The 48,353-nt window shown below is 55.9% G+C and carries 40 protein-coding genes, 1 other RNA gene and 1 other annotated feature; of the genes, 23 read left to right on the forward strand and 18 right to left on the reverse strand.

The genetic code is table 11. The features are described 5' to 3' along the window. Nucleotides 1-236: 236 nt before the first annotated feature. On the forward strand, nt 237-476 hold the full coding sequence (locus FHW74_RS22085; RefSeq protein WP_183172445.1) for a DNA polymerase V: 240 nt from the start codon (nt 237-239) through the stop codon (nt 474-476). A 1-nt stretch (nt 477) separates the two neighbouring features. Then, nucleotides 478-849 carry a S24 family peptidase gene (locus tag FHW74_RS22090; RefSeq protein ID WP_183172446.1) on the forward strand — a complete coding sequence of 124 codons (372 nt, stop codon included), beginning with the start codon at nt 478-480 and terminating at the stop codon, nt 847-849. Nucleotides 850-1,027: 178 nt separating this feature from the next. On the opposite strand, the gene FHW74_RS22095 is transcribed toward FHW74_RS22090, so the two are convergent. The 3 genes from FHW74_RS22095 to ssrA form a co-directional block, all read right to left on the reverse strand. Further along, on the reverse strand, nt 1,028-1,465 hold the full coding sequence (locus FHW74_RS22095; RefSeq protein WP_183172447.1) for a hypothetical protein: 438 nt from the start codon (nt 1,463-1,465) through the stop codon (nt 1,028-1,030). 488 nt (nt 1,466-1,953) lie between these two features. Next, complete coding sequence (locus FHW74_RS22100) at nt 1,954-2,193, reverse strand: DinI family protein (protein ID WP_183172448.1); 240 nt, start codon at nt 2,191-2,193, stop codon at nt 1,954-1,956. A 271-nt stretch (nt 2,194-2,464) separates the two neighbouring features. Then, nucleotides 2,465-2,828: a transfer-messenger RNA gene (gene ssrA / locus FHW74_RS22105) on the reverse strand. Nucleotides 2,829-3,449: 621 nt separating this feature from the next. Here ssrA and FHW74_RS22110 point away from each other — a divergent pair. The 4 genes from FHW74_RS22110 to FHW74_RS22125 all read left to right on the forward strand — a co-directional run bounded on the left by FHW74_RS22110 (nt 3,450) and on the right by FHW74_RS22125 (nt 20,509). Beyond that, nucleotides 3,450-15,722, forward strand: a complete 12,273-nt coding sequence (locus tag FHW74_RS22110) for an Ig-like domain-containing protein (RefSeq protein ID WP_183172449.1) — start codon at nt 3,450-3,452, stop codon at nt 15,720-15,722. Nucleotides 15,723-15,821: 99 nt separating this feature from the next. Further along, nucleotides 15,822-17,174 carry a TolC family outer membrane protein gene (locus FHW74_RS22115; RefSeq protein WP_183172450.1) on the forward strand — a complete coding sequence of 451 codons (1,353 nt, stop codon included), beginning with the start codon at nt 15,822-15,824 and terminating at the stop codon, nt 17,172-17,174. A 23-nt stretch (nt 17,175-17,197) separates the two neighbouring features. After that, nucleotides 17,198-19,330 (forward strand): type I secretion system permease/ATPase, encoded by a 2,133-nt coding sequence (locus FHW74_RS22120; RefSeq protein WP_183172451.1) that lies wholly within the window; start codon nt 17,198-17,200, stop codon nt 19,328-19,330. Between the two features lie 9 nt (nt 19,331-19,339). Next, the gene (locus FHW74_RS22125; RefSeq protein ID WP_183172452.1) at nt 19,340-20,509 is read left to right on the forward strand and encodes an HlyD family efflux transporter periplasmic adaptor subunit; all 1,170 of its coding nucleotides are present in this window, start codon (nt 19,340-19,342) and stop codon (nt 20,507-20,509) included. A 36-nt stretch (nt 20,510-20,545) separates the two neighbouring features. On the opposite strand, the gene smpB is transcribed toward FHW74_RS22125, so the two are convergent. After that, entirely contained in the window at nt 20,546-21,028 is a 483-nt protein-coding gene (gene smpB / locus FHW74_RS22130) for an SsrA-binding protein SmpB (protein WP_183172453.1), read from the reverse strand. Between the two features lie 151 nt (nt 21,029-21,179). Between smpB and FHW74_RS22135 the strand changes: the two genes are divergently transcribed. Then, complete coding sequence (locus FHW74_RS22135) at nt 21,180-21,617, forward strand: type II toxin-antitoxin system RatA family toxin (protein WP_203124251.1); 438 nt, start codon at nt 21,180-21,182, stop codon at nt 21,615-21,617. Then, complete coding sequence (locus FHW74_RS22140) at nt 21,607-21,897, forward strand: RnfH family protein (protein ID WP_183172455.1); 291 nt, start codon at nt 21,607-21,609, stop codon at nt 21,895-21,897. Before FHW74_RS22135 ends, FHW74_RS22140 begins: the two co-directional genes overlap by 11 nt. Nucleotides 21,898-21,902: 5 nt before the next feature. On the opposite strand, the gene FHW74_RS22145 is transcribed toward FHW74_RS22140, so the two are convergent. The 4 genes from FHW74_RS22145 to nadK all read right to left on the reverse strand — a co-directional run bounded on the left by FHW74_RS22145 (nt 21,903) and on the right by nadK (nt 25,637). Continuing rightward, a complete protein-coding gene (locus FHW74_RS22145; protein ID WP_183172456.1) occupies nt 21,903-22,406 on the reverse strand; it encodes a ClbS/DfsB family four-helix bundle protein in 504 nt (167 codons plus the stop codon). A gap of 48 nt (nt 22,407-22,454) precedes the next feature. After that, on the reverse strand, nt 22,455-22,793 hold the full coding sequence (gene bamE, locus FHW74_RS22150) for an outer membrane protein assembly factor BamE (RefSeq protein ID WP_183172477.1): 339 nt from the start codon (nt 22,791-22,793) through the stop codon (nt 22,455-22,457). 218 nt (nt 22,794-23,011) lie between these two features. Continuing rightward, nucleotides 23,012-24,673 carry a DNA repair protein RecN gene (gene recN / locus FHW74_RS22155; protein WP_183172457.1) on the reverse strand — a complete coding sequence of 554 codons (1,662 nt, stop codon included), beginning with the start codon at nt 24,671-24,673 and terminating at the stop codon, nt 23,012-23,014. A gap of 85 nt (nt 24,674-24,758) precedes the next feature. Further along, nucleotides 24,759-25,637 carry an NAD(+) kinase gene (gene nadK, locus FHW74_RS22160; RefSeq protein ID WP_183172458.1) on the reverse strand — a complete coding sequence of 293 codons (879 nt, stop codon included), beginning with the start codon at nt 25,635-25,637 and terminating at the stop codon, nt 24,759-24,761. Nucleotides 25,638-25,757: 120 nt separating this feature from the next. On the opposite strand from nadK, the gene grpE reads away from it, so the two are divergent. Continuing rightward, nucleotides 25,758-26,348 carry a nucleotide exchange factor GrpE gene (gene grpE / locus FHW74_RS22165; RefSeq protein ID WP_183172459.1) on the forward strand — a complete coding sequence of 197 codons (591 nt, stop codon included), beginning with the start codon at nt 25,758-25,760 and terminating at the stop codon, nt 26,346-26,348. A gap of 33 nt (nt 26,349-26,381) precedes the next feature. Here the strand turns inward: grpE and FHW74_RS22170 are convergent, their stop codons facing one another. Both FHW74_RS22170 and FHW74_RS22175 read right to left on the reverse strand, forming a co-directional pair. After that, nucleotides 26,382-27,668 carry an HlyC/CorC family transporter gene (locus FHW74_RS22170; protein WP_183172478.1) on the reverse strand — a complete coding sequence of 429 codons (1,287 nt, stop codon included), beginning with the start codon at nt 27,666-27,668 and terminating at the stop codon, nt 26,382-26,384. 13 nt (nt 27,669-27,681) lie between these two features. After that, on the reverse strand, nt 27,682-28,473 hold the full coding sequence (locus tag FHW74_RS22175; RefSeq protein ID WP_183172460.1) for an inner membrane protein YpjD: 792 nt from the start codon (nt 28,471-28,473) through the stop codon (nt 27,682-27,684). Between the two features lie 168 nt (nt 28,474-28,641). Between FHW74_RS22175 and ffh the strand changes: the two genes are divergently transcribed. The 9 genes from ffh to FHW74_RS22215 all read left to right on the forward strand — a co-directional run bounded on the left by ffh (nt 28,642) and on the right by FHW74_RS22215 (nt 35,392). Then, nucleotides 28,642-30,003 carry a signal recognition particle protein gene (gene ffh, locus FHW74_RS22180; RefSeq protein ID WP_125294812.1) on the forward strand — a complete coding sequence of 454 codons (1,362 nt, stop codon included), beginning with the start codon at nt 28,642-28,644 and terminating at the stop codon, nt 30,001-30,003. 246 nt (nt 30,004-30,249) lie between these two features. After that, entirely contained in the window at nt 30,250-30,498 is a 249-nt protein-coding gene (gene rpsP, locus FHW74_RS22185; protein WP_002437767.1) for a 30S ribosomal protein S16, read from the forward strand. A gap of 18 nt (nt 30,499-30,516) precedes the next feature. Beyond that, nucleotides 30,517-31,065 (forward strand): ribosome maturation factor RimM, encoded by a 549-nt coding sequence (rimM, locus tag FHW74_RS22190; protein WP_183172461.1) that lies wholly within the window; start codon nt 30,517-30,519, stop codon nt 31,063-31,065. A 30-nt stretch (nt 31,066-31,095) separates the two neighbouring features. After that, nucleotides 31,096-31,881 carry a tRNA (guanosine(37)-N1)-methyltransferase TrmD gene (trmD, locus tag FHW74_RS22195; protein ID WP_183172462.1) on the forward strand — a complete coding sequence of 262 codons (786 nt, stop codon included), beginning with the start codon at nt 31,096-31,098 and terminating at the stop codon, nt 31,879-31,881. Between the two features lie 148 nt (nt 31,882-32,029). Then, on the forward strand, nt 32,030-32,377 hold the full coding sequence (gene rplS / locus FHW74_RS22200) for a 50S ribosomal protein L19 (RefSeq protein WP_002437770.1): 348 nt from the start codon (nt 32,030-32,032) through the stop codon (nt 32,375-32,377). Nucleotides 32,378-32,509: 132 nt separating this feature from the next. Next, nucleotides 32,510-33,160 carry a hypothetical protein gene (locus FHW74_RS22205; RefSeq protein ID WP_183172463.1) on the forward strand — a complete coding sequence of 217 codons (651 nt, stop codon included), beginning with the start codon at nt 32,510-32,512 and terminating at the stop codon, nt 33,158-33,160. A gap of 43 nt (nt 33,161-33,203) precedes the next feature. Beyond that, nucleotides 33,204-33,386 (forward strand): hypothetical protein, encoded by a 183-nt coding sequence (locus FHW74_RS22955; protein WP_238406809.1) that lies wholly within the window; start codon nt 33,204-33,206, stop codon nt 33,384-33,386. A gap of 210 nt (nt 33,387-33,596) precedes the next feature. Continuing rightward, nucleotides 33,597-33,959, forward strand: coding sequence for a DUF2946 domain-containing protein (locus tag FHW74_RS22210; RefSeq protein ID WP_183172479.1), 363 nt, complete (start codon nt 33,597-33,599; stop codon nt 33,957-33,959). Nucleotides 33,960-34,012: 53 nt separating this feature from the next. After that, entirely contained in the window at nt 34,013-35,392 is a 1,380-nt protein-coding gene (locus FHW74_RS22215) for a PepSY domain-containing protein (protein ID WP_183172464.1), read from the forward strand. 3 nt (nt 35,393-35,395) lie between these two features. Here FHW74_RS22215 and FHW74_RS22220 read toward each other — a convergent pair whose 3' ends face one another. The 4 genes from FHW74_RS22220 to FHW74_RS22235 all read right to left on the reverse strand — a co-directional run bounded on the left by FHW74_RS22220 (nt 35,396) and on the right by FHW74_RS22235 (nt 38,161). Beyond that, nucleotides 35,396-35,878 carry an OmpA family protein gene (locus FHW74_RS22220; protein ID WP_183172465.1) on the reverse strand — a complete coding sequence of 161 codons (483 nt, stop codon included), beginning with the start codon at nt 35,876-35,878 and terminating at the stop codon, nt 35,396-35,398. Nucleotides 35,879-35,896: 18 nt separating this feature from the next. Further along, nucleotides 35,897-37,117 (reverse strand): diguanylate cyclase DgcN, encoded by a 1,221-nt coding sequence (gene dgcN / locus FHW74_RS22225; protein WP_183172466.1) that lies wholly within the window; start codon nt 37,115-37,117, stop codon nt 35,897-35,899. Continuing rightward, nucleotides 37,110-37,634, reverse strand: coding sequence for a YfiR family protein (locus FHW74_RS22230; RefSeq protein ID WP_183172467.1), 525 nt, complete (start codon nt 37,632-37,634; stop codon nt 37,110-37,112). The genes dgcN and FHW74_RS22230 overlap by 8 nt, the downstream gene beginning before the upstream one ends. 152 nt (nt 37,635-37,786) lie before the next feature. Next, entirely contained in the window at nt 37,787-38,161 is a 375-nt protein-coding gene (locus tag FHW74_RS22235) for a DUF2799 domain-containing protein (protein ID WP_183172468.1), read from the reverse strand. A 276-nt stretch (nt 38,162-38,437) separates the two neighbouring features. On the opposite strand from FHW74_RS22235, the gene aroF reads away from it, so the two are divergent. Together aroF and tyrA are read left to right on the forward strand one after the other, a co-directional pair. Beyond that, nucleotides 38,438-39,508 (forward strand): 3-deoxy-7-phosphoheptulonate synthase AroF, encoded by a 1,071-nt coding sequence (aroF, locus tag FHW74_RS22240; protein ID WP_183172469.1) that lies wholly within the window; start codon nt 38,438-38,440, stop codon nt 39,506-39,508. Between the two features lie 9 nt (nt 39,509-39,517). Further along, the gene (gene tyrA / locus FHW74_RS22245) at nt 39,518-40,639 is read left to right on the forward strand and encodes a bifunctional chorismate mutase/prephenate dehydrogenase (protein WP_183172470.1); all 1,122 of its coding nucleotides are present in this window, start codon (nt 39,518-39,520) and stop codon (nt 40,637-40,639) included. A 38-nt stretch (nt 40,640-40,677) separates the two neighbouring features. Here tyrA and pheA read toward each other — a convergent pair whose 3' ends face one another. From pheA to bamD, 4 genes are all read right to left on the reverse strand, one after another. Beyond that, nucleotides 40,678-41,838, reverse strand: a complete 1,161-nt coding sequence (gene pheA / locus FHW74_RS22250) for a bifunctional chorismate mutase/prephenate dehydratase (RefSeq protein WP_183172471.1) — start codon at nt 41,836-41,838, stop codon at nt 40,678-40,680. A 21-nt stretch (nt 41,839-41,859) separates the two neighbouring features. Beyond that, nucleotides 41,860-41,985: a sequence feature (Phe leader region), on the reverse strand. Then, the gene (pheL, locus tag FHW74_RS22255) at nt 41,937-41,984 is read right to left on the reverse strand and encodes a pheA operon leader peptide PheL (RefSeq protein WP_125294913.1); all 48 of its coding nucleotides are present in this window, start codon (nt 41,982-41,984) and stop codon (nt 41,937-41,939) included. It overlaps the preceding feature by 48 nt. A gap of 97 nt (nt 41,986-42,082) precedes the next feature. Then, a complete protein-coding gene (raiA, locus tag FHW74_RS22260) occupies nt 42,083-42,415 on the reverse strand; it encodes a ribosome-associated translation inhibitor RaiA (protein ID WP_183172472.1) in 333 nt (110 codons plus the stop codon). A 264-nt stretch (nt 42,416-42,679) separates the two neighbouring features. Further along, nucleotides 42,680-43,417 (reverse strand): outer membrane protein assembly factor BamD, encoded by a 738-nt coding sequence (gene bamD / locus FHW74_RS22265; protein ID WP_183172473.1) that lies wholly within the window; start codon nt 43,415-43,417, stop codon nt 42,680-42,682. A 136-nt stretch (nt 43,418-43,553) separates the two neighbouring features. Here bamD and rluD point away from each other — a divergent pair, with 136 nt between their 5' ends. The 3 genes from rluD (at nt 43,554) to clpB (ending at nt 47,966) form a co-directional block, all read left to right on the forward strand. After that, nucleotides 43,554-44,534, forward strand: coding sequence for a 23S rRNA pseudouridine(1911/1915/1917) synthase RluD (gene rluD / locus FHW74_RS22270; RefSeq protein WP_183172474.1), 981 nt, complete (start codon nt 43,554-43,556; stop codon nt 44,532-44,534). Continuing rightward, nucleotides 44,531-45,262: a purine nucleoside phosphorylase YfiH gene (yfiH, locus tag FHW74_RS22275; RefSeq protein WP_183172475.1), complete on the forward strand. Its 732-nt coding sequence runs from the start codon at nt 44,531-44,533 to the stop codon at nt 45,260-45,262. Before rluD ends, yfiH begins: the two co-directional genes overlap by 4 nt. A gap of 130 nt (nt 45,263-45,392) precedes the next feature. Then, on the forward strand, nt 45,393-47,966 hold the full coding sequence (gene clpB / locus FHW74_RS22280; RefSeq protein WP_183172476.1) for an ATP-dependent chaperone ClpB: 2,574 nt from the start codon (nt 45,393-45,395) through the stop codon (nt 47,964-47,966). Nucleotides 47,967-48,353 lie beyond the last annotated feature (387 nt).

Raw genomic sequence — 48,353 nt, forward strand, 5'->3', positions numbered from 1 at the left:
TCTGACCTGGTGGCTGCCGTTCAGGGGCTACATGAACAAAATGTGACGCAACTGGATGAAATTACGTCACTCAGACAGGAGCTGGACGAACTGAAGGAAAAAGTGGATCAACTCATCGCTAAATAATTCAGCCCGTTACGTCAGCGCTGGAAATTAATAGTCAGCGCTGATATTGCCTCCTTCGTTAATTAAAACTACTGTATATAAAAACAGTATTTATAAAAAAAGGAGGGACTATGCCACGTCGTAATGACATTGAATCGGCGTTCAGATCCGCCATGCACACAGCGCCAGGCGGAAAAAGGACAGTAACTACGGCTGATTTTGTTCAGGAGCTGGGCCGGATAAACTGGTGCTGCTCGCTGAGAACGGCAAACCATTGGATCGAGATGTCGGTTTCAATTTTCAGCGACATCACACCGGACGCCAGCGAGAACCGCACATTCGTGTTGTCCGGCCGGAACGGAGGACACTGACATGGGATTCCCGTCGCCAGCGGCTGACTTCGCCGAACCCACGCTCTCGCTCGATGCCATGTTCATTAAACGACCACACGCCACTTACTTTATGCGGGCTGGCCAGATGCACTGGCGCGCAGGGATCATGAAAGACGCGCTGCTGGTTGTCGACAGTTCGCTGCCCGCGCTTGATGGATCAATAGTGGTCTGCGCTCTGGCAGGGGATTATCAGGTTCGCAGAATGCGGCTCTATCCGTCCCCACACCTGGAGCACCTGGACACATTCGAAAAAGCGACGCTGGCGGATGATGATGATCAGATTTTTGGCGTGGTGGCGTACATCGTTAACGATGCCCGGAGTCAGGAATTTGACGATATCCCTGTGATTTAACCAGTTAGTTTGAAGATTCAAAAAAAAAGCCCGCACGGGAGCGGGCGTCAATCTCTTAGTCTTTTAGTATATATCCTGCGTTCAGGACGCAGGTGTATAACATATCGGTAAAATTTATCATTTCTTTAAATGCGCGGTCTTAGGACTTCTCATTCAAATCAACGTTAACGTCTTGTACTCATAGCCCTGGATCTGCGATATCATTTATGAATTCCCGCGTTTTATCGTTAAACCCCACTGCAGAAAAACGCATTACAAGATTACTTTCTTTAATAGTGACAGATTCCTTACGCATGAATTCTCCAATGATGTATTTCTTCCCTTCCGGCGTGTATGCATACCAGTACATACCCATTTTGCTGTCGCAATTCTGATACCAGCGGACTTTAACGCCATTAACGGTTACGCTCTGTGATGAGCCACTTTGTGAGCATTCGAAGAGATTTCTTGAAGTAAGATAAATGTTAACATCGCCACCAGAGGTTCTTCCTAGGAACATGTACCAATTACCGTCATCTGACATAACTGTTGGATTATTATTTTGGGCTATATACCAGCCTTCAGCGTAGGCAGGGAAAATAAAAAGTAATAAAAATGAAATAATTAACTTATGCATATTTCTGTCCTTTTAAAGATATGCGAGTTAAGCAATGCATAATAAAGGCAAGATACAGTAGAGGATATTATATCAAGCTTGGTGTTTTTATTCTATCAAAGAGTAATTACACTGTTTATTTAACTTAAGAATTTATATATAACTACGGTATCTGACTTTATACATATTTATCGCCAACAGATCTTATTTGAGCACTGAATCACGAATTTTTTTGCAATGACCTACTGAGTAAATAGGTTATAACCACGTAGTTTTATTTAGCTGAATGGCGGCCATTAATGCCGTGCTGAGTGTGAAAACGGACGAATAGCAAGTATCTTCCATTCCTTCTGGTGCATCATCAGGGTTATCAATTTATCTGTACCAAATATCACATATTTTGGCAGTTCTGGTGACGGGATTGGCACCGGTCGCCACTGCGCGGAAAGTAAACTTACTCCCTGAAATCGTCATACTCTCGCTATTACCAGAAATCGCTCCTCCTGCGTTTATTCTTCAACAAGCCACATGTCAGCTTCTTCAAACATCTCCTCCAGCATACGGTTCAGCTTTTCCCGATCACTTTTGCTGGCATCACTGTTAAGGCCGTTTGCCTGCATCGGCTTAACCTTCACCTCGGCATCGGGAAAGATCCGATGTACTCGCTTCGTCAGCTCTGCCAGGATAACCTCTCTGGCCCCTTCAAGTCCCTCTACATTTCGCTTGTCATAAACCAGTTCAACGAACATAAAAGCCTCCGGAAAACCACTGTGGTTATATACAGTATTTTTACTGTAAAAATAAACAGTGTCAAGGCGAGCGGAGCGCGAAAGGGGAATGGGTTTTTGTTACCCTTAGTTACAAATAGAAAAACCCCAGACCGTGAAATCTGGGGTTCTTTTAAAGTGCACGTGCATTTCACGTGCATATTTTTGTCTTTTCTAGGTCTGCCATCTGTCTGGTCAGTGTCCGTAAGTGGCTGTTTTTAATGCCGCTGTCCGGTTGCAGTCCTAACAAAAGTGGTGGAGCTGGCGGGAGTTGAACCCGCGTCCGAAATTCCTACATCCTTGGTACTACATGCTTAGTCAGTCTTTACATTCGCCTGGCACCTGCGGACCGACACGCCACTACCAGACTAGCCTGATTAGTTTTAACGCTTCAACCCCAGGCAGGGCATCCGCGCGATCTCTTTTGGGTTTGACCTCTCTTTGATCCCCGTCTTAAGAGCGGAAGCTAGGGAGAGAGGGCTCAGAGCAGGTTATTAAGCTGCTAAAGCGTAGTTTTCGTCGTTTGCGACTATTTTTTTGCGGCTTTTTACGAGGCCAACCGCCCCTCGGCATGCACCTTGGGTTTCGCGAATCCCGTCGAATCCAGAATCAGCCCCAATAGTGTTGAAGCAAGTATAACAGATTTTGCCTTTGCCATGCCAGTCCATATCGCTACGACTTTTGTATGAGCGCGTGGGCAGAATGGAAGGTTTTGCCATAAGTGATGGTTTTTAGCCTAATTATCATACAGATATAATAATTTGTTATGGGGTAGACTATATTTGAAATAATCCGAAATAAATACTGTGTATTATTGACCAGGAATGTTCTTATAAATGATTCTGCATAATATATTTTCTATGCTTCTATTTTTAAATAGTTACACATAGTGATGATATTAATATTGATTACCTCCCACTTTATCCCCCGCACCATCTTTTATAACAGCCACTTATTACCTGCTAGCACAGGCGTAATTTTTTGCCACCGCATAATTGTTGCATTTTTTTTTGCCTAATTAAGAAAGCTTGTTTATATGTTTAATTGCGCATACCGGCTACCTGCAATCGCGCCATTTAATAAAAAATAAATTACATTCAGCAAGTTATCTTCGATTTAAACACTTTTACCAGGCAAAGCTTTGATGCTGCTTTAAACGAAGCGGCATCAATATTTAGCGGGTGTGATGCATTCACCTCGCCGGGTTGAGTGTTGTCTTTATTCGGGAGATAGCCGACATGGCTTTAGAAAATAACCGTTCAGAATCCGTTGATATTCTTAATCGCAAAACTGGCGATCTGGTTACGCAATATTCCGGGCCCGGCGATCGTGTGGTGAATATCACCCAATCCAGTGTGGTGAGAATTAATGCCTCACCGGAATCTGTGAATTTTTATGAGCGCCAGGGCGATGACTTGATCGTCCATATGCGCGACGGTTCGACGGTTCGTTATCAAAACTTTTTCCATCTTGATGCCGACGGCTTGCACAGCGAGCTGATTTTTGAAGATCAGTACGGCACCCATCATGCGGTTTTTCCCTTTGCAACCGAAGCGGGCCCTGCAGCGGCAGAAGCCATTGTTCCCGTGATGGCGGATACGTCGCTGGGCGCGCTGATCGGCGGTGAAGGTCTGTCAACCGCGGCGATTCTGGGCGGCCTGGCGGCGGTAGGCGGCATTGCTGGGGTAGCCATTGCCGCAAGTGGCGGCGGTGGCGGTGGTGGTAATGATAACGACAGCGGCAACGGCAACGGCGGTGGAGACGGCGAGGGCGGTAACGGCGGCGGTGACGGTGGAACCGGCGGTGGGGATAACGGCAACGGGGGAGAAGATGGCGGAACGGGCGGCGGCGATAATGGCGGCGGCGACAATGGTGGCGGCGATGACGGCACTGGCGGCACCAACCCTGGCGGTGAAAACCCCACGCCCTCCACGCTGAATATCGCGCCTTTTACTGAAGACAACGTTATCAATCTCACTGAAAGTAATAGCGATCAAATCCTTAGCGGCACCACGGACGCCAGCAACGCGGGCCGGACAATTACCGTTACCCTGGGCAACAACAGCTGGAACGCGGTAATCGCGGCGGACGGCAGCTGGGCAGTGACCATACCGGGCGCGGTGCTGCAAGCGTTGCCTCAGGGCGACGCTAATCTGAACGTCTCTTTCGTCGACAGTAACGGCAATCCGATCTCCGAAGATATCACCCTGACTGTGGATACCATCCCGCCAGAGCTTGGCCTGGCGGAATTCTCTCCCGGAAACGTGCTCGATCAGGCGCTGATCGACAGCGGAAAACTCATCTCCGGCTTTAGCTCGCCGGAAGATGCCGGGCAGACGGTCACCATTACGCTTGGCGAAAACCAGTTTGAGGCGATTATTGCCGAAGACGGCAGCTGGAGTGCGTTAATCCCGTCTGAGGTGCTGCAAACGTTACAGGAAGAGCAGGTTTATACCCTGGAAATCAGCGTCACGGATCGGGCAGGCAATACCGCCACGGCTGAGCAAAGCTTTATCGTGAATACCACCCAGCCGGTTATTCAGCTGGAGCCGTTTGCCGGTGACAACCAACTCAATGGGGCAGAGCTGGCGCTTAGCCAGGTCCTGACGGGCTGGACGGCGAATATCGATCCTGGCCAGATAGTGAGAGTGACCCTGGGCGCGAACAGCTATTTCACACGCGTGGCCGGTGACGGCAGCTTCCAGCTCACGGTCCCTGCCGGGGATTTACAGGCGTTGGTGCCGCCCGCCGAAACCATTACCGTGCAGTGCCAGAACAATGACGGCACGCCGCTGGCGCAAACTACGGAAACGCTGGTGATCGACCCCTCTCAGGACGCCATCGCGATTGCCATTCTTTCCACCGATGATTACCTGAACGCGGCAGAATCGACCCAGCCGCTGGAAGTGCGCGGTGTGACCACCGTGACCGGGCCCGGTGTCGCGGTGACGGTGAATTTTAACGGCAAAGATTATGCTGCGCTGGTGGACGGTGCAGGCAACTGGAGCGCCGTGATCCCGCCGGAAGATCTGGCTTCGCTGCCGGATGGCGTGAACCCGGTGACCGCCACGGTGACCTATGGCACAGAGAGCGCCAGCGACGCCCGCGACCTGAACGTGATGGTGAATTTCCTGCCGAAACCCACGCTCGACGCGCCGTTTGGCGACGGTTATCTCAACGCGCAGGAAATCACCGCTAATCAAACCCTTACCGGCAGCACCGGAATTACCGGGACGGGGCAGCAGGTGACGGTCCAGCTTGGCGATAAGAGCTATAACGCGATTGTGGATGTGGACGGGCGCTGGTCGCTTACTGTACCGACTGCGGATCTTCAGAGCCTGCGCGAAGGCACCGTAACCCTCAACGTCAATGCGATCGATGCGGCAGGCAACAGCGTCACGCTGGCGGGTAACGCCATCGTCGACGTGACGCCGCCTATCCTCAGCCTGCTACCGCTTTCTGGCGACGGCAAACTGAGCGCCGCAGAGCTCAGCGCGGCGCAGACGCTGTCGGGCGTCACGACGCCGGAGCAAAATGGCCGCGAAGTGGTGGTGGAAATTAACAACCAGCGCTTTACCACCACGGTTAACAGCGACGGAACCTGGCGCGTCGCGCTGCCTGCCGGTAGCCTGAGCTCGCTGCTGGCAGGCGATAACAACTACACCGTGACGCTCACCGACAGCGCAGGCAACAGCCAACAGGCCATCGGCACGGTATCAGTGAAAACCGCGCAGCCGCTGCTGAGCGTCGATCCGTTTACCGCCAATAACGCCCTTAACGCCGCTGAAATGAAAACCGATCAGTGGCTGACCGGCTCGACAAATAACGTCGAGGCAGGCAGCAAAATCGTGGTGGTGCTGGGTAACCAGGAATTCACCACCCAAGTGGACGCCGATGGCAACTGGCGCATCCAGATGACCGCCGCCGATTTGCAAAGGCTGGCTGACGGCACCAACACGTTGCAGGTCTTGGTGACGGACGCCTATGGCCAGCCCGCCACTCAGCAGCACAGCTTCGTGGTGGATAAGAGCCTGAGCGCGGTAGCGATCAGCATCATCGCCGATGACGATTATCTTAATCAGGCGGAAAGCGCCGAAGATCTGGTGGTGCGCGGGACCAGTTCCGGCTTACCGGCGGGCACGACGATCAACGTTGATTTCGGTGGCCTGGTCATCCCCACCCAGGTTAACGCGGATGGAACCTGGAGCGTGACCATCACCGCCGGACAATTAACCGATGTCTCCGACGGCCCGCTGACGATTACCGCCACGGCAACCGCGCCGGATAACTCCACCGTCACCGATACGCATCTGCTTAACGTGGTGGTAGATAATCTGCCACAGCCGACCCTGGACTTGCCGTTTGGCGATGGAGTACTCAACCTGGCGGAACGCGGGCAGTCCCATCAAATCACCGGCAACACCGGCATTTCCGGCGGCGGGCAGCAGGTCACCGTGACGCTTGATGGCAACACCTATCGTGGCCAGGTGGCCGCAGACGGAAGCTGGAGCGTTAGCTTGCCCGCAGGCGCGCTGACCGATCTGACCGAGGCTGACTCCCCCGTGGCGCTGGTGGTGACCGTCACCGATGTGGCGGGCAACGTGGTACCGATTAACGAAAGCTTTACGGTCGACGTCACGCCGCCGACCATAAACGTGTTGCCATTTGCGGGTGACGATATCCTGAATGTGACGGAAGCTGGCGTAACGCAAACGCTCAGCGGCACCGCGCCGGGGGCGGAAAACGGGCAGACGGTCACGGTGGTGATTAACGGTGTCACTTATCAAACCACCACCGGCTCGCTGGGTGGCTGGGAACTGCCGATCCCTGCTCAGGATCTCCAGGCGCTGCCCAACGGCCCGGTCGCCATTACCATTACCGCCACCGATAGCGCGGGCAACGCGACCACCATTACCCATCTGATTACCGTGGATACCGATCCGCAGCAGCAACCGCGCATCGTGATCGACCCGGTAACCGCTAACAACATCATTGATGCCGGCGAAGTGCTTGCCGATGTCACTATCACTGGTTACACCCTGAACGTGGAAGCCGGGCGCGAAGTGACGGTGACAATCAACGGCGGGAGCTGGACCGGGCTGGTCGATGCCGCAGGACGCTGGAGCGTCACGGTGCCGCAGGCGGCAATCGGCGCGTTGGCTGATGGCGAACAGACCGTAACCGTAACGGTCACCGATGCGGCGGGCAATGCGGCCGGCGCGGATCGTACCTTCACCGTGAACCTCGACACCAGCTCGCTGACCCTCGATCCGATCACCGGCGATAATATCCTCGGCGTCGCCGATCTGGCTGATGGATTCGCCATCACCGGCAACAGCGTGAATATCGCTGAAGGCACTGTGCTGACCGTGACCCTGAACGGCAAACAGTACCCGGCGACCGTAGCGGCAGGCGGCATCTGGAGCGCACAGGTTAGCCAGGCGGATGCCGCCGCGCTGGCCGATGGCGCCGCCACCCTCACCGTGTCGGGTATTGATGCCGATGGCAATCCGATTTCCACCTCGCACAGCTTTAACGTGCTGACCCACCAAACGCCGGAGCCGACGCTCAATACGCCGTTTACCGACGGCATCGTCAGCGCGAGCGAACTGAGCGGCGGGACGCTGAGCGGCACCACCGGCGTGAGCGGCGCAGGGCAGACCGTCACCGTCACGCTGGGCACCGCTACCCTGACCGCCACCGTAGACGCCAACGGTAACTGGAGCGTGGCTGTACCCGGTAGCGCACTGGCGGATCTGGCTGAAGGCCCGAACGCGCTGGTGGTTACGGCGACCGATGCCGCAGGCAACAGCAACGCCCTGGAGAGCAGCCTCGACGTGGATACCACGCCGCCGACCCTGACCATCGGGGCCATCGCCGGCGATAACATCGTCAACATCGCTGAAGCGAAACAGGAAATCATCATCAGCGGGACCGCAGGTCCGTTTGACCCTGAGCGGGCGCAGTATGTGATCGTCGATGTCAACGGCCAGAAATACAGCGCGCTGATCCAGGAAGGGAATACCTGGAGCGCGACCATTCCGGCCAACGCGCTGAGTAATCTGCCGGATGGCCCGGTTACCGTGACTGTCACAGCCAGCGACTCGGTGGGTAACAGTACGACGGAAAGCACCACTCTGACGCTGAACACCGATCCGCTGAGCGCCCCGACGCTGACGCTGAACCCGATCTCCGGGGATGATTACGTCAACGCCATCGAAGCGCAGGGCGTGGTTCAACTTACCGGTAAAACGACCTTCGTCGAGCCGGGCCGCGAAGTCGTACTGACGCTGAACGGCGTGGAATATCGCGCCACGGTTGATGAAAACGGCAACTGGTCAGTTGGCGTTGAGTCCACGGATCTGGCCGCCATCGCCGATGGCCCACAGGTGATTAGCGCTGTGGTGACGGATGCGGCGGGCAACCCGGCCAGCGCGACCCGTTCGGTTACCTTTATCGCCAGCGAAGCCAGTCAGCCGAGCCTGACCGTGGACGTGGTGGCCGGGGACGATGTGATCAATGCCCGGGAGCAGGATCTGCCGCTGACCATTACCGGCGGATCGCGCAACCTGCCGCAGGGCACGCAGGTGGATATTACGCTGGGCGACGAGCGTTACACTGCCACCGTTGGCCCGGACGGCAAATGGCAGGTCACGCTTCAGCCAGCCGATCTGGCGGCGCTGGCCGATCAGGGGTATGAGCTGGTGGTCACCGCCCTCGATCCGGCATCAAACGAAGCGTTGATCGCTTACCCGATCACCGTTGATACCTCGGGCCCGGACGTCAATATTGATGTCGGTGGTTTTTACGCCGATGGTCGTCTGAATCTGGCGGAAGCCAACGCCGATCAACTTTTAACCGGCAGTACGGCGGCGGGTTCGACCGTGTCGCTGACGATCAACGGCAACACCCTTACCACTCAGGCAGGCATTGACGGCACATGGCAACTGACGTTGCCATCCCAGGATCTGCGGGCGCTCGATCAAGGCCTGAACAATCTGCAACTGATCGTCACCGACCCGCAAGGCAACGTCACCCTCGAGCCGCTGCCGCTGGATGTCGGCACCGTACTGCCGACCCTGGCGCTGGACGCGGTGTTCGGCGATAACCTGATCAGTATCAATGAGGCGGACACGGGCGGAGAAATCACCGGGACGGCCACGGGTCTTGCCGACGGCACAGCGGTGGAAATTTATCTTGGCGGCACTCTGCTGGGGACCGGGACTGTCACCGACGGCGTGTGGACCGTGGCGATAGATACCGGCGAGTTCAATAACTTTACCAGCGGGCAGTATGAACTGACCGTCAGCGCCACCGATCAATACGGCAACCCGGCCAGCGCCAGCGCAAATATCGAACTGCTGTTAACTGAACCGCAGGCCACGCTGCCGCAAGCGCTGTTCGCCGACGGTTACCTGAACCAGCTGGAAGCCAGCGTTGGCCAGACCCTGACCGGAAACACCGGTATTACCGGCAGCGGTCAGAACGTGGTGCTGAATATTGAGGGGCAGCCACCCATTACCGGCACCGTGGACGCTCAGGGCAACTGGACGGTACAGCTTTCTGCCGATGTGCTGCAAAACCTGGAGGATGGCGCTTACGACCTCACCGTGACTGTCACCGACAAAGCGGGGAATACCACGACCAGCCCGACGGAAACCGTCGAGGTGCGCACTGACGCGCTGCCGTTGCCGACCCTGACTCCGCCGTTTACCGATGGCACCCTGAACGGCGATGAAGCAGACGCTGGCGGCGCGCTGGGCGGCGCCACGGGCCTGGCGGCGGAAAATATCGGCCAGGTAACCGTCAGTATTAACAACGGTCCAGCGCAGGTTGCCACGGTGAACCCGGACGGCAGTTGGACGCTGCCGCTGACCCCGGAACAGCTGAACGCGCTGCCGGACGGCACGCTGCCGGTGACGGTGGTGGTCACCGATGTGGCGGGCAATACCTCCACTGGCAACAGCAGCCTTGGCGTGGTGATCAATACCGTGCCGCAAGCGACCTTTATGACCCCGTTTGGCGACGGCGTGCTCAACTCTGCTGAAACTCAGACGCCGCAGGTGATCCGTGGCTCTACAGGCGTCACCGGCGCAGGCCAAACGGTGATCCTGACGTTTAACGGCGAGGACTACCCCGGCACGGTGAATGCGCAGGGCGAATGGAGCGTGACGCTGCCAACCAACGCCTTTGTCGGTCTGACGACGGGAACCACTCCGACCATGACGGTGCAGGTGACTGATGCGGCGCTGAATACCGATTCCGCTGACTTAACCTATCAGGTGCAGACCGCGCTGCCGACGCCGCAGATCACCAGCCTGTTCGGCGACGATGACGTCCTGAATATCGCGGAAGCTGCCGGTCCGCTGACCCTGACGGGGACCACTGGCGTGACCGGGCCGAATCAGTATGTCACCGTCACCATCGACGTAAACGGCTCTCGCTATGTGGCAACCGTAACGCCGGAAGGCAACTGGAGCGTGCCGCTGCCTGCTGGCGCATTGCAGTCGCTGCAAAATGGCCCGCACACTATCACGGTCATCGCCCAGGATCAGTACGGCAATCAGACGCCGCTGGAGGTGCCGTTTACCGCCGCGCTGACGCCGCCCACCGTTACCATCAGCACCCCCATCTTTAGCGATGGCTACGTGAACGTGGCGGAATCGGATGGCAATACCCAGTTGAGCGGCTCGCTGACCACCGGCGTGCCGGAAGACACGACCGTCACTGTCACCATTGGCGGCGTCCCGTTCACGGCGGAGGTTTCCGGTAATAGCTGGACGCTTAACCTTGGCCCGGATAGCCTGGAGGGTGTGCCGAACGGCCCGCAGAGCGTGGTGGTGACCATTACCGATGAGGCGGGAAATACCGGCAGCGCGACGGTACCGGTGAATATTGCGATCATCCCGCCGACCATCACGGTGGATCTCCCGTTTGGCGATGGGGTGCTCGACTTTACCGAAAGCCAGCAGCTCCAGACCATTAGCGGCACCACTACCAATGTGGAAGCCGGGCAAACCGTGACGGTTACTATGGCGGGCCAGCAATACACCGCCACCGTGCAGCCTGGCGGCGGCTGGTCGTTACAATTGACGCCGCAACAAATGACCTTACTCACCGCAGGTGACGGCACCCTGGTCGCCACGGTTAACGACCGGGCCCAGAATCCGGCATCTTCTGATCCGGTTGATATTTCAATCGCGACCACCCCACCGGAATACAGCGTCACCATCAACCCGCCAGGCACGGATGGCTACCTGAACGCCAGTGAACTGAGCGGCGAAACGGTGGAAATTTCCGGGCGTACTACCGGTTTTGCCGCCGGTCAGGAAGTGACGATCACCGTTAATGACGTTGCGGTCGGCAACGCCGTGATTGACGCCGACGGTAACTGGACGCTTCCCGTGTCATCGGCAGTCTTTGCGGCGCAGACCAGTTACACCGTGATTGGCACCACCGTCGCCGAACCGGTGACGACGGGCACCACCAGCGTGATTGTCGATACCACGCCGCCAGAGGTGGTCATCAATCCCGTCTCGGACGATGACGTTATCAGCGCCAGCGAAAGCAATCAGCCGTTGATCATTACCGGTACTGCGGTGGGTGAACAGGGCCGCACCGTGACAGTCACCCTGAACGGACAAATGCTGTACAGCACCGTAGACAGCGCGGGCAACTGGAGCGTCACGCTGTCGCCTGCCCAGGTCGCGGCGCTGCCGAACGGGACGTTGAATGTCATCGCATCAATGACCGATGCGGCAGGTAACCCGGATTCGGAAGTGCGTGTGATTACCGTCGACAAAGACGCGCCGCTGCTGGAGGTGGATGCCTTGGGCGTGCCGGCGCTACTGACCACGGCGACCGTCTTACCGGGCGTATTGCTGGCCGGGCAGGGCGATCCTGGCGAAACGGTCACCGTGCGCGTCGGGGTGCTCGAAGTGAACGCCCTCGTCGGGCCGGATGGCCGCTGGACCATCAACTCAGCGGATCTGGATCTCACCTCGCTTTCTGACGGTGCGCAGGTGATTTCGATTACCTCTACCGATGCGGCGGGCAATACCTCCACTAATAATGTGGCGCTCAACGTGGCGCTCAACCGCGGGCTGGGCGTGCTGGTGGAGGATCTGATTGGCGGAGACGGCATCCTGAACGTTGCCGAATCGCTGCTCACCCAGACCCTGACCGGCACCATTACCGGGGATTATCGTGGCGCAACGGTGGAAGCGACGCTGATCGGCACCGATATCACGCTACCGGTGGTGGCCGTCGGGCCGGATGGCCGCTTCGCGATTGATTTCCCGCCGGAGCTTTGGTCACAAATCCTCTCTGATACCGTTTCTCTGCAACTGAACGTCACCGACGCTAACGGCAACACCACTAACGAGATCATTGACGTGCGTCTGGCGCTGACCGATCTGCCGGTCATTGGCGATGTGATTGCGGCGGGCGACAACATTATCAACGTGCTGGACAGCACCACCGACCAACTGGTGACGGGGACGCTGTCCAAGGTGGAAAACGTGGCCGGTGTAGCGGTCACCCTGGCGGGCAACACCTACCAGGCGGTGCTGAACGGCACCCAGTGGGCCGTGGCATTACCGCAGGAGGTGCTGGCTGCGCTGCCTGACGGCACGGCGGCGCTTCAGGTGGCGGTCACCGATACCTTTGGCAACGTAGTGTCGGACACCATCAACCTGACGGTGGCGCTGCGTAATCTGCCGACCCTGGCGCTGGATCCGCTGTTTGGCGACGGGACGCTCAGCATTCCTGATTTGCTGTCCGGGCTGGTCAGCGGGACGGCGACCGGGCTGGCGGGCCAGACATTGAATATCAGCATCGGCGATGCGCCGCTGTTAACCACCACGGTCGGTGAGAATGGCCGCTGGTCGGTGGCGTTAACCCCAGAGGTTCGCGATATTCTGCAAACCGTGGGCAGCGGGACTGTACCGGTAAGCGTCACGGCCACCGATCAGAACGGCAACGTCGCCGCAGCGGAAAATACGCTGCGTCTCGACCTGCTGCAACCAGTGCTGGATGGCCTGACGATGTTTGGCGACGGGCTGCTGAACGCGGTTGACGCGCTGGCAACCCAGACCATCACCGGCGTGGTGGGCAATGCGCCAGCAGGCTCCAGCGTCTCGGTGGATATTGGCGGCAGAACCTTTGCCGGCGTGGTCGCCAGCAACGGGGCGTTCACCATTTCTGTCGGCCCGGCCCAACTGGCGCTGCTGTCGGACGGCGTATTTACCCCAACGGTGACCATCACGACGCCAAACGGTAATACCAGCCAGGTGCCGGGCAGTTCGCCAGTCACGATTGGATTGACCAATCTGCCGACGGTAGTCGTCGATACCGTGTTTGGCGATGGCTTCCTCAACGCGGTGGAGACCGGCGTCGCTCAGACCATCAGCGGGACGGTGGCTAATCTGGCCAGCGGCACGGTGCAGGTGCGCATCGGCAATGCAGCGCCGCTGGAAGCCACCATCAACAACGGCGTCTGGTCGGTTCAGGTCCAGCCTGATGTGCTGCGTTTGCTGCCGGATGGCGCGCTCAACGTCAGCGCGACGGTGCAGGATGCCGTAGGCAACGTGGCGACCGGCAACAATGTGCTGAACAGCATTATCAACGCCGTACCAACGCTGGCGGTCAATACGCCGTTTGGCGACGGCAGCCTGAGCCTGACGGACCTGCTGACCAACCAGATCCTGAGCGGCAGTTCCACCAACCTGGCGGCGGGCACGCAAATCACCGTCAACGTCGGGCCGCTGGCGCTGCGTACCACCGTTGCGGCAGACGGCAGCTGGCAGCTGTCGCTGCCCGGCTCGGTATTGCAGGGCTTGCAGGACGGGACTCAGTTAATCTCGGTGACGGCGCAGGACGCGGCTGGCAACGTGGCGCAGGGCACGCAAAATCTGCTGGTGTCCATCGCCGCGCTGCCATCGATTATTCTCGACCCGCTGTTCGGCGACGGCGGCCTGAACGCCGCCGATATCCTGAGCGCGAAAGTGATCACCGGTAGCAGCACCAACGCCGTCGGCGCGCAGGTTAACCTGCTGCTGGGCGGCAAAACCTACCAGACCACGGTGGGCGCGGATGGCAAATGGTCGATCCCGGTTTCGCAAACCGATCTCGGCCAGTTGCTGGACGGTACGCTGACGGTTAACGCGTCGCTGACCAACGCCGCAGGCAACAGCGCCAATACCAGCGCGCTGCTGAACGTGGTCACCCATCTACTGCCGACCATTTCGCTGACCTCGCTGTTTGGTAACGACAGTTATCTGAACGTGAGCGAAGCGAACGCCGGGCAGATCCTCAGCGGACGGTTAACCGGGGCAGGTGCGGGCGCGAGCGTGGTCGTCACTCTCGGTAACACGCCGTACAACGCCACGGTGAACCCGGACGGTACCTGGTCTCTGGCGTTGAGTCGCAACATTCTCAGCGGCCTGACTAACGGCGCGCTGAAAGTTGGCGTGGCGGTAACGGATAACGTCGGCAACGTGACTCGCACCAGTACTGACGTGACCGTGAAACTCACCACGCCAGAGCTGACCTTCAATGCCTTGCAGTCGCTTAACCTGCTGACGCTGCTGTCGAAAGGGCTGACCCTGAGCGGGGGTTCCCGTAACCTGGGGGCTGGCGCGGTGGTGCATCTGTCGCTGCTGAATAACACCGTGACCACCACGGCGATCACCGATGCCAACGGCAACTGGTCGGCGAATCTCGGTCTGGGGCTGAATATTCTGCAACTGCTGTCGTTGTCCAGTGTGTTGACCATCTACTCCACGGATGTGGCGGGCAACACGGGCTATCTGAACGTGGGGCTGGGCGGCAATATCATCTCTACCGAGCCGCCAGCGGGCGTCACCGTCACGCAGGCCGATGCGGAAACCTTCTCGCTGCTGGCGGCGACCGCCGATGTGCAGCAGGAACCGACGGCAACCCAGGAAGAGCAAACCACCACGCTGGCGCGGGATGATGCGGCAGGGTTTGCTGAACCTCAAACCACCACCGAAAGCGAGCTCAGCAGCTTCACGATTGGCGGCGTGAGTATCGACCTGGCCGACGGCACATACCAGAGCGGGGAGACGCTTCAGGGCAGCGAGGGCAACGATACCATCCACCTGTCAACGCTGGGCTTTACCGCCATCGACGCAGGGGCGGGCACCGATACCCTGGTGCTGGACGGCATCAATATGACCCTCGACCTCACCGCGCTGGCCGGCAAATTGCACAATATCGAAATTTTCGATTTGGGCCAGTCCGGCACTAACGCCATCACTCTCGATCTCAATGAGGCGCTGACCATCACCGACAAACCGGAAGACGATCTGCTGATCAAAGGCAGCAACGGCGACCAGGTGAATCTGGTGAAAGGGCAGGGCGATATCTGGCAGGTCAGCGGGCAGCGTGAAGTGGACGGCGTGCAGTTTGATGTTTACCACAACAGTTCGCAGACCAACACCCTGGGGGATGTGCTGGTGCAACACGGGTTACACGTCAACGTGGTTTAACGGGCGACACAGGCAGGGACGCAGGGAACTCAGGGATGAGGCCATGACTGCTAACAATATCACCAGCCGCCTGCGGGCGGCTTTACAAGGTGGAACCCTATGACGATAAAACCTGTGTACCGACGCACGGTGGCGGCGCTGCTGGTCGCCGTGGCGTTGTGCAGTACCGCAAAGGCGGCGCAAGAGGATTTTCGCTGGCAAACCGCGCCAACCGAAGCCTTTCAGGCGCAACTGACCATCAAAGAAGCCATCCTGCGCGCCTTCGCGCGCAATCCAAAAATCGCCCAGGCCTCGGCGCAAATCCAGGTCGGCAAAGCCAATCTCTCCGAAGCGGAAAGCGCGTGGTTTCCGCAAATTGCGCTCACCGGCAACGCCGGGCGTTCGCACCGTACCGACTCCGCGGGGTCGCTGAACAGCAACGCGGCGGCGGGCATCAACCTGAAACAGTTGCTGTGGGACTTCGGGAAAACCGGCGGCAGCATCGACGAGCAGGAAAATCTTTCAACTGCTTATCAGTACGACCTGTACACCACCCTGAATCAGGTCGGCATGGAAACCCTGCAATCCTATTTGCAGGTCAAGCGCTACCAGGCGCTGGCGAAAGCGGCGGAACGCAACCGCAGTTCGCTGGAATCGGTGCGCGAGATGGCGAAGTTGCGCGCCGGGGCGGGGCTCAGTTCCCAGTCCGACGTATTGCAGGCCAGCACGCGCATTGCCGCCATGAACGCCACCTATGAACAATACCAGGCGCAGATGCGTTCGGCGCAGGCGTCACTCAGCGTGCTCACCGGCGTCGTCTCCGACAATCTGCCGGACCTGCCTGACGATTTGATGAAGCAAAAAATCTCGCTCAAGGCCCTGCCTTACGACCAGAACAACGCGGTGCGCAGCGCCCAGGCGAAACAGTTGGCCTCGGAAGAGCGCATTCGCCAGGCCAGGGCGCAGCACTACCCGACCATTTCGGTGCAGGCGGGGCGCACCCGCTATCAGAACGACAACGGCGACTACTGGGATGACGAAGTGCAACTGGTGGTGGACGCGCCGCTGTATCAGGGCGGCGCGGTAAGCGCCCGGGTGGATGCCGCCGAAGGCGATCGGGCCAACGCCCGCGCCCAGGTGGAAGCCAGCAAGCTTGAGGTGAACCAAAAAGCCGCCACCGCCTGGGCGGATTTAACCGGCGCGCAGCAGCGCCAGCAGGCCGGTGAACTGCAACTGTTAAGCGCAGGCCAGGCGCGCGGGGTTTATCGCGACGAGTACCAGTTAAGCAAGCGCAGCCTGAATGATTTGCTGAGCGTCGAACAGGACGTATTTTCGGCACAAAGCGCCGCAATTGTCGCCCGCTACGACGCCTGGGATGCCGCCGTGCGTTACGCCGGGGCGGTAGATAATTTGCTCGATATGTTGGGCATCGAGCGCACCCGTTTAACAGGAGACAGCCTGCCGTCGTTATAGGCAGCGCTTGTGAAGGAGTCAGTATGGAACAGCCCGATACCGCAAGCTGGGTAGCCGCGATGACCCGCGCCGCTGGCCGCTTTGGCCTGACCAGCGACGCGCCCGCCGTCCGCCAGCAGATGCGCTGGTTTGAAAATCTGCCGTTATCCCAGCGTCTTTCCCGCATGGCGGGGCTAATGGGATTACAAATTCAAATGATACCCCGCGACCGGATGCGCTGGAGCCCGCAAAACTTGCCGGTGATCGTACCGGGCCAGGATGGCAATCTGGTGCTGATCGAGGCGCTGGACAGCGACGGCCTCGCCAGTTACTGGGTGAGCGACGGCGGCGATCTGGTGCGGGAAGAGGCGCTGGAGACGCTGCTGGAACGGTTACAGGATCAGGTGGTGATGATTGGCATCGCCGCCCGCAGCCACGACCCGCGGATTGATGAGTTCGCCCGGGCCTGGGAGCCGCACTGGTTCTGGCGGCATTTCCGCCACGCCGGACGCAAACTGGCGGAGATCTCGCTGGCATCGGTGGTGGGCAATGTGCTGGCGCTGGCAGGGATCCTGTTTTCTATGCAGGTTTACGACCGGGTGATCCCGGCGCAATCCTTTCCAACCCTGTGGGTGCTGTTTTTCGGCGTGCTGATGGCGGCGCTGCTGGAGTTCTTTATCCGCCTGGCGCGCACTCACGTGTCGGACATTATGGGTAAGCATATCGATCTTCAGGTCTCGTCGCTGTTTTTCGCCAGGGCGATGGCGATCAAAAACGACGCCCGCCCGAAATCCACCGGCTCCTTTATTTCCCAGTTGCGGGAAATCGATCAGGTGCGCGAACTGCTGACCTCCACCACCGTAGGGGCGGCGATGGATATTCCGTTTGTGCTGCTGTTCCTCGCCATTATGGCGCTGGTGGGCGGGCCGCTGGTGGCGATCCCGTTACTGGCGATCCCGCTGATCGTGATCCCCGGGATTCTGATCCAGTGGCCGATGGCGAAGCTCGCCAAAGAGGGGATGCGCGAAAGCGCGATCCGCAACGCGGTGCTGGTGGAATCCATCGAAGGGGTGGAGGACATCAAGGCACTCCAGGCGGAACCGTACTTTCAACGCCAGTGGGAACACACCCACCACGTGGGGGCCAGCATCGGCATGAAGCAGCGCATCTGGGGCGCGCGCCTGAGCGGCTGGGCCTCTACCGTGCAGCAAATCACCTACGCCGGAATGCTGGTATTCGGCAGCTATCTGGTGCTCGACGGGCAAATCACCACCGGGACGCTGGTGGCGTGCAGCCTGCTCTCGTCGCGCACCCTCGCGCCGCTGATGCAGTTGACCATGGTGTTTTCCCGCTGGCAGCACGCCAAAACCGCCATCAACGGGCTGAATGAACTGTTGAAGAAACCGCTGGATCGCGAAGCCTCGCGCAAGATGGCGCACTGCCCGGTACTGGCGGGGCATTACCAGTTCCAGAACGCGCAATACAGCTACGACGAAGAAAAGGGCGATCGCGCGTTGTCCATTGGCAAGCTGGAGATCAAGCCCGGCGAGCGGGTGGCGATCCTCGGCAAAGTCGGCGCAGGGAAATCGACGTTGCTGAAGCTGCTCAGCGGCCAGGCGCAACCGGGTAAAGGCAAAGTGATTATCGATGGCGTCGATCTGGCGCATATCGATCCTAATGATGTACGCCGCCAGGTGGGCTATCTGTCGCAGGATTCCCGGCTGTTTTTCGGCACCCTGCGCCAGAACCTGATGCTCGGCCACCCCCATGCCACTGAGGCGGAGCTGTTGCAGGCGCTGCGCATCAGCGGGGCGCTGGGCATGGTGCAGCAGGACGCCGCCAGCCTTGACCGGCTGATCAATGAAGGCGGGCGCGGGCTGTCCGGCGGCCAGCGCCAAATGGTGCTGTTGAGCCGCCTGATTGTGCGCAATCCACAAATTGTGTTGATGGACGAGCCGACGGCCAATATGGATGAACAGCTGGAAAATTTGATTATCCGCCAACTGCACCAGTGGCTGACGGGCCGCACGCTGGTACTGGTGACCCATCGCCCGGCGCTGCTGGCGCTGGTGGACCGGGTGATCGTGATGGATAACGGTCAGGTGGTGGCGGACGGGCCGCGTGATGAAATCCTCAAAACCGCCCAGCGTAACAGCAACGTGGCGTCCATCGCTTAAGGAGACAGGATGAGTCAACTTACTCTTGAGGAAGATCTGGCGCGTCAGGGACGCTTTTATTCGTCGGTGATCTGGTTGTCGCTGATCGGGCTGGTGGTGTTTTTTGCCTGGGCGTGGTTCGCCATGCTGGATGAAGTGACCGTCGGAACCGGTAAAGTCACGCCCTCCAGCCATGCGCAGGTGATTGAAAGCCTCGACGGCGGGATCGTTAACGCGCTGCTGGTGCAGGAAGGGGATATTGTCGAGCAGGGCCAGATGCTGGCGCGGCTTGACCCGACGCGTTTTCAGTCCAACTACGGCGAAGCGGCGGCGCGGGCCAGGGCGTTGCGGGCCTCCAGCGAGCGGCTGCGCGCCGAGCTTACCGGCGAACCGCTGAAATTCAGCGCGGAGTCGATGCGCGAGCCGAACCTGGTGGCGCGTGAACGCCAGCTGTATGAATCGCGGCGACGTAATCTCAACGAGACGGTCTCTAACCTGCAAAAAACGCTGGAGCTGATTAACGCTGAAATCCGCATGACCCAACCGCTGGTAGCGAAAGGGGCGGCGGGGCAGGTGGAAGTCATCCGCCTGCAACGCCAGGTCGCGGAGCTGCGCGGCAAGATCGACGAAGCGCGTAACCAGTATGCGGTGCGCGCCAGGGAGGAGCAGGTGAAGAACGACGCCGATCTGGATGCGCAGATCCAGGCGATGGCCGGTAAAGCCGATCAGCTGGATCGCGCCACGCTCTATTCGCCGGTGCGCGGGGTGGTAAAAGATATCCAGGTGACCACCGTGGGTGGCGTGCTCCAGCCGGGCGGTAAACTGATGGAGATCGTGCCGCTGGAGGACAAACTGCTGATTGAAACGCGCATCAACCCGCGTGATATCGCCTATATCCGCCCCGGCCTGCCTGCGACGGTCAAAGTGACGGCTTATGATTCATCCATCTACGGCAATCTCGACGGCAGAGTCGAAGTGGTATCGCCGGATACCATTCAGGATGAGGTACAGCGCGACCAGTTTTATTACCGGGTGTATGTACGCACCGACCACGCGGAGCTGGAGAACCGCAGCGGCAAACGCTTCCCGATTTTGCCGGGGATGGTAGCGAGCGTGGAGATTAAGACCGGTCAGAAAACGGTGCTCGATTACTTAATCAAGCCGTTGAATAAGGTAAAGGAGGCGCTAAGAGAGCGGTAATAAAAATCCCAACCGCAGGGTTGGGATTTGAAAGAATTAGCGGCCCGCGTTTTTCATAATGCGGGCTTTATCCACCTGCCACTCACGCTCTTTAACATCCGAGCGCTTGTCGTGCTGTTTCTTACCTTTCGCCACGCCGATTTTGACTTTGCACCAGGCGTTCTTCCAGTACAGCGACAGGGCAACCACGGTGTAACCTTCGCGGTTGATGCGGCCATACAGATTGTCGAGTTCGCGCTGATTCAGCAGCAGCTTACGGGTACGAGTGGGGTCGCAGACCACGTGCGTGGAGGCGACGTTAAGTGGGGTAAAGTTGGCGCCGAACAGATAGGCTTCGCCATCTTTTAAGATGACGTAACTGTCGCCGATATTGGCTTTTCCAGCGCGTAAGGATTTTACTTCCCAGCCCTGAAGGGCGAGGCCTGCTTCAAATTCGTCTTCGATAAAGTATTCGTGACGGGCGCGTTTGTTGAGCGCGATGGTGGCAGAACCCGGTTTGTGTGCTTTTTTCTTCGTCATAATGGCACTCAGTATACGTAATCCGACCTTAAAAAACACCCCATCCACAGGGGCAGAAAGCCGTTATAGTAGCACGTCTTAGGCGGGAGAGTTTTTGTTTCACCCGGGATAAATGCTATTCTTGGCAGGTTGCAGAACGACAGGAAACGCTATGCCTCAGATTAGCCGCACTGCCCTGGTGCCATACAGCGCCGAGCAGATGTACCAATTAGTGAATGATGTGAAATCCTATCCGGAATTTTTACCGGGCTGCGTGGGCAGCCGGGTGCTTGAATCCTCCGCAACGCAAATGACAGCGGCGGTGGAAGTCTCGAAAGCCGGGATCAGTAAAACGTTCACCACCCGCAATACCCTGACCAGCAACCAGAGCATTTTGATGCATCTGGTGGATGGGCCGTTTAAGCGCCTGATGGGCGGCTGGAAGTTTACCCCGCTCAGCCCGGAAGCGTGCCGCATTGAGTTCCAGCTTGATTTTGAGTTCACCAGCAAGCTGATCGAACTTGCGTTTGGCCGGGTGTTTAAAGAGCTGGCAGGCAGTATGGTTCAGGCGTTCTCGGCACGGGCGAAAGAGGTTTACAGTGCCAGCTAAGATCGCGGTTGAAGTGGCCTACGCGCTGCCGGAAAAGCAGTATCTGCGGCGCGTGACGCTGGAAGAGGGCGCAACGGTCGAGCAGGCGATCCACGCCTCGGGCCTGTTGGCGCTGCGTACCGATATCGATCTGGCGAAAAATAAGGTGGGGATTTACAGCAGGCCAGTAAAGCTCACCGACGTGCTGTCCGATGGCGATCGGGTGGAGATCTACCGGCCATTAATCGCTGACCCGAAAGAGTTGCGCCGCCAGCGCGCGGAAAAAACGGCGAAGAAGTGACGCCATCATTTTTTCACTAATGCGTTGAGCCGTGTGGCGGCGTTTTTATAAGGCGACGCCGTATTGAACTGGATCATACGGCCGCGCGTCCAGGTGTTGTACCAGGGGATACCATACAGCGCGTCGTCACTGTAGCTTTCCACCAGCTCAAGTAGCTTGCGGTGGGTATCGGCATGCTTTTCAAGTAATGCCGACCAGCAAGTAATAGAGGCGTAATCGGCATAGTATTTTTGCGCCAGTTTGCCTAATTCGTTCCATTTATAACCGCTGGCCGGAAAATCGATATTTTGCCCGGCGCGTTCCTGCTGATGCCAGTACAGCACCTGTTCTCCCCAGCCGATGAGATAACTTACCAGATTCGCCACGCTCATTTGCGTGCCGCTGACGTGACCGTCGAGCTGCGTGATATAAGCTTGTTCGGCGGGAACGAGGCTGAGTTTTTTTTGTAACGCATCCCAGTTTTTAGTCATCGCCGCCAGCAGCTGTTTTTTATTTTCAGGTATTGACACGCTATTTACCCCATAAAAAAAGGTGCCAGGTGGCACCTTTTGAACGCGTTATTTGATGAGCGCGGGTTTGTTATCAATGTTAGTCAGCACGCCGCTGCTGTTGAAGGTCAGCGTCAGCGTTTGCTGCGTGACGCTTTCGTGCCCCGGTTGCTGGCGGAACACGTAGAACCAGGTATTGGTGCCGAACGGGTCGCTCATCATTGGGGTGCCCAGTGCATACGCAACCTGCTGTTGTGTCATCCCGACGCGGATTTTCGATACGTCGTTAGTGGTCAGGTAGTTGCCCTGGTTGATGTCCGGGCGGTACACCACTCGCTCCAGCGTGGAACAACCAGCGGTCAGCATCAGAAGGGCCGCCGCAGCAGCAGTCAGCGTTTTACAGCGCATAGTCATGTGATTCCTTTTCGGGCCCGAGCAGTCTGTGGCTCATGGATAATTTGCCGATAATAATAAACCTTCAGCCAGTTTAAAACCTTAGGCGCTTCAGTATGACCGCGAGAGTGGAAAAAAGTTGGTGAAAAGTCGCTATAACGGATTTTCACCGGGGGAGTTGGTGGTAATTTAACCAACGGTGCGCGAAAGCTTCGCGCACCGCCGGGAAATCATCAGGCCGCTAACAGTTCGCGGGCATTGGCCAGGGTATTGCGAGTCACTTCGCTACCCCCCAGTAAACGGGCCAGCTCCTGCAGGCGAGCGCGCTTGTCCAGCGGCTGCATGTGGGTTTCCGTCATTGCGCCATCGGTCTCTTTGCTGACAAAGAAGTGTTGATGCCCACAGCCCGCCACTTGCGGCAGGTGAGTCACGCACATAACCTGGGTGGATTCGCCAAGCTGACGCAGCATTTTGCCGACAATCGCCGCCGTCGGGCCGCTGATACCTACGTCCACTTCGTCGAAAATCAGCGCCGGGGTTTCCATCTTACGGGCGGTGATCACCTGAATCGCCAGCGCGATGCGGGAGAGCTCGCCGCCGGACGCCACTTTCGCCAGCGGCTGCAACGGCTGGCCCGGGTTGGTGGTGACGCGGAAATCAATCCGGTCAGCGCCATCGGCGGTGAGGTGATTTTCTTCAAACGCCACCTCAATGTTTAAACGACCATGCGGCATAGAAAGTAAGTGCATACTTTCGGTAATCAACTGGCTCAGCTCGTTGGCATAAACGCGGCGGCTGTCATGCAGTTTTTTAGCGGTTTCCAGCGCCAGCTTGTGATGTACGGCCACCGCTTCCGTTAAGGCCTCCAGCGAATCGGCCTGGCCATCAAGCAACGCTTGTTCATCCAGCAGGCTTTGATGGAACGCAGGCAGCGCTTCCGGCGCGATACGGTGCTTGCGCGCCAGGTTAATTTGCCGGGAGAGGCGCTGCTCCAGTTCATACAGACGGTTGGGGTCCATATCCAGACGATCACAGTAATGGCGCAGTTCATCGCCGGCTTCCGTAAGCTGGATTGCCGCTTCTTCCAGCATATCCAGCACGCTGGACAGCTTTTCATCCATACCGGCCAGTTCGGCGAGCAACTGGCGGGCCGAGTAAAGCTGGCTTTGAATATTGGCGTCTTCGCCATCGGCAATCAGCTGTAACGCCTGCTGCCCGGAAGAGAGCAACTGGCCGCTATTGGCCAGTCGTTTGTATTCGGCATCGATCTGCTCGTATTCGCCCGGCTGTGGGGAGAATTCATTAAGCTCTTTTAGCTGGTATTGCAGCAGTTCGGCGCGCGCGGCGCGATCCTGGCTCTGCTGCTGGTGAGCCGCCAGATCGCGGCAGCTTTGATGCCACTGGCGATAGTGCTGGGCCATTTGCTGAGTAAGCGCATGCTCACCGGCGTAGCCATCCAGCAAGGTGCGTTGGTGTTCAGGCTTAAGCAGCAATTGATGCGCGTGCTGGCCGTGGATTTGAATCAGCAACTGACCCAGCTCGCGCAGCTGTGACAACGGGACCGCAGTGCCGTTAATAAAACCGCGTGAACGCCCATCGCTGCTGATCACGCGGCGAAGCAGGCACTCACTTCCGTCTTCAAGCTGGTTTTCTTCCAGCCAGCGCAGGGCGGCGGGGGTATCTTTTAACGAGAAACGGGCGCAGAGATCGGCACGGGAAGCGCCAGCGCGCACCATATCGGCTTCGGCGCGTCCGCCCAGGCACAGGCCGAGCGCGTCAATCGCGATGGATTTACCCGCCCCGGTTTCACCGGTAATGGCGGTCATCCCGCCGTGAAAGTCGATTTCAAGTTCACGAACAATAGCGAAATTGCTGATGGTCAGTTGTGCCAGCATAACCGCTTTCCTGTATAAAAGAACATTGCTGTTTATGCATACAGTATATACTGGTTCCTTATACAGTAAAGAGGGGAGTGCGGTTTCAGAATAATTTTTTTGACCACCCCAGCTTGGAGCTTAGCGTGTTGAAATAGCTGTAATCTTTAGGATGGATAAGATTCAGGTGATAGTCGCAGCGGCGGATTAACACGTCCTCGCCTTCCTGGATCGGCAGGGCGATTTGGCTGTCGCAGCTCACCTCCAGATCGCTGCTGATATGTGAAAAGCGCAGCCGAATGGTGCTGCTGCTGTTAATCACCAGCGGGCGCGCGGAAAGCGTATGCGGGAACATCGGCACCAGGGTGATTGCGTCCAGCGAGGGGGTCAGAATCGGCCCGCCGGCGGAAAGCGAGTAGGCGGTTGAACCGGTCGGCGTAGAGATAATTAACCCGTCGGAGCGCTGAGAAAAGGCGAATTTCTCGTCAATATAGACTTCAAACTCAATCATATGGGCGACTTTTCCCGGGTGCAGCACCACCTCGTTGATGGCAGTGCTGATGCGCTTCTGGCAATCCTGCTGGCACACCTGGGTTTCCAGCAAAAAGCGTTTTTCAGCGATATAGTGCCCTTCGAGCACGTCGGCCAACTGCTGCTGGGCGTTGTCAGGATCGAGGTCGGTGAGGAAGCCGAGATTGCCACGGTTGATGCCGATGACTTTGATGTCGTAACGCGCCAGCACCCGCGCTGCGCCCAGCATATTGCCATCTCCGCCCACCACCACGGCTAAATCCGCCTGTTGGCCTATTTCCGCCAGTGTGCCGGTTTTGACGCCTTTAAGCTTGAGCTCATGCGCGATTTGTTGCTCAATAATGACTTCATAGCCTTTTTCACTAAGCCATCGCCAGAGCATTTCATGCGTGGTGAGCGCGGTTGGGTGACGGGGATGCCCAACAATACCAATGCAATTGAAATGTTTATTCATTTTCTGGTGATCCTTTGTGATTTAGCCTGCGACAATCTGCCCGGTTCCCTTGAAACCCGTAAACTGATCCCCATAATAAGCGAACCAGCGAGTTGAATGCTAAGAAACGCGGAGAATTTCATGAGTAGTAAAGAACAGAAAACGCCTGACGGGCAAGCCCCGGAAGAGGTCATCACGGAACAGCACGAGGCGGTAGAGGTGGAAACCGCAGAAACGGCTGAACAGGTGGATCCGCGCGATGAACAGATTGCTAACCTGCAGGCGCAGCTAGCGGAAGTTCAACAGCGCGAGCGTGACGCGGTGTTACGTTCTAAAGCCGAAGTGGATAATATGCGTCGCCGCACCGAGCAGGATGTTGAAAAAGCGCATAAATTCGCGCTCGAAAAGTTCGTCAACGAACTGCTGCCGGTTATCGATAGTCTGGATCGCGCGCTGGAAGTGGCGGATAAAGCCAACCCGGATATGAGCGCCATGATTGAAGGCATTGAACTGACCCTGAAATCCATGCTGGACGTGGTGCGTAAATTCGGCGTTGAAGTGATTGCCGATACCAACGTTCCGCTCGATCCAAACGTGCATCAGGCGATTGCTATGGTGGAGTCCGAGGACGTTGCGCCTGGCAATGTGCTGATGGTGATGCAAAAAGGGTATACCCTGAATGGCCGCACTATTCGCGCCGCGATGGTGACCGTGGCGAAGGCGAAAGCCTGACCATAATGAAAACCCGCCGACCGGCGGGTTTTTTTACTCTTCTACGCTCTGACGCAGCGGTTTTACCGGTATTACCCGTACCTGGCGGATCATATTGTCCTGCACGTCGAGAATATCGATATCATACTGGGCGATGCGCACCCGGGTACCCTTGGCGGGGATCTCTTCCAGCGCTTCCAGCAGCATCCCGTTAACGGTGCGCGCTTCGTCTTCCGGCAGATGCCAGTTGAAGGCTTTATTGATCTCGCGGATGTTCGCGCCACCCTCGATAATCACCGAACCGTCGTTTTGCGGCGTGACCTCTTCTGCAAGGGTCGGCGACATAGAGGTGGTGAAGTCTCCGACAATTTCCTCAAGAATATCTTCGACGGTGACCAGGCCCTGGATATCGCCATACTCATCCACCACCAGGCCGACTTTCTTTTTATTACGCTGGAATTTGATCAACTGGGTGCTGAGCGGCGTGCCTTCCGGCACGTAGTAAATCTCATCGGCGGCGCGCAGCAGCATCTCTTTGGTAAACTCCTGCTTCTCGGTCATCAGCCGGTACGCTTCGCGCACCCGCAACATGCTGATAGCGTCATCCAGCGAGTCCCGATACAGCACAATGCGGCCATGGGGCGAGTGCGTAAGCTGGCGGACAATGGATTTCCAGTCGTCATTGATATCAATGCCGACGATGTCATTACGCGGCACCATAATGTCGTCAACGCTGACTTTTTCGAGATCCAGCACCGACAGCAGCATGTCCTGGTTGCGCCGGGAAATCTGCGAGCGGGATTCATTGACGATAGTGCGAAGTTCGTCCTTACTCAGCGCCGCGCTCACCACGTTATCCACTTTAATCCCGACCATGCGCATCAGGATGCGCGTCACGGTATTCAGCAGCCAGACCAGCGGCATCATCACGATTTGCAACGGGCCAAGCAGCACGCTGCTGGGAAAGGCGACTTTTTCGGGATACAGCGCGGCAATGGTTTTTGGCAGCACTTCGGCGAATACCAGCACCACAAAGGTGAGCACGCCGGTGGCGATAGCCACGCCCGCGTTACCGTACAGGCGCATACCGACGATAGTGGCGATGGACGAGGCGAGAATATTGACCAGGTTATTGCCGATCAGCACCAGGCTAATCAGGCGGTCAGGCTTACGCAGCAGTTTTTCCACGCGCCGGGCGGCGCGGTTACCCTGTTTGGCAAGATGACGCAACCGATAGCGGTTAAGCGTCATCATGCCGGTTTCCGACCCTGAAAAGTAGGCGGAAACCACCACCATTACGATCAGGGAGACAATTAGCGTGGTAGTCGAGATATGTTCCAGGGGAGATCCTTAGTTAGCCAGCGAATTCCTGGATAACGCGGCTGCCGAAGTAAGCCAGCGTTAACAAGGCGGCACCCGCCACGTTAAACCATACGACGCGCCGCCCGCGCCAGCCCTCATGGAAATGGCCCCAGAGCAAAATGATGTACACAAACCAGGCGATAATCGACAGCACGGCTTTGTCGATATTTTCCAGGCTAAACAGGTTACGCATATAGAAAAGGCCGGTGCAGAGCGTTAACGTTAGCAGCACCACGCCCACCTGGGTGATATGGAACATTTTACGCTCAATGGTCATCAGCGGCGGCATTTCGTTATTAAACGCCAGTTTTTTATGTTTGAGCTGATAATCAATCCATGCCAGTTGCAGCGCATACAGCGCGGCGATAATGAGCGTGGCGTATGCAAACAGCGACAGCCCAATATGCACCATCATCCCCGGCGTGGTTTCCAGGTGAGTGATAAATTCGTTAGGCATAAAGCTGGCAAACGCCAGGTTTATCAGCGCAAAGGCGTAAACGATGGGCAGCAGCAGCCAGCCGCGATTGCGCGAGGCGACAATCGTCATCACGGTACAGATCAGCAAACTTACCAGCGAGCCGACGTTGAGCAGGCTCAGGTTCTGACCGGAGCCGTCCGCCGGAAAGATACGCGCTTCCAGCGCCAGGCCATGGCTTACCAGCGCAATCACCGCAGAAATAATGGCGATACGACGCCATGCGCTGTTCTTTCGAAGCAGGCCGGGAATAATCAGCGCCAGGCTGATGGAGTACGCGACGAGCGCAAGTAGTGCGAAAAAAGGCATATAAGGGTGTCGTTCATTCGCCAGAAAGGAAAGTAAATCAGTATACCGTTACGTGACTCAGGCTCCAACCGTTGCAGCACACTCAATACACCGATCGTGTTATACTCCGGGCCATTCTGAATCAGAGTCGCTGTGGCGGCCTTAATGTGACCTCTTAGGCAAAAGACCATGTTTGATAATTTAACCGATCGTTTGTCGCGTACGCTGCGCAATATCAGCGGCCGCGGACGCCTGACCGAAGACAACATCAAAGAGACCCTGCGCGAAGTGCGCATGGCGCTGCTGGAAGCCGACGTGGCGCTGCCGGTGGTGCGTGAATTCATCAACCGCGTGAAAGAAAAAGCGGTGGGTCATGAAGTCAATAAAAGCCTGACCCCAGGCCAGGAATTCGTCAAAATCGTCCGTAACGAGCTGGTTTCGGCGATGGGCGAAGAGAACCAGTCGCTGAACCTCGCGGCGCAACCGCCTGCGGTCGTGCTGATGGCGGGCTTGCAGGGGGCGGGTAAAACCACCAGCGTCGGCAAGCTCGGTAAATTCCTGCGCGAGAAGCACAAGAAAAAGGTGCTGGTGGTGTCCGCCGACGTGTATCGCCCGGCGGCGATCAAACAGCTGGAAACCCTGGCGCAGCAAGTTAGCGTTGATTTCTTCCCGTCCGATGTGGCGCAGAAGCCGGTTGATATCGTTAACGCGGCGCTGAAAGAAGCCAAACTGAAATTCTACGATGTGCTGCTGGTGGATACCGCCGGTCGTTTGCACGTCGATGAAGCGATGATGGACGAAATCAAACAGGTTCATGCCGCGATTAATCCGGTAGAAACCCTGTTTGTGGTCGACGCCATGACCGGCCAGGATGCGGCGAATACCGCCAAAGCCTTTAACGAAGCGCTGCCGCTGACCGGCGTGGTGCTGACCAAAGTCGACGGCGACGCCCGCGGCGGTGCGGCGCTCTCTATTCGCCATATCACCGGCAAGCCGATCAAATTCCTCGGCGTCGGTGAAAAAACTGAAGCGCTGGAGCCGTTCCATCCAGATCGTATCGCTTCCCGTATTCTCGGCATGGGCGATGTGCTGTCGCTGATTGAAGATATCGAAAGCAAGGTCGACCGCGCCCAGGCGGAAAAACTCGCGAATAAGCTGAAAAAAGGCGACGGCTTTGACCTGAACGATTTCCTTGAGCAGCTCAAGCAGATGAAAAACATGGGCGGCATGGCGAGCCTGATGGGTAAGCTGCCGGGCATGGGGCAAATCCCGGATAACGTGAAGTCCCAGATGGACGACAAAGTGCTGGTGCGGATGGAAGCCATTATCAGCTCCATGACGCTGAAAGAGCGCGCCAACCCCGACATCATCAAAGGCTCACGCAAGCGCCGCATCGCCGCCGGTTGCGGTATGCAGGTGCAGGACGTTAACCGCCTTCTGAAACAGTTCGACGACATGCAGCGCATGATGAAGAAAATGAAGAAGGGCGGGATGGCGAAGATGATGCGAGGGATGAAAGGGATGATGCCGCCAGGCTTCCCGGGTAGATAACGGCCTGGCTTGTTTGCCATTTTGACGCCGGGGTGTGCTCGCCACCGTCACGTACTGCGTGTACGCTCCGGCGGCTGTGCGCACGCCGTCGCCAAACTGGCTGCACCGCCGACGGCCTTCAGCCCGTTTAATCTCATCTGCTGATTGCTTTTTAGCTGAAAATGAGTAAAATTTTCGGGCTTTTAATATGACACCGGGCTCCTTCCCTCGAGGGGGCCTGGTGTTTTATTCACTATAGAGGATGTTATGGTAACTATTCGTTTAGCACGTCACGGCGCGAAAAAGCGTCCGTTCTACCAGGTTGTCGTGACCGACAGCCGTAATGCACGCAACGGTCGCTTCATTGAGCGCGTTGGTTTCTTCAACCCGATCGCCAGCGAAAAAGAAGAAGGCACCCGCCTGGATCTGGACCGCATTGAGCACTGGGTTGGCCAGGGCGCTACCGTTTCCGATCGCGTTTCCGCGCTGATCAAAGCAGCAAAAAAAGCAGCTTAATCTGTCACGGTGGTCATGATGAGCAAGCAAGAAACCGCAAAGGCACCTGTTAACCCGATTGTTCTCGGGAAAATGGGCTCCTGCTACGGTATCCGTGGTTGGCTCAGAGTGTTTTCCTCCACCGAAGACGCTGAAAGCATTTTTGACTATCAGCCCTGGTTTATCCAGAAGGCGGGTCAGTGGCAGCCAATACAGCTGGAAAGCTGGAAGCACCACAATCAGGATCTGATCATCAAGCTGAAAGGCGTTGACGATCGGGATGCCGCGAATCTGCTCACCAATTGCGAAATTGTGGTCGATTCAACGCAACTGCCCAGTCTCGAAGAGGGTGACTATTACTGGAAAGACCTTATCGGTTGCCAGGTAGTGACCACGCAGGGATATCAGCTCGGTAAAGTCATCGACATGATGGAAACCGGGTCGAATGACGTTCTCGTCATCAAGGCAAACCTGAAAGATGCGTTCGGCATCAAGGAGCGGTTGGTTCCGTTCCTCGATGGGCAGGTTATCAAGAAAGTCGATCTCGCTACTCAAACCATCGAAGTAGATTGGGATCCTGGTTTTTAAATACTTCTGAATACGGTAAAAGACGGCGCTATGTGGATTGGCATAATTAGCCTGTTTCCTGAGATGTTCCGCGCAATTACCGATTACGGGGTAACTGGCCGGGCAGTAAAAAATGGCCTGCTGAGCATCCAGAGCTGGAGTCCGCGTGATTTCACTCATGACCGGCACCGTACCGTGGACGATCGTCCTTACGGCGGCGGACCGGGGATGTTAATGATGGTGCAGCCCTTACGGGATGCCATTCATGCCGCAAAAGCTGCGGCGGGCGAAGGCGCGAAAGTTGTCTACCTTTCACCTCAGGGACGCAAGCTTGATCAAGAAGGCGTCAGTGAGTTAGCGACAAACGAGAAGTTGATTCTGGTTTGTGGCCGTTACGAAGGGATTGATGAGCGCGTGATCCAAACCGAAATTGACGAAGAATGGTCAATCGGCGATTACGTTCTCAGTGGTGGTGAGTTACCCGCAATGACGCTGATTGACTCGGTCGCCCGGTTTATTCCGGGGGTGCTGGGTCACGAAGCATCGGCAATTGAAGATTCATTTGCTGACGGATTGCTGGATTGCCCACATTACACCCGCCCTGAAGTACTGGAAGGGATGGAAGTACCGGCAGTTTTGCTGTCGGGTAACCACGCCGAAATTCGTCGCTGGCGTTTGAAGCAGCAACTGGGTCGTACCTGGCTTAGAAGACCTGAACTTTTGGAAAACCTGGCTCTGACTGAAGAGCAAGCAAGGTTGCTGGCGGAGTTTAAAATTGAACACGCAAAACAGCAACATATACACGAGACATGCAGGTTGCATCGAGGCGGCAACTGAATGAATCCTCAGGAGTTTACTTAAGTAAGTGACTGAGGTGAATGAAGGCAGCCAACGATGAGGCAGCCTGAAGGGCGACGTGTATAGACATGATGGGATGGCGTAACGCCCCCGATACATCAGTTTACCCAGGATAAGAGATTAAATTATGAGCAACATTATCAAGCAAATTGAACAAGAGCAGATGAAGCAGGACGTACCTTCCTTCCGTCCGGGTGATACCGTGGAAGTGAAAGTATGGGTTGTTGAAGGTTCCAAAAAACGTCTGCAGGCATTTGAGGGCGTGGTTATCGCTATCCGTAACCGCGGTCTGCACTCTGCATTCACTGTTCGTAAGATTTCCAACGGCGAAGGTGTTGAGCGTGTATTCCAGACTCACTCACCGGTAGTTGACAGCATCGCTGTTAAACGTCGTGGTGCCGTTCGTAAAGCTAAACTGTACTACCTGCGTGAGCGTACTGGTAAGGCAGCTCGTATTAAAGAGCGCCTGAACTAAGATTCGCTTAAGCGACATCCAATAAGTTAGTGCAAATACAAGGGGTTGGCGTTATGCCAGCCCCTTGTTTTTTTGTTTGCAGAATTCTGATAGCCGCAGCAATAAAGATTTTTTCGCAAGGATGGGAAAATAATGGACAGGTCACTCCTCTTTTTTTACGGGTTATTCATCGCATTTATGGGCTACTATGCCTGGAAAGCCAAAAAACAACGGGTTCTCACAAGTACTCTTTGGCAACTGGCGGCGCTTGTTACAAGTATGATTCTTGCCTCGCTGATTGCAGAGTCGGGCACCGGAACATGGTGGGTTATTGTTGTCGTAATTAACTTTGCGTTATTGGCTGGCGGGATGATACTTTTTCTGGGTATTAAATTTCGTCGCGGTAAAAAACAGTTTCAGGCAGCGCTTAACATCATTCAAAGCCAGGGCGCGGAGGGCCTCTATACGTTACTGCACGACGAATCAGACCATCGCCTGGACTGGCAAGTGATTTATTTCCCGGAACAAAATGCCTTAGAAATTGGTGCAAATATTTATTATCAGAAATGGGTGCTATTTAAAAAATATTACTTACGCACCCTTTCAGGCCGGACGGTTTATTTTGTACCTGACCTTCTCCTGGTGGAGGTCGATCTCAGCAGGAATGGGCTTTATGCCCTCGGCATGTTTGTGCGGCATAGCAAAGAAACTGCTGATTTAGTAGGGCATTATGCGGATGCGATTAAAAGTGGAGTTAAGCAACCATGGAAGCTTTTAGATGAAGAGCATCAGCAAAAGCGCTAAATGGCCGAACTCTGATAGCAACATTTTGACAAGGAACCTGGCGATGAAAGTCCGTGCCTTATTTCTCTTCCCTCTTTTTTTAGCTTTATTCGGTGCATCTGCGTTTAGTAACGCTGCTAATTACCCTTGTTCTAAATCAAAAGGGGGCGTCTCGCACTGTACTGCTGACGGTAAGTTTGTATGTAATGACGGCAGCATCAGCCGTTCAAAAAAGGTATGTCGTTAATGGCTGCTTTGCTTTAAGCAAATTTATGCGTTATACAACCGCAATGCAAAAAGCTGCTTTCTTGAAGCAGCTTTTAAGTTTTGAAGGGCATTTTCATTAACCTTCTGGACGCAAATCATTTACAATGCCCTCTCTTCCGGAGGGGACGTGACGACGGGTTTAGCGCAATCACACAACACGAAAAGAGCGGCATGGGCGGCGCTGTTTGCCATGCTGTTGATTCTCGTTGCGCCGCTCATCTCGATATCTCTCCATAACGCCCGTGTCACCGACGCGGCTCCGCCCTCCCATTCTCTGCATCATCACGCGATGCCCATGCATGACGGCATGGCAGAACATGTTCATTCCCCTGGCCTGACAATGGTCGATCATGCGGAGGCCTGTGGCTACTGCGTGCTGTTAAGCCATGTGCCGGGGATGTTACTTCTTGCCCTGGCGCTGGTTTATGCGCTGTTGCGCCATATTGGGCGGGCGAGTTACCCCGCCGTCGCTGTTGTTTATTCTTCTCTGATTTGGCTGCGGCCCGCACCCCGAGCGCCGCCGGTAGCGTCTGCTTATTCCCTTTCATTGTGACTATGACGTCTCTCCACAGGAGGGACCACCCGTACTTTATAAAAAGGAAAAGTATGACCACCTGCACCCAACGCCAGGCGTGGATCACGCTATTGCGACGGCTCCATTTTGCTATTGGCTTATTTGTCGGCCCGTTTATTTTTGTGGCGGCACTATCGGGCACGCTTTATGTGGCGACGCCCCAACTGGAAAATATTGTTTACGCATCGGCGCTGAACGGCAGCCGGGAGGGAGAGCCGCAGCCGCTTGCCCGCCAGGTTGACGTGGCAGAACAGTTCACCCGCCATGCGCTGCGCTTACATGCGGTCAGACCCGGCCTGGAAGCGGGCCAAACCACGCGGGTAATGTTCAGCGATCCGTCGCTGAGCGTATCGGAGCATCGGGCGATTTTCGTCGACCCGGTTACGCTCGCGGTCAAGGGCGATCTGACCGTTTATGGCACCAGCGGAATACTTCCGCTGCGGCAGAGTATTGATTATCTGCACCGCTCGTTATTGTTAGGGGATATCGGGCGGATATACAGCGAGCTGGCGGCATCATGGATGTGGATCGCGGCGCTGGGCGGCATTGTTCTGTGGTGGGCGACGCGGCCTGCACGCAAGCGTAAGCCGGTCAAACGCAGCCGGTTTATGGCGGCAAGGCAGCTGCATATCATGCTGGGCCTGGTATTGCTGGCAGGTCTGCTGCTCTTTTCCGCGACGGGGCTCACCTGGTCACAGTATGCGGGTGGCAACGTCGATAAACTGCGCGCCGCGCTGGGTTGGATGACGCCGCAGGTCAATACGGTAATAGCCGGCGAGGCGGCGGTGGCCGATCCGCACGCCGGGCATCATGAGCACCACCAGCACGCGATGGCTGCGCAGACAATCAATAGCGCCGATTTCGATCACGTGATGAATCTGGCGCAGCAAAACGGCCTTCATGCCAGCCTGGTAGAGATTCGCCCACCGCGTAGCAATAACCAGGCCTGGACGGTCACGGAGATTGACCGGCGCTGGCCGACACAGGTTGATGCGGTGGCGATAAATGGCGAAACCATGCAGGTAATCGATAAGACTGACTTCACCCAATTCCCCTTAATGGCGAAGCTTACCCGCTGGGGTGTGGATTTCCATATGGGCGTCTTGTTCGGGCTGATTAATCAACTGGCGTTGGTGGCCTTTGGTGTCGCCCTGTGCGTACTGATTGTCATGGGTTACCGGCAGTGGTGGCTGCGACGCCCGGCTGCGGCAGCAAAGAATCCGGCGCAAACGCTGTGCGATGCCTGGTTGCAGCTTTCCGTTATCGGACGTGCCTGCGTACTGGCTATTACGGCTGCGGCAGGGTACGCCATGCCGGTGATGGGGGGCAGCATCCTGCTGTTTTTGTTGATTGATGTTGTACGCTGGAAGCGGGCGCAGCGCCGTCAGGCTACCGCACCTGCCGTAAACTAAGCCTCAGGGCGTGCTGATGACCACCGCAACGCGACGGTTTTCGGCACGTCCTTTACTGGTTTTGTTGCTGGCGACAGGGAATTTCTTACCCAACCCCTGGGTCGTAAAATTGCTGCGCGGCAGATTGGCGCCTTTCGCCCATGCGTCGGCCACAATATTAGCCCGTTTAAGGGAAAGCGCTTCATTGTAGCTGTCCTCGCCGTAATTATCGGTGTGGCCGTCCATACGCGCGTGTTTTAAACCATGGGAAGAAAGATTGGCTGCCATGGTTTCAATCTGGCGATAGCTTTCGGGACGCAGTTGATATTGGTTTTTATCGAACAAAATGGTATCTGATAAGCCCAGCGACCAGTCGCCATTACTCTCGCTAAAGCCGTAAGACTGCATGGCTGCGACCTGCTCAGGGGTGAATTTTCCCTGCGGCGTCTGGCAGCCGGTTAACAGAAATGCAGCGAGAACGGCGGGAGCGAAAAAGCGGGGCAACATAATGACCTTCCTTTGTGATTATCCAAACGCCAGGCGGCGCTTACTCTTGTCGTGATACATGTTCTTGTCGGCGATCTCCATTAGCGCTTCCGGCGTCGCCGTACACTTCGCCAGCGCGTAGCCGATGCTCATTGATAGCGCCGTCGTTTCGCCATTGTTCAACAAAATTGGCGGCAGCAACGCCTGACGTAAATCGGTAATGCACATCAGTATTTCTTCGGTAGAGTGAACGCCGGTGAGCAAAATGGCGAACTCGTCGCCGCCCAACCGATAGGCGCTGTGCGTTTCCCCTGAAAAGTTGCGTAAGCGCTGAGCGGCTTCAATCAGTACGCGATCGCCTGCCGCATGACCCCAGGTATCATTGATATATTTGAAGTTATCGCCATCCATAAACAGCAGCGCCGCGTCGATTTTACGGCTTCTGTCATTCATCATGGTCTCAACAGCCTGGCGAAACGCCGTGCGATTGGCCAGGCCAGTCAGCGGATCGTGGGTGGCGCTGATCAACAGCGAGGCATTTTTACGCTGTAATTGCGTTTGCCAGGTTTCCATCTCGTCCAGCAGCGTATTGAAGTCCTGCCCGAAACGGTGAAATTCTTCTATGCGCTCAGCGGATACCCGTCTGGAAAAATTACGGTTAGTCTGCACGTCATGAGCGACTTCGGTAATATTGTTGAGCGCGTTAACCATACCTTTATGCAAATAACGCGTAATCGACAGGGAGATACAGGAGGCCAGGATCAGGCAGGCGGTCAGCACGCCGAGCGAGGTCCAGACAAAGTGGGTAATAATATTATCCATGGCGGTCAGGCGGATTTCGCCCAGCACTTTACCATTGTGATAAATCGGCTGAACTATCGGCGTCGGGAATACCCATTTACTCACCAGCCCGCCCATCACATCGCGATCGTTTTCTGGCGTGCCTGACCAGTCGGCAATAACTTCCCCGTTGGTGTCCACCACCTGCGCGCTGGCGAATTGCCTCTGTCCGCCAAGAGCGGCGAGGGTGTCGTAGGCCGCCGGGCCATCACGAAATACCATGGCCGCTTCCAGCGTATGGCTGATGGAAACGCTCAGTAAACGGAGGTTATTCTGGGCGTATTGTTTCAGGGTCAGCATGGATGAGACGGAAAGCAGCAGCCAGGCGATAATCATAGTAATCACGACGCTTATCATGCTGATGCGTCGCAACGTTCTTTTGAACGTTGGCCGAGGCATAGAGTTGATATCCTTAGTCATGACTATTATTCCGTGCGAGCATCAGTACGTCTGGATTGACCCGTACACCGCTACGGGACAAAGAATCAAGATTTACCGCAAATTTAACCGGGGTAACATTAATATTCAGGCAAAACGAGCTGCCAATCAGGCATTGAGTATTTTGTTCCGCAATTAATAATAAAGGGCGTGGCTGATAGGCTTCGATTAATTCCGCCTGTTCTTCCGGTTGTTCTTTTCCAAAATAAATACCGTCGCATTGCGACGCTAATGCCTGTTCACGGGTTTCAACGATGACCGGCGTAAAAGATAACGGCGTAATATTATCGTTAACCAATTTCGCCAGCCGGGAGGAGCTAAAAATACATATACGCGGTGCCGCTGAAAGAGCGGGCCAGCGGGTATAACTAATTATGCCCGATACAATACGTTGAACAGCTGCATCATTATTTGCGTCAGGTATAGGCAGTTCCGCTATCGAAGGTATTGCCACTATCATCAATACAAAACAAATCGCTCGGAAGTGCAGCACAGGCATGTTGTGGATCCCAGCTAAAACGGTGACGCAGTAATGGTTGTTACAGAATATATCCTGGGATAATACCATTTACCGCTGGGTTCGTCATTATCGGCACGCCAGTCAGTCGCAGAGACCGAGCCGGTAGCACTATCAGCGAACAGTCAAGTGCTTCAATTTAGTAGCGAATCTTCGCTGGCACCCGTATCGCCTTCTTTCCAGCGTGCGCGTAATTGAGAACTTTGCTCGAGGTTTTCGCACGTTGCCGGGAAACTTCTGCCGCTCAGTCCCCAGACGTATAAAAAATCATCCTGACATAACCGCTGTTGGCCGCGTAGATAGCCCTTTTTATATGCCGTCATATCAATTCGCGCGTCATCATAATCCTGGTAAAGCCGCTGCCGATCTTTTGCCAGGCTGCCGGACATCGCATCATCAACGCCGATCTCATACCAGTTCCGGTCACTCCACGTCGGCGCATGGGTGTAGGGATCGATTTGACAACCGGTAGCCAGCAGGATGCCGAGAATTACCATTACATGACGCATTGCCGCAGCCTTAAGGTGTGTTAGTGCTTATGCAAAACGTAGCGCAAAAAGCGAATAAGCCGCTTAGTTTTTTTGCGTTCTGGTGATTGAATATGCAGAGTGTAAATAAATAATTACATTCTGGTGCTGATTAAGGCGCATAAAAATGGCTTAAAATTGCTTTTGTAACGAAAAATTTACGAGTTGTGGATTGAAATGTTTACCGCTTATGGTAAGGTACGCTTACCTCAGTGAGGTAAAGACTATCGCAAACGAGCAAATTTAAGGGTCGCAATCATGCAAAAAGACGCGCTGAATAACGTTCATATCGCTGATGAACAGGTTCTGATTACTCCGGATCAACTGAAGGCAGAATTCCCGCTGACGCTGGAACAGGAAGCGCAAATTGCGCACTCCCGTGAGACGATCGCCAATATTATTGCCGGGCGCGATCCGCGTCTGCTGGTGGTGTGTGGACCTTGCTCGATCCACGACCCCGAAGCGGCCATTGAATATGCTCGTCGGTTTAAAACCCTTGCCGAACAAGTCAGCGATACACTTTATCTGGTAATGCGCGTCTATTTTGAAAAACCCCGTACCACCGTTGGCTGGAAAGGGTTGATTAACGATCCCCACATGGATGGCTCGTTTGATGTCGAAGCTGGCCTGAAAATCGCCCGCAGCCTGCTGGTGGAACTGGTCAATATGGGGCTGCCGCTGGCGACCGAAGCGCTGGACCCCAACAGCCCGCAGTACCTGGGCGATCTGTTTAGCTGGTCCGCCATTGGCGCGCGCACCACTGAATCGCAAACCCACCGTGAAATGGCGTCAGGTCTTTCCATGCCGGTAGGCTTTAAAAACGGCACCGACGGCAGCCTGGCGACGGCGATTAACGCCATGCGCGCCGCCGAGCAGTCTCACCGCTTTGTCGGTATTAACCAGGCGGGCCAGGTTTGCCTGCTGCAAACCCAGGGCAACCCGGATGGGCATGTGATTTTGCGCGGCGGTAAAGCGCCGAACTACAGCCCGGCGGACGTGGCGCAATGTGAAAAAGAGATGGAACAAGCGGGACTCCGTCCGGCGCTGATGATAGATTGCAGCCATGGTAATTCAAACAAAGACTACCGCCGCCAACCGGGCGTCGCCGAATCGGTCGTCGCGCAGATTAAGGATGGCAACCGTTCGATTATCGGCCTGATGATTGAAAGCCATCTCTTTGAAGGCAATCAGTCTTCTGAACAACCGCGCAGCGCAATGAAATACGGCGTATCGGTGACCGATGCCTGTATCAGCTGGGAAACCACCGACGCGCTGCTGCAGGAAATCCACATCGATCTGAACGGTACGCTCGCGGCGCGTTTCGCTTAAGAGGTTATTATGGTTGCAGAGTTGACCGCATTGCGCGATCAAATCGATGAAGTGGATCAGGCGCTGCTGGGGCTGCTGGCGCGCCGACTGGCGCTGGTTTCTGAAGTGGGCGAAGTGAAAAGCCGCTATGGCCTGCCGGTTTATGTGCCGGAGCGCGAAGCATCGATGCTGGCGTCCCGGCGTCAGGAGGCCGAGCAGCTTGGCGTCTCGCCAGATCTGATTGAAGACGTGTTGCGCCGGGTGATGCGCGAATCCTATGCGCATGAAAATGACAAAGGTTTTAAAACGCTGCATCCGACGCTGCGCCCGGTAGTGATTGTCGGCGGGGCGGGGCAAATGGGGCGTCTGTTTGAGAAGATGCTACAGCTGTCTGGCTACCAGGTGCGTATTCTGGAACCGCAGGACTGGCCGCAGGCGGAAGCCCTGGTTGCCGACGCCGGTATGGTGATTGTCAGCGTGCCGATCCACGTGACCGAACAGGTGATCGCTAAACTGCCGCGCCTGCCGGATGACTGTATCCTCGTCGATCTCGCGTCGGTGAAGAATGGTCCGTTACAGGCGATGCTGGGCGCGCATAGCGGTCCGGTTCTGGGCCTGCACCCCATGTTTGGCCCGGACAGCGGTAGCCTGGCGAAACAGGTGGTGGTCTACTGCGACGGACGCCAGCCGGAAGCCTATCAGTGGTTCCTGGAGCAGATTCAGGTATGGGGCGCGCGTCTGCACCGCAGCAGCGCTGTGGAGCATGACCAGAATATGGCGTTTATCCAGGCGCTGCGTCACTTCGCGACCTTCGCCTATGGCCTGCATCTGGCGGAAGAGAATGTGCAGCTGGAAAAACTGCTGGCGCTCTCATCGCCAATTTATCGCCTTGAGCTGGCGATGGTTGGGCGGCTGTTCGCTCAGGACCCGCAGCTGTACGCGGATATCATTATGTCGTCGGAAGATAATCTGGCGTTGATTAAGCGCTACTACCAGCGGTTTGGCGAGGCGATTGGCTTACTGGAGCAGGGCGATAAACAGGCGTTTATCGACAGCTTCCGCAAAGTCGAACATTGGTTTGGCGATTACGCGCAGCGCTTCCAGAGCGAAAGCCGGACGCTGCTGCGTCAGGCCAACGATAGCCGCCAGTAAACTGAAAAAGCCAGCGAATTCGCTGGCTTTTTTATGGATTATGCCGGATCGACCGGCACCACGTTTTCGCTGGGATAGCAGCCCAGCACTTTCATTGAACGGGTGATATCGGTGAGTTCGCGCAGCGCCTGCTGCATTTCCGCTTGCTGAACGTTAGCCTGCACATCCAGATAAAACATCTCTTCCCACGGGTTGCCGTTTATGGGGCGCGATTCCAGACGGGTCATGATCAGGTTGTGATTACGCAGCACCAGTAACGCTTCCACCAGGGCACCTGCCTGTTGGCCAGTCGCCATCAGCAGGGTGGTTTTCGCGGGGACCTGATCGGAAACGTGAATCGCTTTGCGCGCCAGCACTACAAAGCGGGTGATATTCTGCGTCTGGTTCGCCAGATTGCGCTCCAGCACCTGTAAGCCATACAGCGCGCCGCCGGCTTCGCTTCCCAGCGCCGCCACCTTCGGCGATTTTATCTGCGCCACTTTTTCCATGGCGGCGGACGTGCTTTCACAATACTCAATTTTCCAGTGTGAATAGCGGTTCAGGAACTGGCTACACTGCTGGAACGGCTGCGGATGGCTGTAGATAGTTTCAATGCTATCCAGATCGGTAGAGCCCGATACCAGTACGCAGTGATCGATAGGAATGGTTAACTCGCCAACGATAGACAAGCTGGTGTGCTGGAGCAGGTCGTAGACATCGTTAATCGCGCCGGAGCTGGTGTTTTCCAGCGGCACCACCGCGTAATCCGCCTGGCCGGTTTCCACCTGGTTAAAAATCTCATGGAATTTGGCGCAGCCGCTTTCAATAAACTGCTCAAAATGGCGAGCCGCATACTGACGCGCCGCCAGGTGCGAATACGATCCTTTTGGACCAAGAAACGCCACGCGTGCCGAATGCGGATTGGTTTGGTTGAGATGCTGCTGAAGCAGCGCCTGCTGGGTGAGGACAGAATCTTCAATAATCAGCTGAAACAGGCGGGTGATGTAATGCGCATCAAGATGGTGGGCTTTGCCGAGGGTAATCAGCTTATCCAGCAGATCGCGCTCGCGGTCGATATCCCGCACCGGGCGATGCGTGGCGAGCTTGGCTTTGCCAACTTCCACCGCCAGGGTGCGACGCTCGGCTAGCAGCGCCAGTAACTTTTCATCTAATGCGCTGATTTTATCCCGCAAAGCCAGTAAAGGGTTTTCCGCTGTCATAACGCTACCTTTTTTATAGTCATAAAAAAGGCCCCCCGATTTGGGAGGCCTGTTTGTTCGTCTTCGCATTCTTTATCACATGACGAAAAGCCTCCCGTTCAGGGGAAGGTAAAAAAGAATGCGAAGAAGAACGGCAGTTGTTTCATAACATGTTCCTTGAAAAAGTACGGATTACACTACCCGTACTGTTTTCGCTCTGTCAATAAAAAACGCGCCCGGAGGCGCGTTGTTGATGTTGAGTTGATTACTCTTCTTCCGCGAAGCTAACGTCTTTAACTGAAGGTACTGCGCGACGTGCTTCCCCTTTGTGCTGCACTTTATTCAGTTGTCGCTCCAGTTTGTTAATGAGTTCGTTAATAGCCGTATACATATCTTCGTGTTTTGCGCTGGCGACAAGATGGCCGTTTGGCGTATTCATGGTGGCGTCAGCGACGAAGCCTTGAGGTTCTCTGGATAAGATTATGTGCGGATTAATTAAGTGAGTTTGCCATTTATCCAGTTTAGCGAGACGGTCTGCGACATGCTGGCGAATTGCCGGAGTGATTTCCATTTGTTTGCTGGTAATGTTCATTGTCATAAATTTTACCTCTCGTCTTTCCCGTCTTGGTGATTCAAGCATACCGTCCTGAGTGTCAAAATGTGTGATGTAAATCACGTAAATTTGTCACTTTTTGTCAACTCAACTGTTTTGTGAGACAGGACAGGAAGAGGGCATTTTTCCCTTGTCGGATCGCCTTTTTCAGGCCATATTTGATGGGATGACTTCGCGCTAAACCCGGCTAAGTGGGGATGGCGGGCATAAAAAAAGGCAGCCAGGCTGCCTTTTTTGTAGCGATAACAATCAGGTGTTGCTGCCGTTCGCGGCGATAATTTTGGCGACTTTATCCGCCTGCGCATTCATCTGCATTTCGCGGTAGGCGTTTTCCATTAACTTCAGACCATCACGCGTAGCCTGAGTATCCGGGTAATCACGCAGCATCCCTTCCACACGGTTGACCACAGCCACATACGCGCCGCGTTTGGTGTAGTATTCGGCAACCGACAGCTCATACTTAGCCAGACGGTCTTTCAGGAACACCATGCGTTTGGTGGCATCAGTAACGTACTGGCTCTGCGGATAACCGCGGGTCAGCTTTGCAAAGTCGCGGAACGCGTCGCGCGCGTGTTGCGGATCGCGGTCAGAACGATCGACGCCGAAGAAGCCTTGCAGCGCGCTGTCATCCAGCGCCATATTGGTCAGCCCGCGCATATACATCACGTAGTCGATGTTCGGGTGAGTCGGGTTCAGACGCATAAAACGATCGATGGAAGCCTGAGCCAGCGGGAGATCGGCGTTTTTGTAATACGCATAGATCAGATCCAGCTGAACCTGCTGGGAGTACGGCCCGAATGGATAACGATTATCCAGCGCTTCCAGTTGCGTTATTGCCGCTTTCCAGTTACCGTCCTGCAGTTTTTGCTGAGCAGTCGCGTAAATTTCAGATGGCGGATTATCAGGGACCTCTTCCTTAGAACCGGAGCAACCCGCCAAAGCCAGGCTCAACGTGGCGGCAGCCACCAGATATTTCATGCGCGTCATGACGTTTTGACTTTCCTCAGAATGTTTTACTTGTGCGGGAGATTGACAGTTCCTGCTCCCGGTTAAGACCAGCTACAATAGCACACTATATTATACGGCGAAGCCGTAAATCCCAACGTAAACGAAGAAGCAGTATATGGCACAACGAGTACAACTCACTGCAACGGTGTCCGAATCTCAACTCGGTCAACGCTTAGATCAGGCTTTGGCCGAAATGTTCCCCGATTATTCGCGATCGCGGATAAAAGAGTGGATTTTAGACCAGCGCGTCCAGCTCAACGGCAGGATTAGCGACAAGCCAAAAGAAAAAGTGTTCGGCGGCGAAAGCGTGGTTATCGACGTAGAAATCGAAGAAGACGCCCGCTTTGAACCCCAGGATATCCCGCTGAATATCGTCTATGAAGATGACGATATTCTGGTGATCAACAAACCGCGCGACTTCGTGGTGCATCCCGGCGCGGGCAACCCTGACGGCACGGTGCTCAACGCGTTGCTGCACTACTATCCGCCGATTGCCGACGTGCCGCGCGCGGGTATCGTGCACCGTCTGGATAAAGACACCACCGGTTTAATGGTGGTGGCGAAAACCATTCCGGCGCAAACCCGCCTGGTGGAATCCCTGCAACTGCGCGAGATCACCCGCGAGTACGAAGCGGTGGCTATCGGTCATATGACTGCGGGCGGAACGGTGGAAGAACCCATCAGTCGTCATCCGACTAAACGTACCCATATGTCAGTTCATCCGATGGGTAAACCGGCCGTTACACATTACCGGATTATGGAGCATTTTCGGATTCACACCCGGCTACGGTTGCGCCTGGAAACGGGGCGTACTCACCAGATCCGCGTCCATATGGCGCACATTACCCATCCGCTGGTGGGCGACCAGTTGTATGGCGGCCGTCCGCGCCCGCCGAAAGGCGCGTCCGACGAATTCATTCAGGCGCTGCGTCAGTTTGATCGCCAGGCGCTGCATGCGACGATGCTGCGTCTGTATCACCCGATTACCGGTATCCAGATGGAATGGCATGCGCCTATTCCGCAGGATATGGTTGATCTCATCAATGCGCTGCGTGCTGACTTCGACGCGCATAAAGACGACGTTGACTGGTTATGACAAAACTCATTATCCCCGACTGGCCATTGCCGCCGGGCGTCGCGGCCTGTAGCAGCATGCGCATTGGCGGTGTAAGCACCGGGCCGTATGCATCGCTTAATCTGGGCGCGCATTGCGGCGACAACGCCGATGACGTCGAAGAAAATCGCCGTCGGTTATTCGCCGCCGCGCAGATGCCCTCCAGGCCTGTGTGGCTGGAGCAGGTGCACGGCAACGCGGTATTACGTCTCACCGGCGAGCCGTATGCCTCAAAACGCGCGGATGCCTCCTGGAGCGACACGCCTGGCACAGTATGCGCCGTCATGACCGCAGACTGTTTGCCGGTGCTATTCTGTAATCAGGCAGGCAGTGAAGTGGCTGCCGCGCATGCGGGATGGCGGGGATTATGTGATGGCGTACTGGAAGCGACCCTTGCGAGTTTTAACGATCGTCCGGAAAATATCATGGCGTGGTTAGGCCCGGCGATTGGCCCACAGGCGTTTGAAGTGGGCGATGACGTGCGCGATGCGTTTATCGCCAAAGACAGCCAGGCCGCCAGCGCGTTTCGTCCCGTGGGCGAAAAGTATTTCGCCGATATTTATCAGCTTGCGCGCCAGCGTTTAACAACGGCGGGCGTGACGAAAATCTACGGCGGCGACCGTTGTACCTTTACTGAAAAGGATGATTTTTTCTCATACCGCCGTGACAGAATCACGGGCCGTATGGCAAGTTTCATTTGGCTGATATAACCTAGCGAATCAAGACGATCCAGAACGCGTTGTTTTCTTTTCACATAATTCAGGTCATTCACCTTGAATAATTGAGGGATGACCTCATTTAATCTCCAGTAGCAAATTTGACCTGTTTATGGGAGGAGTTATGCGTCTGGATCGTCTTACTAATAAATTCCAGCTTGCTCTTGCCGATGCCCAGTCACTCGCACTGGGGCACGACAACCAATTCATCGAACCCTTACATCTTATGAGCGCCTTACTGAATCAGGAAGGGGGTTCCGTTCGTCCTTTACTTACCTCTGCGGGCATTAATGCCGGCAAGTTACGCACTGATATCGATCAGGCGTTAAGCCGCCTGCCGCAGGTGGAAGGCACCGGCGGCGACGTACAGCCGTCACAGGATTTAGTGCGCGTCCTCAATCTTTGCGACAAGCTGGCGCAAAAGCAGGGCGACAATTTTATTTCGTCAGAACTGTTTGTTCTGGCGGCGCTGGAGTCACGCGGCACGCTGGCCGATCTGTTAAAAGCGGCGGGCGCCAATACCGCGAACATCACTCAGGCAATTGCGCAAATGCGTGGAGGTGAAAGCGTGAACGATCAGGGGGCTGAAGATCAGCGCCAGGCATTGAAAAAATACACCCTCGATCTGACCGAGCGTGCCGAGCAGGGTAAACTTGACCCGGTCATTGGCCGTGACGAAGAGATCCGCCGCACGATTCAGGTATTGCAGCGTCGCACCAAAAATAACCCGGTGCTGATCGGTGAACCTGGCGTGGGTAAAACCGCCATCGTTGAAGGGCTGGCGCAGCGCATCGTCAATGGCGAAGTACCCGAAGGCTTAAAGGGCCGCCGCGTACTGGCGCTGGATATGGGCGCGCTGGTGGCCGGGGCAAAATACCGCGGCGAATTTGAAGAGCGTTTAAAAGGCGTGCTTAGCGATCTCTCGAAACAGGAAGGCAATGTCATTCTGTTTATCGACGAATTGCACACTATGGTCGGCGCGGGTAAAGCTGATGGCGCGATGGACGCCGGGAATATGCTGAAACCTGCGCTGGCGCGCGGTGAACTGCACTGCGTCGGTGCCACCACGCTGGATGAGTATCGTCAGTATATCGAGAAAGACGCCGCGCTGGAGCGTCGTTTCCAGAAGGTGTTTGTCGCCGAGCCGACGGTGGAAGACACCATCGCGATCCTGCGTGGCCTGAAAGAACGTTATGAACTGCACCACCATGTGCAGATCACTGACCCGGCGATTGTCGCGGCCGCTACGCTGTCGCATCGCTATATCGCCGATCGGCAATTACCGGATAAGGCCATCGACCTGATCGATGAAGCCGCATCCAGCATTCGTATGCAGATTGACTCGAAACCGGAAGAGCTTGACCGGCTCGACCGGCGCATCATTCAGCTTAAACTGGAACAGCAGGCGCTACTGAAAGAGTCGGATGAAGCCAGTAAAAAACGTCTTGATATGCTGAATGACGAGCTGGCTGATAAAGAGCGTCAATATTCAGAACTGGAAGAGGAGTGGAAGGCGGAGAAAGCCTCGCTTTCCGGCACTCAGACCATCAAGGCTGAACTGGAGCAGGCCAAAATCGCTATTGAGCAAGCGCGCCGCGTGGGCGATTTGGCCCGGATGTCGGAATTGCAGTACGGGAAAATTCCGGAGCTGGAAAAACAGCTGGCCGCCGCGACGCAAAGCGAAGGCAAAACCATGCGGTTGCTGCGTAACAGAGTCACCGATGCGGAAATCGCTGAGGTGCTGGCGCGCTGGACCGGTATCCCGGTGGCCCGCATGATGGAAAGCGAGCGCGAAAAACTGCTGCGTATGGAGCAAGAACTGCATCAGCGGGTGATTGGCCAGGATGAAGCGGTCGAAGCGGTGTCCAATGCCATTCGCCGTAGCCGCGCCGGATTGTCCGACCCTAACCGTCCAATTGGTTCGTTCTTGTTCCTTGGGCCGACCGGGGTAGGGAAAACCGAGCTGTGCAAAGCGCTGGCGAACTTTATGTTTGATAGCGATGACGCGATGGTGCGTATCGATATGTCCGAGTTTATGGAGAAACATTCGGTGTCGCGGTTAGTGGGCGCGCCTCCGGGATATGTCGGTTATGAAGAGGGCGGTTACCTGACCGAGGCGGTGCGTCGTCGTCCTTATTCTGTGATCCTGCTGGATGAAGTCGAAAAAGCGCATCCGGATGTATTCAACATTTTGCTGCAGGTGCTGGACGATGGCCGACTGACCGATGGACAGGGCCGCACGGTAGATTTCCGCAATACGGTAGTGATTATGACCTCCAACCTGGGGTCTGATCTGATTCAGGAACGGTTTGGCGAACTCGACTACAGCCATATGAAGGACCTGGTGCTGACCGTGGTAAGCCAGAACTTCAGGCCGGAATTCATCAACCGTATTGATGAAGTGGTGGTATTCCACCCGCTGGGCCAGAAACATATTGCGTCGATTGCCCAAATCCAGCTGCAACGGCTGTATAAACGGCTTGAGGAACGCGGATATCAGGTTGAGATGTCTGATGAGGCGCTACAGTTGCTGGGTGAAAACGGATATGACCCGGTTTATGGCGCACGACCGCTAAAACGCGCTATTCAGCAACAAATCGAGAACCCGCTGGCTCAACAGATCCTCTCTGGTGAGTTGGTCCCGGGTAAACCGATTGAGCTGACCGTTAAAGACGAACGTATTGTGGCTCGCCAATAAACGTTCGACGATGGTAAAAACGGGCTCTCAGGAGCCCGTTTTGTTTATAAAGCAGGCAGAATAAGGCCTTCTTTCGAAGTTTTGTTTGAAATGTGAGCGAACGATAACTTTTTTGAATTTTAGGCTTGTCAGATTCTGATTACTCCCTATAATGCGCCACCACTGACACGGAACAACGGCACACAGGCCGGCCGGTCAGCGAAGTCCCTCCGGGGAGTTCGGCAGAGAAAAGCGAAATTAACGCTTGACTCTGAAGCGGGAAGTCGTAATATACGCACCCCGCGCCGCTGACAAAAAGCGAAGCGGCACTGCTCTTTAACAATTTATCAGACAATCTGTGTGGGCACTCGCAGGATTGATATCTCAGCATCTCCGGATGCACAAAGA

Source organism: Atlantibacter sp. RC6, from assembly GCF_014193285.1.
Classification (GTDB): Bacteria; Pseudomonadota; Gammaproteobacteria; order Enterobacterales; family Enterobacteriaceae; genus Atlantibacter.

Bases quoted from the DNA above. Each gene is read 5' to 3' on its own strand.
- FHW74_RS22085 (WP_183172445.1), top strand. From the start codon at position 237: ATGCCACGTCGTAATGACATTGAATCGGCGTTCAGATCCGCCATGCAC.
- FHW74_RS22090 (WP_183172446.1), top strand. From the start codon at position 478: ATGGGATTCCCGTCGCCAGCGGCTGACTTCGCCGAACCCACGCTCTCG.
- FHW74_RS22095 (WP_183172447.1), bottom strand. From the start codon at position 1,465: ATGCATAAGTTAATTATTTCATTTTTATTACTTTTTATTTTCCCTGCC.
- FHW74_RS22100 (WP_183172448.1), bottom strand. From the start codon at position 2,193: ATGTTCGTTGAACTGGTTTATGACAAGCGAAATGTAGAGGGACTTGAA.
- FHW74_RS22110 (WP_183172449.1), top strand. From the start codon at position 3,450: ATGGCTTTAGAAAATAACCGTTCAGAATCCGTTGATATTCTTAATCGC.
- FHW74_RS22115 (WP_183172450.1), top strand. From the start codon at position 15,822: ATGACGATAAAACCTGTGTACCGACGCACGGTGGCGGCGCTGCTGGTC.
- FHW74_RS22120 (WP_183172451.1), top strand. From the start codon at position 17,198: ATGGAACAGCCCGATACCGCAAGCTGGGTAGCCGCGATGACCCGCGCC.
- FHW74_RS22125 (WP_183172452.1), top strand. From the start codon at position 19,340: ATGAGTCAACTTACTCTTGAGGAAGATCTGGCGCGTCAGGGACGCTTT.
- smpB (WP_183172453.1), bottom strand. From the start codon at position 21,028: ATGACGAAGAAAAAAGCACACAAACCGGGTTCTGCCACCATCGCGCTC.
- FHW74_RS22135 (WP_203124251.1), top strand. From the start codon at position 21,180: ATGCCTCAGATTAGCCGCACTGCCCTGGTGCCATACAGCGCCGAGCAG.
- bamE (WP_183172477.1), bottom strand. From the start codon at position 22,793: ATGCGCTGTAAAACGCTGACTGCTGCTGCGGCGGCCCTTCTGATGCTG.
- recN (WP_183172457.1), bottom strand. From the start codon at position 24,673: ATGCTGGCACAACTGACCATCAGCAATTTCGCTATTGTTCGTGAACTT.
- nadK (WP_183172458.1), bottom strand. From the start codon at position 25,637: ATGAATAAACATTTCAATTGCATTGGTATTGTTGGGCATCCCCGTCAC.
- grpE (WP_183172459.1), top strand. From the start codon at position 25,758: ATGAGTAGTAAAGAACAGAAAACGCCTGACGGGCAAGCCCCGGAAGAG.
- FHW74_RS22175 (WP_183172460.1), bottom strand. From the start codon at position 28,473: ATGCCTTTTTTCGCACTACTTGCGCTCGTCGCGTACTCCATCAGCCTG.
- ffh (WP_125294812.1), top strand. From the start codon at position 28,642: ATGTTTGATAATTTAACCGATCGTTTGTCGCGTACGCTGCGCAATATC.
- rpsP (WP_002437767.1), top strand. From the start codon at position 30,250: ATGGTAACTATTCGTTTAGCACGTCACGGCGCGAAAAAGCGTCCGTTC.
- rimM (WP_183172461.1), top strand. From the start codon at position 30,517: ATGAGCAAGCAAGAAACCGCAAAGGCACCTGTTAACCCGATTGTTCTC.
- trmD (WP_183172462.1), top strand. From the start codon at position 31,096: ATGTGGATTGGCATAATTAGCCTGTTTCCTGAGATGTTCCGCGCAATT.
- rplS (WP_002437770.1), top strand. From the start codon at position 32,030: ATGAGCAACATTATCAAGCAAATTGAACAAGAGCAGATGAAGCAGGAC.
- FHW74_RS22205 (WP_183172463.1), top strand. From the start codon at position 32,510: ATGGACAGGTCACTCCTCTTTTTTTACGGGTTATTCATCGCATTTATG.
- FHW74_RS22955 (WP_238406809.1), top strand. From the start codon at position 33,204: ATGAAAGTCCGTGCCTTATTTCTCTTCCCTCTTTTTTTAGCTTTATTC.
- FHW74_RS22210 (WP_183172479.1), top strand. From the start codon at position 33,597: ATGCTGTTGATTCTCGTTGCGCCGCTCATCTCGATATCTCTCCATAAC.
- FHW74_RS22215 (WP_183172464.1), top strand. From the start codon at position 34,013: ATGACCACCTGCACCCAACGCCAGGCGTGGATCACGCTATTGCGACGG.
- FHW74_RS22220 (WP_183172465.1), bottom strand. From the start codon at position 35,878: ATGTTGCCCCGCTTTTTCGCTCCCGCCGTTCTCGCTGCATTTCTGTTA.
- dgcN (WP_183172466.1), bottom strand. From the start codon at position 37,117: ATGACTAAGGATATCAACTCTATGCCTCGGCCAACGTTCAAAAGAACG.
- FHW74_RS22230 (WP_183172467.1), bottom strand. From the start codon at position 37,634: ATGCCTGTGCTGCACTTCCGAGCGATTTGTTTTGTATTGATGATAGTG.
- FHW74_RS22235 (WP_183172468.1), bottom strand. From the start codon at position 38,161: ATGCGTCATGTAATGGTAATTCTCGGCATCCTGCTGGCTACCGGTTGT.
- aroF (WP_183172469.1), top strand. From the start codon at position 38,438: ATGCAAAAAGACGCGCTGAATAACGTTCATATCGCTGATGAACAGGTT.
- tyrA (WP_183172470.1), top strand. From the start codon at position 39,518: ATGGTTGCAGAGTTGACCGCATTGCGCGATCAAATCGATGAAGTGGAT.
- pheA (WP_183172471.1), bottom strand. From the start codon at position 41,838: ATGACAGCGGAAAACCCTTTACTGGCTTTGCGGGATAAAATCAGCGCA.
- raiA (WP_183172472.1), bottom strand. From the start codon at position 42,415: ATGACAATGAACATTACCAGCAAACAAATGGAAATCACTCCGGCAATT.
- bamD (WP_183172473.1), bottom strand. From the start codon at position 43,417: ATGACGCGCATGAAATATCTGGTGGCTGCCGCCACGTTGAGCCTGGCT.
- rluD (WP_183172474.1), top strand. From the start codon at position 43,554: ATGGCACAACGAGTACAACTCACTGCAACGGTGTCCGAATCTCAACTC.
- yfiH (WP_183172475.1), top strand. From the start codon at position 44,531: ATGACAAAACTCATTATCCCCGACTGGCCATTGCCGCCGGGCGTCGCG.
- clpB (WP_183172476.1), top strand. From the start codon at position 45,393: ATGCGTCTGGATCGTCTTACTAATAAATTCCAGCTTGCTCTTGCCGAT.